This window comes from Mesorhizobium silamurunense, assembly GCF_014843825.1.
In the GTDB taxonomy this organism is placed as follows: domain Bacteria; phylum Pseudomonadota; class Alphaproteobacteria; order Rhizobiales; family Rhizobiaceae; genus Mesorhizobium; species Mesorhizobium silamurunense.
Genome location: NZ_JHQR01000248.1, coordinates 1 through 50735, shown reverse-complemented (window position 1 = coordinate 50735; position 50735 = coordinate 1). Strand labels below are relative to the sequence as shown.

Genomic DNA, 50735 nt, shown 5'->3' with positions numbered 1-50735 from the left:
TACCGATCTCGGCCGCGCTGTCGCCGGCGGCCGTGCGCGAGCGGATCGACAGCCGCGCCACCGAGCCGATCGACGGCAGCGCCTCGCCGCGGAACCCCAGCGAGCGGATGTCGTGTATGTCGTCGGAGAGCTTCGAGGTGCAGTGGCGGGCAACCGCCAGCGCCAGTTCCCGCTCGGGAATGCCGGAACCGTCGTCGGTGACGCGAATAAGCGAAAGCCCGCCGCCGGCGGTGACGATCTCGACTCTGCTTGCGCCGGCATCCAGCGCGTTCTCCACCAGCTCCTTCACCACGCTCGCCGGACGCTCGATCACCTCGCCGGCGGCGATCTGGTTGATCATTGTTTCGGAAAGCTGGCGGATGGGCATTGGGCGATTATAGGCGGATTCGAGTGCAGCGGGGGAGGGGCTACTTCACGCCTGCGCCACCAGCCAGTCCCTGACCTTGCGCGCGTTGTCGCTGAGCTCGCGGTTCTTCGGCCAAATCACATAGAACACGATGCCGGTCCTCAGCACATGGTCGGTCACCGGCACCAGCAGGCCGGAGGCCACGAGGCGCTCGACGAGATGGCGCCAGCCGAGCGCGATGCCTTGTCCCTCCATGACCGCCTGGATCACCAGGGCGTAATCGTTGATGCGCAGCCCGCGCTCGGCGTTGCGAAGATTGGTTCCGGCGGACGCGAACCACTCGTCCCAGTTCGCGGCCTCGCGATAAGGCTCCTCGAGGTGGATGAGCCGGTGCGTGGCCAGTTCCGCGACGGTCCTCGGCATGCCGAACTTGGCCAGATAGCTGGGGCCGGCGACCGGGAAGATCTCCTCGTCGGCCAAGGGCAGCGAGTGATAGTCCATCCACCCCCGCGGCTCGCCGCCCCGCACGCCGAGCGGGATGCCTTCGGCGATGATGTCGAGGTCGCGGTCGGCGGTCTGGATGCGCAGATCGATGCCAGGCAGCTCGTCGCGGAACTGCTGCAGGCGCGGCATCATCCAGAACGAGCCGAAGGCGGTCGAGGCGGCAAGCGTCACATGGCCGCCGGTTGCCTGCAGGCGAAGGTCTTCGGCCGACTTGCGGATATGCGACAGGCCCAGCGAGACATCGGCATGGAAGCGCTCGCCTGCCTCCGTCAGGATCACCTGGCGGTGGCGGCGCTGGAAGAGTTTGGCGCCGAGCTGTTCCTCCAGCCCGCGCACCGCGTAGGAGACGGCCGCCTGCGTCATGCCGAGCTCTCGCCCGGCGGCGGTGAAGCTCGACAGTCGGCCCGCCGCCTCGAAGACGATCAGGCTGCCGGCCGAGGGCAGGAGGTGGCGTAGGCTTCGCATAAGGAGAGCTTATACAAGAGATCAGGATTTTCCAGCGTCACAGCCATATTTTGTCTCGCTAACTTGCCATAGCGGGAAGAAGGAGGCTCCATGAACGCACCGGCCGCTGAATTGACTGAACCGACCCACCGTCGCGGCGGCGGCCGCCTTGGGCGCAAGGCGCTGAGAAGCGCGCCGGTCGCATCGTTTCCGACCCTTGTCCGGCAGATTCCCGCCTACGAGATCGTCCCCGACGAAGCAGTGGAACTGATCCATCAGGAATCGCTCAAGATCCTCGAGGAGGTGGGTTGCGAATTCCGTGACGACGAGGCGATCACGCTCTGGAAGGCGGCGGGCGCCGATGTCAAGGAAACGCGTGTCCGTATCGACCGCGCGCTCCTGATGGAGCTCGTCTCGAAGGTCCCGCCGGAGTTCACGCTCAACGCGCGCAACCCCGAGCGCACAGTTCGCGTCGGCGGCAAGAACTCGATCTTCGTGCCGATGTATGGCGCGCCCTATGTGCGCGACCTCGACAACAAGCGGCGCTACGGCACGCTTGCCGACCTCAACAATTTCCATAAGCTCGCCTACATGGCGCCGGCGCTGCATTCCTCGAGCTCGATCATCTGCGAGCCGATGGAGATCCCGGTGCCGAAGCGGCACCTCCACATCATCCATTCGGCGCTCAGGCACTCCGACAAGCCGTTCATGGGCATCGTGACGTCGAAGGAGCGGGCCGAGGATACGATGGCGATGGCGGGCATCGTCTTCGGTGAGGACTTCGTCCGCGACAATCCGGTGCTGGTGGCGATCACCAACTGCAATTCGCCGCTGGTGTGGGACGCCACTATGCTCGACGCCATGCGGGTCTATGCGCGTCACAACCAGCCGCTCATCCTGGCGCCCTTCGCGCTGTGCGGCGCCTCGACCTCGGCTTCCGCCGTCGGCGCGGTCGCGCAGGTCAACGCCGAGGCGCTTGCGGGCGTCGCCTTCACCCAGCTCATCCGTCCCGGTTCGCCGCAGATCTACGGCCAGTTCATGGTGACGGTCGACATGAAGACCGGCGCCCCGATGGGCGGCACGCCGGAAGCCGCCCAGATGATGTATCTGATGGGCGCGCTGGCGAGAAAATACAAACTGCCGTGGCGCACCTCCGGCTTCCATGTCGGCTCCAAGCTCAACGACGCCCAGGCCGGATACGAGGCGAACATGCTGATGCATGCTGCGATCCTCGCCGGCGCCAATTACATCTGGCACTCCGCCGGCTGGCTCGAGGCCGGCCTTACCTGCGGCTACTCGAAATTCGCCACCGACTGCGAGCAGCTCATCGGCTGGTACAAATATGCCGGCGGCGTCTCGTTCGACGATTTCAAGGACGCTCTTGCCGCGATCCGCGAGGTCGGTCCGCAAGGGCATTTCCTCGGCACGCAGCACACGCTCGAGCATTTCGAGCGCGCTTTCTTCATGCCGAGTATAATGGACTTCAACTCCTTCGAGCAGTGGAGCGCCGAAGGGGCGAAGGACCACGACACGCGGGGTCGGGAGAAGGCGCGCAACATGCTTGCGGACTATCAGGAGCCGAAGCTCGACGAGGGCGTCGCCGAAGGTCTCAAGGATTTGATCGCGCGGCGCGAGGAAAAGCTGCCTGACAGCGTTAGTTAACAGAGAGCGGGCGAAGAACCCGCCGAACCAATGGGAGAAAGAAAATGACACTTTTCAGAAGCAACGGTGATCGAGTCCCCGCCACCATCGAGGCGATGGCGCAAGAGACGCGCGCGGGCCGCATGGACCGGCGTGAATTCCTGGCGTTGGCGAGCACCTTCGGCGCATCGACGGCTTTCGCCTATGGCATGATCGGCCTTGCCGCGCCGACAAAAGCCCTGGCCGAGGAGCCGAAAAAGGGTGGAACGCTGCATGTCTCCATGTCGGTCAAGGCGCAGAAGGATCCGCGCACCTATGACTGGACAGAGATGGCAAACGTCACCCGCAGTTGGCTGGAGCCGCTCGTGCGTTACACCCACCAGTTCACTTTCGAACCGGTGCTGCTCGAGAGCTGGGACGTCAATGACGACGCCACCGAATACACGCTGCATCTGCGCAAGGGCGTCACCTGGAACAATGGCGATGCCTTCAACGCCGACGACGTGGTCGCCAATCTGAACCGCTGGTGCGAGAAGGGGGCTTCCGGCAATTCCATGGCGGCACGCGTCGGCGCGCTGGTCGACCCAAAGACCGGTAAGGCGAAGGACGGCGCTATCACCAAGGTCGACGACCACACGGTCAAACTGAAGCTGTCCGAACCCGATATCGCGATCATACCGGGCTTCACCGACTATCCGGCGCTGGTCGTGCATCGCGACTTCGACAAGGATGGCGCCGACCCGATCAAGAAGCCGATCGGGACCGGAGCGTTCGAACTGGTCTCCTACGATGTCGGCCAGAAAGCGGTCGTCAAGCGCCGCGAGAACGGCAAGTGGTGGGGTGGCGAAGCGCCGCTCGACGGCGTCGAGTTCATCGACTACGGCACCGACTTCAACGCCACGCTGAATGCCTTCGATTCCGGCGAAATCGACCTCGATTTCGAAACGCCGGCCGACTTTATCGACGCCCTCGACAAGATGGATCTGGTGAAATCGGAGGTCGCGACGGCGACCACGCTGGTTGCCCGCACCAACATCACGCACAAGCCCTATGACGACCAACGGGTCCGCAACGCGCTGCAGATGGCCGTCGACAACAACGCCGTCATGCAACTCGGCTACGCCGGCCGCGGCACGGTCGGCGAAAACCACCACGTCAGCCCGATCCATCCCGAATACTATCCGCTGCCCAAAAAGACCCGGGATGCCGCCGGCGCCAAGAAGCTGATGGCGGACGCGGGACAGGCCGACTTCGAGCACGAGCTGATCACGGTCGAGGACGAGTGGCAGAAGAACACCGGCGACGCGATCGCCGGCCAGTTGCGCGATGCCGGCATCAAAGTGAAGCGCACGGTGCTGCCCGGCTCGACCTTCTGGAACGATTGGACGAAATATCCCTATTCCTTGACCATCTGGTACATGCGCCCGCTCGGCGTCCAGGTGCTGGCGTTGGGCTACCGCAGCGGCGAGGCCTGGAATGAAACGGCCTTTTCCAACCCGGATTTCGACGCCAAGCTCAAGCAGGCGCTGTCGCTGGCCGATCCCGCCAAGCGCAAGGAGGTGATGAAGGACGTCGAGCAGATCCTGCAGGATTCCGGCGTCATCATCCAGCCGTTCTGGCAGAAGCTCTACTGCCACATGAACAAGAAGGTGAAGAACTACGCAATGCACCAGACCTACAAGATGGACTTCCAGAACGTCTGGCTGGAGAGCTGAGGCAGGCAGCGCAAGGACTTCATGCGCCGCGAAAAAGCCGATATGCAGGATGCGTGGTGGTGATCTTGCCACCACGCCGCCGAACATCCGGAGATCCTGCATGAGACCGATAGTGCTGGCCGCTGCCATGTCGATTGCCTTGCCCGCCGCGGCGCTCGCCGGGCCGGCTTCCAAGGCCGTGAAGTTCTTCTACGTGCCGTCAGTGAAGTTCGAGGCGGACGCGAATTACCGCGACCGCTTCACCGAGCCGGTCACCAAGCTCTTCGCGGCCAACGACAAGGCGCAGAAGGAGAAGCCCGACGAGGTATCCTGCATCGATTTCGACCCGGGCCTCGACGCCCAGGATTTCGATCAGAAGACCGTGTCGAAGACGTTAAAGCTCACCGAGGCCGTCAATGGCGACACCGCCGAGGTGACGGCAAACTTCAATCTTTTCCCGGAAGGCGATGACTCCAAACGTGAAATGGTGTGGTCGCTGAAGAAAGTGGACGGCAAGTGGAAGATCGCCGACATCGCCTCCAAGACCAGCGACTGGACGCTCAGCGCGCTGGGATGCGGCTCCTCGACGGAGTGATCCCGTGCTTCGTCGTCTCGTCCTGGCGCTGTCGATACCATCGATGCTGGTCGCGGGGCTGAACGGCGCCTCGGCGCAGGGGCTGTTCGGTTCGCCGCCGCCGAACGCTTCCTCAGGCGACAACGCGCCGGCTGACGACAAGTCGCCGCCTGCGGTCGACAAGTCGCCGCCAGCCACAACGCCGCCGGAAACCAAGCCAGCCGCGCCCGTCTTGCCTGGCTCGCCGACAGCGGTGGTGAAGCCCTTCTACGAGCATCTCGGGCTGGAATTGGACCCGGCCCAGCGCAAGAATTTCATCGATCCGGCGAAGAGCGTGCTCGACAAGAGCGATGCACTCAGAGCTTCGGGGCAGGGCGAATGCCTCGATCCGAACATGGCGCTCGACAACGCCGACTACGACAAGCTCGCCATCGACGGGAGCCTGAGGACCATCGAGGCCGTCAATGGCGACGAGGCCAAGGTGGTGGTGGCCTTCGTCGTCGAAGGCCATCAGCATCGCCTCGAATGGAAGCTGAAGAAGATCGGCGGCGCCTGGAAGATCTCCGACCTTCTGTCGGTGACGGGGGAATGGGCGCTCAGTCAATACCAGTGCGAATGACGGTGACCAGCTCAGCCCCTTCCACGGTATGGCGCGACGCCGGTGTCGGGCAGCCAGGCGTCCTTCGGCGGCGCGCCGGTCTGCCAGAAGACGTCGATCGGGATGCCGCCGCGCGGGAACCAGTAGCCGCCGACGCGCAGCCAGAGCGGCTTGGTAGCCTCTACGATGCGGCGGCCGATCATGACGGTGCATTCCTCATGGAAGGCGCCATGGTTGCGGAACGAGGTCATGAACAGCTTCAGCGACTTCGATTCCACCAGCGTCGTGTCCGGCGCGTAGTCGATGACGATGTGGGCGAAATCGGGCTGGCCTGTGACCGGGCAGAGCGAGGTGAATTCCGGGCAGGTGAAGCGCACGATCGCCGGCGGTCCGTCGCCGCGAGTGAACGGTACGGTCTCCAGGACCGCCTGTTCGGGGCTTTGCGGCGTCTCGACGTGCTTGCCGAGCTGGGTGAGGTTCTTTGAATCAGTCATGGGCGGCTCCTTGCTCCCAGCCGCTGGAAGCGCAATTCAACGGCGGCGGGCGCGAAACGAAGGTTGAAAGAAGCGTTGCAGTCCTCTCGGGCGCAGCGCGTTTGACCGCTCATTAGCACAATTTGAAACGGCAGGAAGACGATGACCAGCAACGACCCGCTTCTCCAACCTTACCAGCTCAAGCACCTGATGCTGAAGAACCGGGTGATGTCGACCAGCCATGAGCCGGCCTATTCCGAGGATGGCATGCCGAAGGAGCGCTACCGGCTCTATCATGCCGAGAAGGCCAAGGGCGGCATGGCGCTGACCATGACGGCGGGCTCGGCGATCGTGTCGCGCGACAGCCCGGCCGCCTTCGGCAACCTGCATGTCTATGACGACCACATCGTTCCCTGGCTCGCCGAGCTTGCCGACGCCTGCCACGAGCATGACTGCAAGGTGATGATCCAGATCACCCATCTCGGCCGCCGCACCGGCTGGAACAAGGCCGACTGGCTGCCCGTGCTTTCGGCCTCACCGGTGCGCGAGCCGGCGCATCGCGCCTTCCCGAAGACCATCGAGGACTGGGATATCGAGCGCATCGTCGCCGACTATGCTGCCGCCGCCCAGCGCTGCCAGGCGGCCGGCCTCGACGGCATCGAGTTCGAGGCCTATGGGCACCTGATGGACAGCTTCTGGTCGCCGGCCACCAACCAGCGCGACGATGATTTCGGCGGCTCGCTCGACAACCGGCTGCGCTTCACCAACATGGTGCTGGATGCGGTTCGCGCGACGGTCGGGGAAAAATTCGTCGTCGGCATCCGCATGGTCGCCGACGAGGATTTCGAAAAAGGTCTCCCGAAGGAGGAAGGCGTCGAGATCGCTCGGCGGCTGGCCTCATCCGGTAAGGTCGATTTCCTCAACATCATCCGCGGCTCGATCGAGACCGACGCGGCGCTGACCAAGGTCATCCCGGTGACCGGCATGCGCTCGTCGCCGCATCTCGACTTCGCCGGCGAGATTAGGGCCGCGACGAAGTTCCCGACCTTCCATGCGGCGCGCATTTCCGATGTCGCTACCGCACGCCATGCGATTGCCACCGGCAAGCTCGACATGGTCGGCATGACGCGCGCCCACATTGCCGATCCCTATATCGTGAAGAAGGTGATGGAGGGCCGCGAGCACGAGATCAGGCCGTGCGTTGGCGCCACCTACTGCCTCGACCGCATCTATGAGGGCGGCGAGGCGCTCTGCGTCCACAATGCCGCGACCGGCCGCGAAGCGACGATCCCACATGTCATCGCCAAAAGCGAAGGGCCGAAGAAGCGGGTGGTCGTCGTCGGGGCCGGGGTCGGCGGGCTCGAAGCGGCTCGGGTCGCCGCCGAACGCGGCCATCAGGTGACGGTGCTCGAAGCGTCGAGCCAGGCTGGCGGCCAGGTGCGGCTCGCGACGCAGAACCCGCGCCGCAAGGAACTGATCGGCATCATCGACTGGCGGCTCGCCGAGCTTGATCGCCTCGGCGTCGAGGTGCGCTACGACACATGGGCCGAGAAGGACGACGTTTTGGCGCTCTCGCCGGACGTGGTGATCGTTGCCACCGGTGGCTTGCCGCAGAACCCGCCGTTGACGGCGGGCGACAATCTCGTCACCTCGAGCTGGGACATCATGGCCGGCAGCGTCAAGCCGGCCGAGAATGTGCTGCTCTATGACGACAATGGCGGCCATCAGGGCATGGGCGCGGCGGAATTGATCGCCAACAGCGGCGCGAAGCTGGAGCTGGTTTCGCCCGAACGCTTCTTCGCGCCGGAAATGGGCGGCCTGAACCACGTGCCCTATATGCGCGCCTTCCACGAGAAAGGCGTCATCGTCACCATCAACACCCGCCTGCGCTCGGTGCGGCGCGAGGGCAACCAGCTCATCGCCGAGCTTGCCTCCGACTTCGCCGACGACTGGCGCGGCGAGCGGCGTGTCGACCAGGTGGTGGTCGAGCACGGCACGGCACCCCTCGACGACCTCTACCTTGCGCTGAAGCCGCTGTCGAAGAATGGCGGCGCGGTCGACTATGAGCGGCTGGTGAGCGGCGGTGACATCTTCCCGGCGCGCAATCCCGAAGGCGGCTTCGTCGTGTTCCGCATCGGCGACGCGGTCGCCTCGCGTAACATCCACGCCGCCATCTATGACGGCATCAGGTTCGGGATCAGGATCTGACCACTGCTTGTCGGGTGGCGCGCAGCCGGCCTCCGCAAGGAGAGCCACCTGCTGCTTCGGTCGGTTGCGCGCCGCGCATGGCGCCGGACTGGTGCCGGCGACGTGCGATATCTCAAAACATCCTGGCGGTTGCCATGCAGAGCACGGTGATGACCAGCAGCCCGCCGGCGATCCGTTCGCCCCTGGTCATTTTTGCGCGCAGCTGGGTTTGCATCGCCGCATCGGCGCCGGCCAATTGCCTGCTGGCGGAGCCCACAAGCGCGCCCTGCACGCCGGCGGCGATCAGCGCCGTCAGGATGCCCAGAGCCAGCACCTTTTCCATCGAGCCAAAAACACCCTCATGGAAGAAATACCAGAGCAATATGCCGGTCAGAAACACCACACCGGAGGCGCCGAGTTGCGGCCGGATGAAGCGCTCCGCCTTGATCTCCGGATCGCGGGCAACCGCGACGGTCGTGCCGGCCCAGAACACGCCGGCCATGACGTGAAGGCCGATGACGACGATGTAGACATATTGCATGACCGAATTCCTCTCTACCGCCCGCCGCCGCGCGTCGCAGCATGACGCGACGCCATCAATAAGACAAAGTTAGATATCTAATGATTAGATGTCAATGCATGGCATATGGTTTCGTCCATCAACTGCTTGCTCTACTGTCCGGCCATGACGCCATTTGATCGCCCGCCAGTCGGCATGAATCTCGCCCGTACCTCCAAGATCGTGGCGCAGGCCTTCGACGCCGCGCTGGTTGAGGCCGGCGGAACGCTACCAGTCTGGGTGACTTTGCTCTCCGTCAAGTCGAAGGAGTTGGCCAACCAGCGCGAGCTTGCCGGCATGATCGGAATCCAGGGCGCCACGCTGACCCATCATCTCAACACCATGGAGGCGCAAGGGTTGCTGACGCGCCGCCGCGATCCGCAAAATCGTCGCGTGCATCAGGTCGAACTGACGGAGGCCGGCGAGACGATGTTCGAGAAGCTGCGGCTGGCCGCGATCGCCTTCGACAGGCGGCTGCGGGCCGGAATTCCCGACGAGAAGCTGGCCGAGTTCGCGGAAGTGCTTGCAGCACTTCGCGGGAATGTCGGGGGTTAAACAGCCTTAGTCATGGGTCGCGATGGCGCCGAAGGCGTGGTGACGCAGCTTGAGCGCGGCGATCAGCGCCGTGAACTTGGCCTTGCCATCGAAGGCATCCTGGAACATCTCGTCATGCATCAACAGGATCAGCCTGCCCGGCTTGGCGAAATGGCCGTAGCCGAATAGGTGGTCGATCTCGCTCACCAGATGATCGACGCTCTGCACCGGCTTGCCGCTGTCTTCATGCACCCATTCATGGTCCCAGCCGTAGAGCCAGAACCCGGACGCGGCGACGAACTCGTAGTCGGGATCCTCGCGGCCGGCCTGCGCCAGCCCGAGCGAGTTGTCGTCCTTCGACATCGACGGCAGCCGGAACACGTCGCGCCCCGGCAGCCGCGCATGCACGGCGGGCTTCAGGCCAAGCACTGCGTTGGCCTTCAGCATGTCCGCGACCACGCCCTCGGTGTCGCCGTAGAAATGCCGGTAGTGGTTGTAGGCATGGCTGTAGCTGTGGTTGCCGATCGTCACCAGCGGCACCCGCTGCACCAGCGCCCGATTGGTCGCATTGGCCTCGGCATGCATGCCGACCATGAACAATGTTGCCGGCACCTGCTCGGCCTGCAGCACGTCGAGGATGTTGGCGGTGCCGTTCAGCGGACCGTCGTCGAAAGTGAGATAGATCGTCCGGTCGGCGGCGAGCGCCGGAGACGCAAAAAGAAGCAACACCAAATGGGCAAGGCGAAGCGGCATCCGAAATCCCGATTGCGATCGCACAAGGCCGCCATGGCTATCAGAAGTTGTCAAGTTGGGCGTTATCTACCCAAAGATATGCTGGGGTCCTGGTCAGGCCGAGTCGAGAATTCCGAGAACCGGAGCGAAACGTACTTAACGTAGGTGAGACCGGAAGCGCAGGAAGCCGCCGTTTGCAAGGCCGGCCTCACCTGAATATCTGCGCATCTCAGGCGAGGCTGCCCTGCAGCACTTTGAGCTTCGCCTTCTTCGGGCTGCGCGCCTGCAGCCATTCGCGCGCCTTGTCCTGCGGCATCGGGAAGGCGATCGAATAGCCCTGCACCTGGTCGCAGCCGATCGCCATCAGTGAATCGAGTTCGGCCTCGGTTTCGGCGCCCTCTGCGACGATCGAAATGCCGAGCCCGCGGGCAAGCTCGGTGATGGCGCGCACGATCTTGGTGTTGTCGCCGTTCTCGTTGATGTTCTGGACGAAGCGGCGGTCGATCTTCAGCCGGTCGATCTCGTTGGGGTTGACGTGGCTGAGCGAAGCATAGCCGGTGCCGAAATCGTCGAGCTCGAGATGGACGCCGGCGGAGCGGATGTGCCTGAGCTTGGCGGCGATGCCGGTCTTCTCGTCGTCGAGGATGACGGATTCGACGATTTCCAGCGACAGCTTTTGCGGCGCGAGCCCGGCCCGCTCCAGCGTTCCGAACAGGAACTTGTCGAAATCCGACTCGCGAAGCTCGGTGCCCGAGACATTGACGGCGATGCGCCCGAAATCGATGCCGGCGCGGTCCCATTCGGCGGCTTCATTGATCGCCTTGGTGATGACGATGCGGCCGATGTCCGGCATGAAGCCGCACTTTTCCGCCACCGGGATGAACTCGCCGGGCGAGATCATGCCGCGCACGGCATGCTTCCAGCGCACCAGCGCTTCGATGCCGCTGATCTTGCCGCTGGTGAGCGACACCTGCGGCTGGAAATAGACCTCGAAGGTCTCTTCCGCGATCGCGGTGCGGATGTCCTGTTCGAGCTGCTTGCGATAGTCGAGCTCGCGCCGAAGCTCCTCGGAGAAGAAGGAGAAGCTGCCGCCGCCCAGCTTCTTGGCCGAATAGAGCGCGAGGTCGGCATGAACGAGCAGATCCTGCGCATTGTCGGCATCGACCGGGTAGACGGCGATGCCGGCGCTGGCGCCAGGCATGATGGTCGCGCCCTGGAAGGTGATCGGCTCGTTGATCTCGCCCAGGATGCGCTTGGCCAGCGCATGGATGTCCTCGGTGGTCCCGGCGCCGTTGAGGATCATCACGAATTCGTCGCCGCCGAGACGGGCGCAAAGATCCGAAGCGCGGCAGGAATCGCGCATGCGCTGGGCGGTGACGACGAGCACATAGTCGCCGGCGGGGTGGCCGAGCGTGTCGTTGATCTGCTTGAAACGGTCGAGGTCGAGCTGGATCACCGCCAGCCGCTCGCGGCGGCGATGCGCGCCCTTGATCAGCGTGTCGAAATGATCGGTGAGGAAGGTGCGGTTGTGCAGGCCGGTCAAGCCGTCATGCACCGCGATGAAGGCCATCGAATTGCGGGCGTCGACTAGCTCATGTGTCTTGCGCAGGATGGCCTTGGACATCGGCCGGAAGATGAACAGCGCCACCAGCACGATGACGCCGATGGTGGCGAAGAACAGCGTGCGGTGCAGGTCGAGCATTTCATCCGACCGCTCGGTGGCAAAGGCGCTGATGCGCTGGCCGAGCGCGGCATAGCCGGACAAGGTCGCATTGGCGACGGAGGCGTCGAGGCCGACACGCTCGCCGCCGCCCTTGTAGCCGTCGCTTTGCATGCCGAGCTGGGATGCGAATGACGAAACCAGTCGGTCGCCGTTGGCGATAAGGCCGACCGAGAAATAGTCGAGATGGAACGGCTTGCTGAACAGCACATATTCGATCGATTTCGGATCGTTGCGGGCAGGCGATAGCGGATCGGCGCCGGTCTCCTTGAGCAGCCGGTCGTAATTGGTCTCGAACTCGCCCGTTGCCTGCTTGAGCGCGGTGACGAGCGCCGGCTGCTTGTCGCGCGAGGCAGCACCGGTGGCGCTGGCCAGGAAGACGATGCGCTGCGACAGTGCCTTCTGCGTGGAAACGATATCGAGAAGCGCATCATTGTGCTGCTGCTGCGCCATCAGCTGCTGCAGCAGAATGAAGGAGGCCATCACCATGGCGGCAATGATCGTGAGCGCCAGCCAGTAGCCGGTTTTGATGAGCAGAATCAGCTTGCGCGAAACGTTCTGCACTGGCTGCTGCGACATAATTCGGTGACCCCTCCGGTCGACGGATTCCTGCCCTGGATTTCGTGGCGGGAAGACCCTTGACGTGAAAGGGTTAACAGGGCGGCAAGCCGGTGCGGCGCTCACCCCGACGGCGTGACAAAGCTGACAAGATGGTTATCGCGTCCTTTCAGGCGTTGTCGGCATTTGAGCGCATCGTTCTCCCACGGTGAGCAGGAAGCTTTCGCTACGCCACCGAAGCGGTCGTTTTTGCGATGGATTTTTCTTGCCCGCGGCGCGACAGTCCGCGTCAAACGAACAGGACCGGACCATGAGCGCAGCGTTTCTCTCTCACATCGACAACGAGCTTCAGGGCCTGAAATCGGCCGGACTCTACAAGTCCGAGCGGGTCATCTCCTCGATGCAGTCGGCCGAGATCGAGGTTGCCGGCCAGAAGGTGCTGAATTTCTGCGCCAACAACTATCTGGGCCTCGCCGACAGCCCCGAATTGCGCGAGGCGGCGAAGCAGGCGCTCGACCGCTACGGCTACGGCATGGCCTCGGTTCGCTTCATCTGCGGCACCCAAGAGGAGCACAAGGCGCTGGAAGCCACAATCTCCTCTTTCCTCGGCATGGACGACACCATCCTCTACGGCTCCTGCTTCGACGCCAATGGCGGCCTATTCGAGACGCTGCTCGGCGAGGAGGACGCCGTCATCTCGGACGCGCTGAACCACGCCTCGATCATCGATGGCGTCAGGCTCTCCAAGGCCAAGCGCTTCCGCTATGCCAACAACGACATGGCCGATCTCGAAGCGCGGCTGAAGGAGGCGAAGGACTGCCGTTTCCGGCTGATCGCCACCGACGGAGTCTTCTCGATGGACGGCATCATCGCCAACCTGCAAGGGGTGTGCGATCTCGCCGAGAAATACGATGCGATGGTGATGGTCGACGACAGCCATGCGGTCGGCTTCGTCGGCAAGAACGGCCGTGGCTCGGCGGAGCATTGCGGCGTCGAGGGCAGGGTGGATGTCATCACCGGCACGCTCGGCAAGGCACTGGGCGGCGCTTCCGGTGGCTATACGTCGGGGAAGAAACAGGTGGTCGACTGGCTGCGCCAGCGCTCGCGACCCTATCTCTTCTCCAACACGCTGATGCCGGCGATCGCCGGTGCCTCGCTGAAAGTGTTCGAGCTGATCCGCAATGGCGGCGCGCTGCGCGAGCGCCTATATGCCAATGCGGAGCGTTTCCGCTCTCAAATGGGTAAGCTGGGCTTTACGCTTGCCGGTGCAGATCATCCGATCATCCCGGTGATGCTGGGCGACGCGGCGCTGGCGCAGGAGATGGCGCAGCGCATGCTGAAGCGCGGCATCTATGTCATCGGCTTTTCCTTCCCGGTGGTGCCGAAGGGCCAGGCGCGCATCCGCACGCAGATGTCGGCGGCCCATTCCAGCGCCGATATCGATCGCGCGGTCGAGGCATTCGGCGCGATCGGCAAGGAACTGGGCGTGATTTCCTGAACGGCCGACATCGAAAAGCTGCTCCGGATCAAGAGATTCGAGGAACAAAAGAATGTCCAACATGATGAAGGCGCTGGTGAAGGCCAAGGCCGAGCCGGGCATCTGGATGGAAGAGGTGCCGGTGCCGGAGATCGGCCCCAACGATGTGCTGATCAAGGTCAAGAAGACCGCGATCTGCGGCACCGACGTCCACATCTACAACTGGGACCAGTGGGCGCAGAAGACCGTGCCCGTGCCGATGGTGACGGGGCATGAATTCGTCGGCACGGTCGCGGATTTCGGCGCCGCGGTCACCGAATACAAGGTCGGCCAGCGCGTCTCGGGCGAGGGCCATATCGTCTGCGGCCACTGCCGCAACTGCCGCGCTGGGCGAGGGCATCTCTGTCGCAACACGCTCGGCGTCGGCGTCAACCGTCCGGGCGCCTTCGGCGAATACATGGCGATCCCGCAGCACAATGTCGTGCCGATCCCCGACGACGTGCCGGACGAGATCGCCGCCATCTTCGATCCATTAGGCAACGCCGTCCACACGGCATTGTCCTTCGATCTGGTCGGCGAGGACGTGCTGGTCACCGGCGCGGGGCCGATCGGCATCATGGGCGCGCTGGTGGCGCAATGCGTCGGCGCGCGAAAGGTGGTGATCACCGACATCAACCCGGTCCGCCTGGACCTGGCGCGCAAGCTCGGCGTCCAGCATGTCGTCGACGCCTCGAAGGAGAAGCTGCGCGACGTGATGCCTTCGATCGGCATGACAGAGGGCTTCGACGTCGGGCTGGAGATGTCGGGCGCAGCACCCGCCTTCCGCGACATGATCGACACCATGAACAATGGCGGCAAGATCGCCATCCTCGGCATCGCGCCGACCGGCTTCGAGATCGACTGGAACAAGGTGATCTTCAAGATGCTGCATCTGAAGGGCATTTACGGCCGCGAGATGTTCGAGACCTGGTACAAGATGATCGCCCTGGTGCAGGGCCCGCTCGATGTTTCGGGGCTGATCACCCATCGCATCGGCATCGACGATTTCCAGATTGGATTCGATGCGATGCGGAGCGGCAGTTCGGGTAAGGTGGTGATGGATTGGTAGGCCGGTTATCCTTCCGTCACCTGAATCCGGACTGGAACGCAGAACCCAACGCTCCCGATGTAAAGCTGACTGTCGAGGGCAATACGGTTCAGCTTACCTTTCTGTTGAACTCGTGGGCCTACGACGCCCGCAAAGCAGAGACGGGGACGCTTCGTTTCATCGGTTGCAGTCGTTGGCGATGGGACTCCACGAACGATCACGCCTGGTTCGCAGGCAGGGGCCTTTACAGCAAGCAGGCTCCCAAATGGGGTGAGTTCTACGAGGTGATCGGCGATAGTCGGCCAATCGGTGAGGACGACTGGGAAGTTCTGTCGCCCGATGGACCTAAGTCGCTGCAGTTCTTGTTTTATTTTCGAGATGACACGATTGAAGTTGTAGCCGAAGACTGGTCGCTTGCTCGACAAATGCCAGGCGCTGGCTAGACTTCTTGTTCAGTACTTGGCCCAGGCTCCACCCAATCGACCCTCCAACGCAGCAACGCCCTTGACGATTGCAGCGCGCTCCTCCGCGCTAAGCCTCGCCAGCAACTCCCGTTCAAACGCGTTGGCCAGTGACACCATCTCCCGATAGGCCGCGAGCCCAGCCCTGGTCAGCGCAAGATGCTCTATACGGCGGTCGTTCCTGTCCGGATTGCGCGTCAGCCAGCGCCGTCGCTCGAGCTCGGCCACCGCCCGCGACACCTTGGTCTTGTGCATCGCCGACTGCTCGCCGAGCTCCGTCGCCGTCATCGTGCCGCGCTGGCCGAGGCCCGACAGCGTGCGCCATTCCGGCCGCGTCAGGCCGTGGCGCTCCTTGTAGATCTTCGAAAATTCGCGGCTCACCGTGTCGGCCAGCCGGTAGAGGCGGTACGGCAGGAATCTTTCGAGTTCTAGGATTTCCGGTTCCATCAGGACCACCATCGGGGCAGCGTTCGCCGTTGATAGTTACATTTTCAATGGTTACAAATGAAACAAATTTGGTCAACATTGCCGGCAAGCCAAGCTTCGTGAGGCCTGGATACCGGGATCATGGAGGATCGGATGGCCTTTTCCTACATGCCGGGTTTCGGCAACGATTTCGAGACCGAGACGCTGCCCGGCTCGCTGCCACAGGGACGCAACTCGCCGCAGCGACCGGCCTATGGCCTCTATGCCGAGCAACTGTCGGGCTCGCCCTTCACCGCGCCGCGCGGCACCAATGAGCGCTCCTGGCTCTACCGCATCCGCCCGAGCGTAAAACACACTGGCCGCTTCAAGGGGGCCAACTATCCCTTGTGGAAGACTGGACCAAACATCGGCGACCATGAACTCGCGCTCGGCCAATACCGCTGGAACCCGATGCCGATGCCCAGCGAGCCGACCGACTTCATTTCCGGCATGCGTACCATGACCACGGCCGGCGACGCGGTCGGCCAGTCCGGCATGGCGGCGCATGTCTATATCGCCAACCGCTCGATGGTCGACGACCATTTCTTCAACGCAGATGGCGAATTGTTGATCGTGCCCCAGGTCGGCGCGCTGCGCTTCGTCACCGAGATGGGCGTCATCGAACTCCGGCCCGGCGAGATCGCGGTGCTGCCGCGCGGCCTGGTCTTCAAGGTCGAGTTGGCCGACAAGGAGGCGCGCGGCTATGTCTGCGAGAACTACGGCGCCAAGTTCACCATGCCAGACCGCGGCCCGATCGGCGCCAACTGCCTGGCCAACCCGCGCGATTTCAAGACGCCCTGCGCCTGGTTCGAGGAGAAGGAGACGCCCTGCCGGCTGATCGTCAAATGGTGCGGCACTTTCCACGTCACCGAGCTCGGCCATTCGCCGCTCGATGTCGTCGCGTGGCACGGGAACTACGCGCCCTATAAATATGATCTGGCGACGTTTTCGCCGGTCGGCGCCATTCTGTTCGATCATCCGGATCCGTCGATCTTCACGGTGCTGACGGCGCCGAGCGGCGAGGAAGGCACGGCCAATGTCGACTTCGTCATCTTCCCGCCGCGCTGGCTGGTGGCGGAAAACACCTTCCGTCCGCCATGGTACCACCGCAACATCATGAGCGAGTTCATGGGCCTGATCCACGGCCAGTACGACGCCAAGGAGGAAGGTTTTGTTCCCGGCGGCATCAGCTTGCACAACCAGATGCTGGCCCACGGACCCGACGCGTCCGGTTTCGAGAAGGCGACGAATGCCGACCTGAAGCCGGTCAAGCTCGACAACACCATGACCTTCATGTTCGAGACCCGCTTTCCGCAGATGCTGACGCGCTACGCCGCCGAGCTCGACACACTGCAGGAGAACTACATCGACTGCTGGGCCGACCTGAAGAAGCGTTTCAACGGCACGCCCGAGGGCGACTGGTCCTGATCGGGCTGCCATTAGCGGGAAAACTCGAGCAGGTGGCTTGACGATCGCTCGCAACGGCCTTGTTGTGGATCAGCGGCACAAGACCGCGCGAGGAGAGGAAACCGCATGAAGCTTGCCACATTGAAGAACGGGACGCGCGACGGAAAGCTGGTCGTGGTCTCGCGCGATCTGACGCGGTTCACCGATGCCTCCTTCCTGGTGCCGACGCTGCAGGCGGCGCTTGACGACTGGCGGCGGATTTCGCCGCATCTGGCGGCCATGGCGGAATCGCTTGAGACCAATGCCGTTCCCTCGGCGCGCTTCCACGAGCATGACGCCCATTCGCCTTTGCCGCGCGCCTATCAATGGGCGGACGGCTCGGCCTATGTGAACCATGTCGAGCTGGTGCGGAAGGCGCGGGGCGCCGAGATGCCGGCGAGTTTCTGGACCGATCCACTGATCTACCAGGGCGGCTCGGACTCCTTCATCGCGCCGCGCGATCCGATCAGGATGGCGGACGAAACCTTCGGCATCGACATGGAGGCGGAAGTCGCCGTCATCGTCGACGACGTGCCGATGGGCGCCGGTCTGGACGAGGCGAGGGGAGCGATCCGCCTCGTCATGCTGGTCAACGACGTGACGCTGCGCGCCGTCACCGGACCGGAACTCGCAAAAGGGTTCGGCTTCTTCCAGTCGAAACCGTCTTCCGCCTTCTCGCCTGTCGCGGTGACGCCGGACGAGCTGGGCGACGCCTGGGACGGCGGCAAGGTCAACCTCGCGCTGCTCGTCGACCTCAACGGCAAGCCGTTCGGACGGGCAAATGCCGGCGTCGACATGACCTTCGATTTTCCGGCGCTGATCGTGCACGCCGCGAAGACACGGCCGCTCGCCGCCGGCACCATCATCGGCTCCGGCACCGTCTCCAACAAGCTCGACGGCGGCCCGGGCAAGCCGGTGGCGGCAGGCGGCGCCGGCTATTCCTGCATAGCCGAGCTGCGTATGATCGAAACCATCGAAAGCGGCGAGCCGAAGACGCCTTTCCTGCGTTTCGGCGACACGGTGCGCATCGAGATGAAGGACAAGGCCGGCCACTCGATCTTCGGCGCGATCGAGCAGAAGGTCGAGAAATACGCCAAATAAGCGCGGGCTGGGGGAGGAGGCCGAAACGGTGACGCTGCTCGAGCACCTGCGTCGCATGGCGCGCAACAATCTATGGTCGAACGACCCATCTACCGTGCCGTGCTGGCGCTTCAGCCCGGCGAGCTCGAGGCCGGGCGCACCAGCTTCTTTCCCTCGATCAGGGAAACGCTCAACCACATTCTCGCGGTCGACCATCTCTATCTCGATTTCCTGACGGACGGCGGCCGGGGCGCCGTGGCCTACGACGACTTCGTGCCCTTCGACGATGCGGCAAGCCTGGCGGCGGCGCAGGCCGATTTCGACCGCAGGCTCATCGCCTTCTGCGATGGCCTGACGGACGCCGATCTCGACCGTCGTGTCATCACCGATAGGCGCGAGGACGGCATGATGCCCGAGCGGATCGGCGACATTCTCGCCCATGTCTTCCTGCATGACATCCATCACCGCGGCCAGGTGCATGCCATGCTCTCCGGCACCTCGGTTAAGCCACCGCAGCTGGATGAATTCCTGCTCGACTACGACATCAAGCTCAGGAAGGCGGAGGTTGAGAGGCTGAACCTGGGAAGCTAGGCAAGCGTTACATCGTAGCGCGCAAAATGCGGGTCCGATGTCAGGATGGTCAGGTTTTCCATCTGCGCTTGTGCAATCAGCAACCGGTCGAACGGATCGCCATGGTGATGCGGCAGGTCGCCGACCGCATGCGCGTGCTGGAAGGTGACGGTGAGCGGTTGAAATCGCATTCTTGGAAGTAGCGCCGGTAGGTCGTCGGGAGCTTCAAGCTTTCCAATCGAACGCTTGATGGCAATTTCCCAAACACTTGCTGCGCTCGCGAACACCACTGCGTCCGATGCTAGGATGGCGCGGTGATGCTCGCTGAGATGTCGATCGTCCGAAATAGACCAAAGGATCATATGAGTGTCGGCGAGAAACGGGCCGACCGTCATTTCACGTACTCGTCCCATTCGGGGCCGAGTTCGTCAAAGTCGTCCGCAATCCAGATCTTACCCTTCAAGGCGCCGATACGCGGTAGGGGTTCCGCCGCCGCAGGCGGTACGATTCGCGCGGCCACCTTGCCGTGGCGCGTGAGCACAATCTCCTCACCGGCTTCCGCACGGCTTACAAGTTCCGACAATTTGGCCTTGGCCTCGGCGATGGAAACATTCATGGGCTCGATCCTTTATGACCATAATTTAGGTCATAATTGGTCGCGCCGCAAGATATCCGTATCAGGTCGGCTACGCCGCCTTGCCGCCTAGCTTGATCACGCCGCGCTTGATCTGGTCCTGCTCGATCGACTCGAACAGGGCGCGGAAGTTGCCCTCGCCAAAGCCTTCGTCGCCTTTCCTCTGGATGAACTCGAAGAAGATCGGGCCGATGACCGTCTTGGAGAATATCTGCAGCAGGATCTTGGTCGTGCCGCCGTCGACGACGCCTTCGCCGTCGATGAGGATGCCGTGCTTCTTCATCCGCTCGATCGGCTCGTCATGGCCGTTTACCCGGTCGTGCGACATCTCGTAATAGGTGTCGGGCGGGCCGGGCATGAATTTCAGCCCGTTGGCGGCAAGCTTGTCGGTGGCATCGTAGATCGCGTCGGTGCCGACGGCGATGTGCTGGATGCCCTCGCCATTGTACTTCTTCAGGTATTCGGCGATCTGGCTGGTCTCGTCCTTGGACTCGTTCAGCGGAATGCGGATCTTCCCGCAGGGCGAGGTGATGGCGCGGCTGACCAGTCCGGTGATCTTGCCGTCGATGTCGAAGAAATGGATCTGCTTGAAGCCGAACAGGTCGCGATAGAAATCCCACCACTTGTCCATGTTGCCGCGATAGACGTTGTGGGTGAGGTGGTCGAGATAATAGAAGCCGACGCCTTCGGGCTTCGGATTGCGTTCGCCCAGCCATTCGAACTCGGCGTCATAGGCCGAGCCCTTCTCGCCATAGGCCTCGATGAAATAGAGGAGCGAGCCGCCGATGCCGACGATGGCCGGCACGTCGAGCGCCTTGTCGGTGCCCTCATAGGGCGTCGCGCCCTTCGATACCGCATGGTCGAAAGCGTGCTTTGCGTCGACCACCCGCCACGCCATCGAGGCGGCGCAGGGGCCGTGCTTGTCGACGAACTTCATCGCATGCGAGCCGGGCTCGGCATTGACGACATAGTTGATGTCGCCCTGCCGCCAGACTGTGATGTCCTTGCTGCGGTGCTTCGCCACCGCGACATAACCCATGCGGGTGAAAAGCTCGGCGAGCTTCGCCGGCTCAGAATGCGCGAACTCGACGAATTCGAAACCGTCGGTGCCGGCGGGGTTTGCCTTTCTGATTTTTGCAGGTGGGGCGTCGTGCGGGAAGGGGCCCATGGCAATCCTCCGAAAGCTGTTCTGGCCGTACTTGACCATGTTTATCCCATCATAGTCCCAGCCGGCCGCACGGTGCTTGCATTCAAACGCTTGAAATGATCAATTTATGCGCAGAACGTGCGCATTTGGAGGAAAATCCGTGGACGATGAGCGCATCGATCAATTCGACCGCAAGATACTGGCGCTCCTGCAGGGCGACGGGCGGCTCACCAACAACGATCTGTCGGAGCGGGTGAATCTCTCTGCCTCGCAGTGCTCGCGCCGCCGCCAGCGGCTGGAGGAGGACGGCTATATCCGAGGCTACCGCGCCGTGCTCGACCGCGACCGTCTGGGCTTTTCGCTGGTCAACGTCATCTCGGTGACCTTGGCCACCCACAACCGCGACAATGCCCGCCGCTTCGGCGAACTGGTGGCGCGCCTGCCCGAGGTGCAGGAGGCGCACGCGCTGACCGGCGAGATGGATTATATCCTGAAGGTGGTGACGCCCGATCTCAAATCCCTGTCGGAATTCGTCAACGGCGTGCTCCTGCCGCATGAATCGGTACAGCATGTGAAGACCGCGATCGTGCTGGAAACGCTGAAGGAGACGGGTGCGCTGCCGATCTAGTAGCGTCAGGTTTTCTTTCATACGCTGGCGGGACAGCGCCCCCCTCTGTCCTGCCGGACATCTCCCCCACGAGGGGGGAGATCGGACGTCACGCCGGCTTTCGCCAACCTCAGGCGTTGCAAGATCGAGCGAGGCGCGGAAACTGCCAATCTCCCCACCTGTGGGGGAGATGTCCGGCAGGACAGAGGGGGGCGCGAAGGATCACGGCGGGCGTATTTTGGCTCCGTCACAGCTCAAAGAACAATTCAGCCCTTCTGCTGTTGGATCAGCCCGTAAAGATTGGTGCAGCGCGCGCCGGAGCGGCAATAGGCGAAGACCGGGCCTTCTAGTTCGTCCAGCGCCACGGCCTGGTCCTCGACATTGTCCATGGTGATCTGACCGCTGATGACGGGAATGTAGCGGAAGGCAAGGCCGGCGGCTTCCACCGCCGCCTTGATGCTGTCGGCCGAGGGCTGGCCCGGCTGCTCGTTATCCGGCCGGTTGCAGATCACGCTTCTGAAGCCGGCTTCCTTGATGGCGGCGATGTCCTCGGGTTGGATCTGGCCGGAGACCGAATAGTCGTCGCTGATCTGGCGATATTCCATCGTCTTGTCCTCGCAATCTTCTTTGCCGCAGTCATGCCACTCCGGGGCAAGGGCGGCAATCCGTGGCGGCGGATTTTCTCCGCCAAATAGAGAGTGCGGGCCGGAAAATCCAACCGGGCCGCTTGCGGCCCGGTTGGGCCATGTCAGCTCAACTGCCGAGGATGGCGCCTTTGATCTGCGTGATGTTGTTGTGCATCATGTCGATATAGGTCGAGGCCGGGCCGTCCGGCTGTGACAGCGCGTCCGAATAAAGCGTGCCGCCGACCTTGATGCCGGTCTCGCCGGCGATCTGCTCGATCAGCCGCGGATTGGTGATGTTCTCGATGAAGATCGCCGCCGCCTTGTCCTGCTTCACCTGCTCGACCAACTTGGCGACGTCTGCGGCCGAAGGCTCGGAATCGGTCGAAATGCCTTGCGGCGCCAGGAACGTCAGCCCGTATTCGTGCTCAAAATAGCCGAAGGCGTCGTGCGATGTGATGACCACGCGCTTCGCCGCGGGAATAGACTGGATCGCCGCCTTCACTTCGCCTTCCAGCGCATCGAGCTTCGTGGTGTAGGCGGCGGCATTGGCCTTGTAGCTGTCGCAACCTGCGGTGTCCGCCGTGCAAAAAGCATCGGCGATGTTCTTCACATAGATCCTGGCATTGGCGATCGACTGGAAGGCATGCGGGTCGGTGACGGTCTTGCCGGCGCCTTCGGTTGCGTCCGCATCGGCGAATTCCGGCTTGAAATCGATCGGCGTTACCCCCTTGGTCAGCGTCACGATCTCGGCCTTAGTGGCGCTGGCATCGACCAGGCGCTGCAGGAAACCCTCGAAATGCAGGCCGTTGACCAGAACCACATCGGCCTTCGCCATCGACACCGCGTCGGCCGGGCTCGGCTCATAGACATGCGCGTCGCCGTCCGGCCCGACGATGGTGGTGATGTCCACGCGATCGCCGCCGACATTTTTGGCGAAGTCGGCAATGACCGTGAAGCTCGCCACCACCTTGAGCGGCGCCGCGAAGGCCGATGAGGTTGCGAAGGCGCTTAATGCTATAACACTCATCGCCAGGGCGGCACGAAAAGATTTCAGCATTGGGAAGGTCTCCTTGGTTGGGGTCAGGCGGTCCGGTGGCGGTGATGCACGATGCGGGCGCGCAATGCGCCGCGCGAGCCGAACACGATCGAAAAGAAATAGACGACGCCGGCCGAAAGGATGATCGCCGGGCCGGATGGCAGCGACGCATGATAGGACAGAAGCAGTCCGGCGATGCAGGAGGCGAAGCCGATCAGCACCGCCAGCACGCACATGGGTTCCACGCGCACCGTCCAGAAGCGGGCAGCGGCCGCCGGCAGCATCATCAATCCGACCGAGAGCAGAGTGCCTAGCGCCTGGAAGCCGCCGACGAGATTGAGCACGACGAGGCCGAGAAAGATGAAGTGCACCGGGCTGCCCATGCGGCTCACCGAGCGCAGGAACAGCGGGTCGAGGCATTCGGCGACCAGCGCGCGCCAGAAGATCGCAAGGCTGGCGAGCGTCACCACCACGATGCCGCCGATCAGCGTCAGCGCCTCGTTGTTGAGCGCCAGCACGGTGCCGAAGAGTACATGCATCAGATCGACGCTGGAGCCGCGGATCGACACCATCAGCACGCCTACCGCAAGCGAGATGAGATAGAAGGCCGCCATCGAAGCGTCCTCGCGCTGGATGGTGAAGCGCGAGACCGCGCCCGCGCCGAGCGCCACGATGATGCCGGCGATCAGTCCGCCGATAGTCATCGGCAGGATTTCGAGCCCATAGAGCAGGAAGCCGGCGGCAGCGCCGGGCAGAATCGCATGCGCCATCGCGTCGCCCGACAGGCTCATGCGCCGCAGCATCAGGAAGACGCCGACAGGGCAGGCGCCGAGCGACAGCATCAGCGAGCCGAACAGCGCCCGCTGCATGAAGGCGAAATCGGCGAAGGGCGCGATGAACAGGCCGTAGAGGAAGTCCATCACGCAGCCCTCGGTCCGGAGCCATGATCATGCGTGCGCGCGTGATCATGATGGTCGTGATCATGCCCATGGTCATGGCCGTGATCGTGCTCGCTCGGCTCGCACCAAGGCGCATTCTCTTCCCAAGCCTCGTGGAAGCGCCGCGCCTTGAGCAGGTTTTCCGGCCGCAGCGTCTCTTTTGTGTCGCCCCAGGCAACGGGCTGGCGGGCGAGCAACAGCGTTTCCGGGAAATTCTGCCGGACGAGATCGAGGTCGTGGACGACGACCATGATCGTGCGCTCCTCGCCATGCCAGCGTTTTATCAACTGGATGAGGTCGCCGACGGTCTTGGCGTCGACCGCATTGAACGGCTCGTCGAGCAGGATCAGGTCGGCGTCTTGCAGGAGCACGCGGGCAAACAGCGTGCGCTGCAGCTGGCCGCCGGAGAGCGTGTCGATCGGGCGCGTCTCGAAACCGCCGAGGCCGACCGCCATCAGCGCCTTGCCGACCGACTCGCGATCCTCCCTGGTGTAGCGGCCGAGCATGCCGCGCTTCGGCCAGAGACCCAGCGAGACAAGGTCGACGACGCGCGCCGGAAAACTGCGGTCGAGCTCCGACTGCTGCGGCAGATAGGCGGTGCGCACGCCGGGCGCGCGGACAACCGCGCCCTCCATCGGCTTCAGCACGCCGACGATGCCCTTCATCAGCGTCGACTTGCCCGAGCCGTTGGCGCCGACCACGGCGGTCAGCGAGCCCTTTTCGACGATGCCATCGAGGTGATGAATGGCAGGGTGGCTGCCATAGCCGAGCGTCAGGTCGCGGAAGGTCAGGCAGGCATTTGTCATCAGACGTTCCGGGCGGTCCCCTAAATCGAGTGCACCGTCGATATGTGATGTTATTACATTAGTCAACACGGCAGACCGGCGGAATTGTGTCTCGGCCGGTCAACTCGGCGTGTCCGTGACGAGGCCCGGGTCGGAAATTGGCTCAATTGGTTTCGCGTCCGGTGGCCTTGCCCGGAGCCGGCACGGACTCTAAAGAAGCACGACTCCCATAATGAAGGAACCTCCCATGAGCATTCGTCGCATCGATGTCGGCCCGCGCATGAGCCAGATCGTCATCCATGGCAACACCGTCTATCTGGCCGGCCAGGTTGGCGAACCCGGCGGCAACGTCGCCTCGCAGACTCGCGACATCCTGAACACGATCGACGAATTGCTGGCCAAGGCCGGCACCGACAAGACCAAGATCGTCCAGGCGATCATCTGGCTGGCCGACATGGGCACCTTCGCCGAGATGAATTCCGAGTGGGACAAGTGGGTGCCGAAGGGCCACACGCCGGCCCGCGCCACCGGCGAAGCCAAGCTCGCCGGCCCGGAGTATCTGGTCGAGATTATCGTTACGGCTGCGCTGTAAGGGCGCGGCGCCGGAACTGCCAATCTCCCCCCAAGGGGGGAGATCACTCATCCCTGCGACGGGGTGAACCTCGCCACCAGCGTGTGGCTTTCCGCCGGATAGATGAAGCGCACATGGGTGACCGGGTGCTCGGCGCTCCAGGTACGGCGCTCGACCAACAGGCAGGGCGCGCCGGGGTCGATGTCGAGCGCGTCGGCGATAGTGTCATCAGCCGCCATGGCGCGGATGCGGTGCTCGGCCTCGCTCCACGGCACGCGGCCGATCAGCCAGGGGCCTGGCGCGATTTCAAGAAACGCTTCCTCGCTGGCCCCGGCCACGGCTGAAAGATTGATCAGGCGCTGCTCGAGCGCGAACGGCCGCTCGCCGGCGAAATGCAGGCCTTCCAGCGCAAGCACCGGACCCGGGGCGGAAAGCCCGAGCAGCGACCGGTCCTCGGCGCTGCTGCGCCGCTTCAGGCGTTCCAGCCGCTCATAGCGATAGGGCAGGCCGAGCGCCTCGACCTCGATCCTGATGTCGTGCAGTTCCAGCACCGCCGCCTGCGACTGCGGCTGGCGCACGAAACTGCCTGACCGGCGGCGGCGCTCGATCAGTCCGGCTTTGGCGAGCTGCGACAGTGCCTTGTTCACCGTCATGCGCGAACAATTATATTGCGCCGTCAGTTCGTGCTCGAAGGGGATGCGATGACCGGGCGCCCAGGCACCTGAGAGGATCTTCTCCCGAATGTCCGACAGGATGCGTTGATGCAGCGAGATGCTCTCGCCACCTTCCACGTCATCTGTTTCAACCAGGCTCATCGGGCTTTTCCTGCTCAGCCTTGCGAAAGCGCGGTCATCACGTCGCGGAACCGCTTGGCAACCGCCTCGCGCTTCGCATGCCTGCCGCCACTGACATGCTTTTTGCCATGCACCCAGACGCAATCGACCTTGCTGCCATTGGCGAAGATCCAGGCGTCGAGGATCGCATCGCCGGACTTGCCGGCAAGCGAAGGATGATTGCCGTCGAGCGAGACGAGGTCGGCGGGACAGCCGGCGGCAATCCGCAACGGACCGGCGCCGAGCGCGACGCCGCCGCCATCAAGCGCGGCGTCGAAAAGCGCGCGCCCCGTGGAGCCGCCGGCGCGCGCCAGCACGTTGCGGGCACGGTGGGTAATGCGCTGAGAGTATTCGAGCTGCCTGAGCTCATCCGGCAGGCCAATCAGCACGTTGGAATCGGAGCCGACGCCGAAGCGGCCGCCATGCTCGATGAACAGCGGCGCGGCAAAGGTGCCGTCGCCAAGATTGGCTTCGCAGAGGCCGGCGATCGCGCCGCTATTGGCCATGGCGATCGTCTCGGGCTCGGTCATGTGCGTGGCGTGGATCAGGCACCAGCGCTCATCCACATGGGCATGGCCGAGCAGGAACTCGACCGGCCGCGCGCCCGACCAGGCGACGCAATCCTCGACCTCCTTCACCTGCTCGGCGACATGGATGTGGATCGGGCCGTCCGGCGCCATCGCCGCGACCGCGTTGAGCTCGTCCGGCGTCGCCGCGCGCAGGCTGTGCGGCGCGACGCCGACGACAGGCTGTTCCAGCTTCGATACGCTCTCGCGGCTTTTCTCAAGCAAACGCCCGAACCGCTCGACATCATTGATGAATCGCCGCTGGCCTTCGTCCGGCGCCGCGCCGCCGAAGGCGGAGTGTGCGTAAAAGACCGGCAGCAGCGTCAGCCCGATGCCGGTCTCGGCAGCCGCCGCCGCGATGCGCTCCGCCATCTCGGCGATGTTGGCGTAAGGCTTCCCGTCGCGGTCGTGATGCAGATAGTGGAACTCGCCGACGCGCGAGAAGCCGGCCTCCAGCATCTCGACATAGAGCTGTGCGGCGACCGCCTCGACCTGGTCCGGCGTCATCGACAGCGCGAAACGGTACATCACCTCGCGCCAGCTCCAGAAACTGTCGGCCGAAGGACCGCGCAACTCGGCCAGCCCCGCCATGCCGCGCTGGAAGGCGTGGCTGTGGAGGTTGGGCATGCCCGACAGGAGAATGGCATGGCGCTCGTCTCCGGTCTGCGCGGAGGCGCCGGTCTCGACCGTTGCGATGCGGCCGCCGTCCACAGCGATCCTCACATTGCCTCGCCAGCCCTCGGGCAGCAGCGCCTGTACCGCAAAGATCGCCGTCACGTCCAAACTCCCGAATCTGAATGCCCGAGCGACATTACCACTTGCGTCGCGCTCCAATATGTATATACATAATCGCCATCCTTTCAAATGGAAAAGATGATGGGTGGAGAGAATAGACAGGGCGGCCTTCGTCTCTGGCGCAACGCGCGCCTGGCGACCATGGCCGAAGGCTTGGCGGGCCTCGGTATCGTCGAAAAGGGCGCGGTCGCCGCGCGCGACGGGCTCATTGTCTATGCCGGAGCGGAAGCGGATATGCCGGCCTCATTCGGGCAAGGCGCCGAGACGGTCGATTGCGAGGGCCGCTGGATCACGCCCGGCCTGATCGACTGCCACACGCATCTTGTGTACGCCGGCAACCGCGCCAATGAATTCGAGATGCGGCTGGCGGGCGCGACGTATGAAGAAGTGGCGCGGGCAGGGGGCGGCATCGTCTCCTCCGTGAAGTCGCTGCGCGACGCGAGCGAAGATGAGCTCGTTGCCCAGACACTGCCGCGCCTCGACGCGCTGATGGCCGAAGGTGTCACCACCGTCGAGATCAAGTCAGGCTACGGCCTCGACCTCGACAACGAGAAGAAGTCGCTGCGCGCCGCGCGCCGCCTCGATGGCGAACGCAAGGTGACGATCCGCACGAGCTGTCTCGCCGCCCACGCGTTGCCGCCGGAAGCCAAGGGCGACAAGGACGCTTTCATCGATCTCGTCTCCGGCACCATCCTGCCGGCGGTTGCCGCCGAAGGCCTCGCCGATGCAGTCGACGGTTTTTGCGAGGGCATCGCCTTCTCACCGGAACAGATCGCGCGCGTCTTCGACAAGGCGAAAGCGCTCGGCCTGCCTGTAAAACTCCACGCCGACCAGCTGTCGAACCTGCATGGCGCCGCGCTTGCAGCCCGCTATGATGCGCTTTCCGCCGACCATCTCGAATACACCGACGAAGCAGGTGCGGCCGCCATGGCCAAGGCCGGCACGGTCGCGACGATCCTGCCCGGCGCCTACTATTTCATCCGCGAGACCAAGAAGCCGCCGGTCGACTTGTTCCGCCGGCATGGCGTGAAGATGGCGGTCGCCACCGACAGCAACCCCGGCACCTCGCCGCTCACCTCGCTGCTGCTCACCATGAACATGGCCGCGACGCTCTTCGGCCTGACTGTCGACGAGTGCCTCGCCGGCGTCACCCGTGAGGCGGCGCGTGCGCTGGGGCTTCTCGACAAGACCGGCACGCTCGAAGCCGGCAAATCGGCCGACCTCGCCATCTGGGACATCGAGCGCCCAGCCGAACTCGTCTACCGCATGGGCTTCAACCCGCTCCATGCCCGTATCTGGAGAGGACAATGACCGAACTGACCTTGAAGCCCGGCAGCGCGTCGCTTGCCGATTGGCGCGCCATCTACCGCGGCGCCGTGCCGAAGCTCGACGATGCCTGCCGGCCGAAGATCAAGGCCAGCGCCGAAGCGGTCGCCCGCATCCTCGCAAAGGGCGAGCCGGTCTATGGCATCAACACCGGCTTCGGGAAGCTCGCCAGCGTCCGCATTCCCGGAGCCGACCTCGAAACGCTCCAGCGCAACATCGTGCTTTCGCATGCCGCCGGTGTCGGCGATCCGATGCCCGTCGCGGTGGTGCGCCTGATGATGGCGCTGAAGCTGGCGAGCCTCGCCCAGGGCGCTTCCGGCGTGCGCGCCGAGACCATCGACTTGCTTCAGGGGATGCTCGCCAATGACGTCATCCCGGTGGTGCCGACCCAAGGCTCTGTCGGCGCCTCCGGCGACCTCGCGCCGCTCGCGCATATGACGGCCGTCATGATTGGCGTCGGCGAATGCTTTACCCCGCATGGCCGCTTCCCGGCCAAGGTCGCTTTCGTCTCGCACGGGCTGGAGCCGGTGACGCTCGGCGCCAAGGAGGGGCTGGCGCTGCTCAACGGCACGCAGTTCTCGACGGCTTTCGCGCTCGCCGGCCTGTTCGAGGCCGAAACGCTCTATCAGTCGGCACTGGTTGCCGGCGCGCTGTCGACCGATGCCGCCCGTGGCTCCGACGCGCCCTTCGACCCGCGCATCCACCTGTTGAGGAAACATCGCGGCCAGATCGAGACGGCGGATGCGCTGCGCAATCTGATGGCCGGCAGCGTCATCCGGGAGTCGCACCGCGTCGGCGACGAGCGCGTCCAGGACCCGTATTGCCTGCGCTGCCAGCCGCAGGTGATGGGCGCCGCGCTCGACGTGTTGCGCAAGGCTGCCGATACGCTTCAGACCGAGGCCAACGGCGTCACCGACAATCCGCTGATCTTCGCCGAGGACGATACCGCGCTTTCGGGCGGCAATTTCCACGCCGAGCCAGTGGCCTTCGCCGCCGACATGATCGCGCTTGCCGTCTGCGAGATCGGCTCGCTGTCGGAGCGTCGCATCGCCATGCTGGTCGATCCGGCGCTCTCCGGAATGCCGGCCTTTTTGACGCCGAAGCCGGGCCTGAATTCCGGCTTCATGATCCCGCAGGTGACGGCGGCCGCGCTCGTTTCGGAAAACAAGCAGAAGGCCTATCCGGCGAGCGTCGATTCCATCCCGACCTCGGCCAACCAGGAAGACCATGTCTCGATGGCCGCGCACGGTGCGCGCCGGCTGCTCGGGATGATCGAAAATGCCACGGCCGTCATCGGCATCGAGTTGTTGGCGGCCGCGCAGGGCTGCGATTTCCACGCGCCGCTCGCTTCGAGCGATGCTCTGGAAGCCGTGCGCAAGCTGGTCCGGGCAGAGGTGCCGCATCTCGACAACGACCGGCATTTCCATCCCGACATGGAAAAGGCGATCGCCATGGTGCGCAGTGGCGCCGCGGTGAACGCGGCGAGTGCCGTGGCGCTCCCTTCGATTGCAGGGGCAGTTTGATGGCCACGCCTTCCTGGCTCACCATCATACGCGGTAGGGCGCCTCTGCTGGTCTCGATCCCGCACACCGGCATCGATCTCGCCGGCCTCGACGGCCGGTTGGTCTCGACCTGGCTTGGCCGCCGCGACTGCGACTGGTGGATCGACAAGCTCTACGACTTCGCCGCTGACCTTGGCGCCACGGTCGTCCATACCGCCATCTCGCGCACCGTCGTTGACGTCAACCGCGATCCGTGCGGCGTCTCGCTCTATCCCGGACAGGCGACGACCAGCCTGTGTCCCACGGATACGTTCGACGGCGACCCGCTCTACCGGATGGGCGAGGAGCCGACGCCGTCCGAGATCGACCAGCGCCGCGAGGCTTATTTCGTACCGTATCATGCCGCCTTGCGGGCCGAGATCGACCGGCTGCGCAGCATGCACGAAAAGATCGTGCTCTACGACTGCCATTCGATCCGCTCGGTATTGCCGCGCCTGTTCGAAGGCACGCTGCCAGTGTTCAATCTCGGCACCAATGATGGCAAAAGCACCGACCCGTCGTTGCAGGAAAAGGTGACCGCGATCCTCGCCGCAACCGGCGAAAGCTGGGTGGCCAACGGCCGCTTCAAGGGCGGCTGGATCACCAGAAGCTTCGGCCAGCCGCAGAACGGCGTCCATGCGTTGCAGATGGAGCTCTCCAACCGAGGCTACATGCGTGAGCCCGATGAAAAGGGCGCGCCGGACAACTGGCCGGTTCCCTACGACGCGACCTATGCGGCGCCGATCCGTGCCACGCTGAAAACCATTCTCGAAACCGCGATCGCCTGGGCCGCGCGCTGACGCGCCCGCCGCACCTCATCGAAAGGGAAGTGACGACATGACCGATCCCCGCCACAACATCCGCGAAGTGCGCAGCCCCCGCGGCGACAAGCTGAACGCCCGCTATTGGACGACCGAAGCGCCGCTGCGCATGCTGATGAACAACCTCGACCCGGAGGTCGCCGAGAACCCGAACGAGCTCGTCGTCTATGGCGGCATCGGCCGTGCGGCGCGCACCTGGAACGACTTCGACCGGATCGCAGCTTCGCTGAAGACGCTCGGCGAGGACGAGACGTTGCTGGTGCAGTCCGGCAAGCCGGTCGGCGTGTTCCGCACGCACAAGGACGCGCCGCGTGTCTTGATCGCCAACTCCAACATCGTGCCGCACTGGGCAAATTGGGAGAAGTTCAACGAGCTCGATAAGAAGGGCCTGATGATGTACGGCCAGATGACGGCCGGCTCCTGGATCTATATCGGCACGCAAGGCATCGTGCAGGGCACCTACGAGACCTTCGTCGAGGCCGGCCGCCAGCATTATGGCGGCAATCTCAAGGGCAAGTGGATCCTGACCGGCGGTCTCGGCGGCATGGGCGGCGCCCAGCCTCTCGCCGCAGTCATGGCCGGCGCCTCTTGCCTCGCCATCGAATGCAACCCGGATTCGATCGATTTCCGCTTGCGCACCCGCTACCTCGACGAGAAGGCCGAGACGCTGGGCGAAGCCATGGAAATGATCGAGCGCTGGACCAAGGCCGGCGAGGCGAAGTCGGTTGGCCTGCTCGGCAACGCCGCCGAGATCGTGCCGGAGATGTTCAAGCGCGGCATCCGCCCCGACATCCTCACTGACCAGACCTCGGCGCACGATCCGATCAACGGCTACCTGCCGAAAGGATGGACCATGGCCGAGTGGCGCGAGAAGCGTGTCTCGGACCCTAAGGCAGTCGAGAAGGCCGCCCGCGCGTCGATGCGTGAGCATGTCGAGGCGATGGTGGCGTTCTGGAATGCCGGCGTGCCGACGCTCGACTACGGCAACAACATCCGCCAGGTCGCCAAGGACGAAGGCTTCGAGAACGCCTTCGCCTTCCCGGGCTTCGTGCCGGCCTATATCCGCCCGCTGTTCTGCCGCGGCATCGGCCCGTTCCGCTGGGCCGCGCTCTCAGGCGATCCGGAGGATATCTACAAGACCGACGCCAAGGTGCGCGAGCTCACCCCCGGCAACAGGCATCTGCACAACTGGCTCGACATGGCGCGCGAGCGCATCTCCTTCCAAGGGTTGCCGGCGCGTATCTGCTGGGTCGGCCTCGGCGACCGCCATCGCCTCGGCCTTGCCTTCAACGAAATGGTGGCCAAGGGCGAGCTCAAGGCTCCGGTCGTCATCGGCCGCGACCATCTCGATTCCGGTTCGGTCGCTTCGCCCAACCGCGAGACCGAAGCGATGAAGGACGGCTCCGACGCCGTTTCCGACTGGCCGCTGCTCAACGCGTTGCTCAACACCGCCTCCGGTGCCACTTGGGTGTCGCTGCATCACGGCGGCGGCGTCGGCATGGGCTTCTCACAGCATGCCGGCATGGTGATCGTCGCCGACGGCACGCCGGACGCGGCCAAGCGTCTGGAGCGCGTGCTGTGGAACGACCCGGCGACAGGCGTCATGCGCCACGCCGATGCCGGCTACGAGATCGCCGTGCAGTGCGCCAGGGAGCACCAGCTCAACCTGCCGGGCATATTGGGCTGAAGCAATGCGCATCCTTCGCGCCGCCGGCTACCGCGTCATGCCGTGGAAGAATGGCGGCGGCACGACCACCGAGATCGCCGTCTCGCCTGACGGCGCAGGCCTCGACGATTTCGACTGGCGTATCTCGATGGCCCGCGTCGAGACGAGCGGGCCTTTTTCGAGCTTTGCCGGCATAGACCGCACGCTGTCTGTGCTGGAAGGCGACGGCATCGTGCTCGACATTGACGGCAAGCCGCCGGCGCGGCTCACGACATCGTCGGAGCCGCTATCTTTTGCCGGCGACGTGCCGACCAGTGCCGCCCTAGTCGGCGGCCCGATCACCGATCTCAACGTCATGACCCGCCGGAGCCGCATGACCCACACGGTCGAGCGTCTGTCGCCCTCGGGCGAAACGAGGATTGAGCAGAGTGCCGGCACAACTCTCATTCTCCCGGCCGTTGGCGGCGTGAAAGTCTTTGCCGACAGTGTCTTGAGCCTCGGTCCGCTCGATACGCTTCTGTGCGACCGAAGCGGCCCGAAATTGCGGCTGCAGCCTGAAGGGCAAGGGCTGCTTTTTGTGATCCGTCTGCACGCCACCGCCGCCAACGATTAACGGCTGTTGCCAAACATGATCGCGACGCGGGCGAAATATCGCCCGACCACTTGCATGCACCACGAAAAAGCCTGAATCCTTTCCCTGATCGAAACCGGGGCGGGAAGCGAGGGGCGTTCGCCCTTGAGTTGTCGAAAGGGGACGCCCCTGTCATGGAGCGCGAAAAAACTTTCGACCGGACCTGACATGCAACCAATTGCATTTGAACCGGTTTTAGGGCCATTGCCGTGGCGGTGACGCCGCATCGCGCCCCGCCTTACGGAATATTCAATGAACATTCAGACGAACCCCGCCAAGATCGAATTCACGAGCGCCGGCTTCCCGAGCGTGACGGAAGCGCCGATACGCTCCAACTTCTTGCCTGAGGACCGGCTGCGGGCGCTGGGCGTCGCGCTTGCCAAAGGAGAAGTCAGGGACCTGTTCGGGTTCGCGCCGTTCGAATTCCAGGCCCGCATCCGCGACAGCGCCAAGAAGATTCTCGAAGTCTACCGTTCGACCAATGCCGCCCAGGCCAAGGGCGAGACGATCACGCCGGCGGCGCAGTGGCTGCTCGACAACAATTATCTGGTCGAGGAGACCATCTTCCAGGTCAAGCGCGACCTGCCGCGCCGTTTCTACCGCCAGTTGCCCACGCTCAAGCTTGCCGACGGGACCGTGTTGCCGCGCGCCTTCGTCGTCGCCTGGAGCTATGTCGAGCACTCCGACAGCGCGGTCTCGGCGACGATGTTCAAGGCGATCGTCGAGGGCTTTCAATCGGTCGAGCCGCTGAAGATCGGCGAGCTCTGGGCGCTGCCGTCGCTGCTGCGTTTTGTGCTGATCGAAAACCTTCGCCGCATCGCCGTGCGGGTCGAGCGCACGCGTCAGATGCGCCACATCGCCAACGAGGTCGCCGACCGCGTTCTGGCGACCGACGACAACGCCGACCGAACCAGGATCCTGTCGACGTACGCCGCGCATGCGCAGGACACGACTTTCGCCACCCAGCTCCTCTATCGCTTGCGCGACGGCTCGCAGAATGCCGGCCGGGCCCTGGAATGGCTGGAGGGCGAGCTCGAGAAGACCGGCTCCGATGCCGAGGAGATCATCATCTCCGAGCATCAGACGCTCTCCAGCGGCAATGTCACCACCGGCAACATCATCCGCGGCCTGCGCCTCATCAACGACGTCGACTGGACGGTTTGGTTCGAGGGCGTCAGCCGCATCGACACGCTGCTGCGCGAGAAGACCGATTTCGCCGCGCTCGATTTCTTCTCGCGCGACCAGTATCGCACCGCGATCGAGCAGCTCGCGCGCCGCTCCGACCTGTCCGAATTCCGCGTCGCCGAAAAGGCGATCGAGCTCGCCGGCCATGTTCCGGGCGTCACCGACGCGTCCGGCGTGCCGGAAACCGCCGACCCCACGGTGCATACCGATGTCGGCTTCTTCCTGGTCGGACCGCGCCGGCCTGAGCTGGAACAGGCGATCGGCTATCGGCCGCCGATCAATGTGACATTCAAGCGCGCCTTCGCCGCTGCGGGCTGGCTGGGAATCGTCGTGCCCGTCTTCCTGCTGACGGTGCTCCTGCTTGTGCTGTCCGGCAAGGCGCTTGCCAATCTCGGTCTCTCGGCGGAGTCCATCACGCTGATGCTGGCGCTGTTCGCGGTGCCGGCGAGCGAGGGCGCATTGGCCTTCTTCAACACCGTCGTGGCTCTCTTCCTCAAGCCGACGCGGCTCGTCGGCTATGACTACAAGCACGGTATTCCCGCCGAAGCGCGCACGCTGGTCGTGGTGCCTTCGCTGATCGGCTCGCGCGACGACGTCGAGGAAAACATCCGCAACATCGAGGTGCATCATCTCGCCAACACCGCGGAAGAGATCCATTTCGCGCTGTTGTCCGACTGGCCGGATTCCAAGACCGAGATCGACGCAGCCGACATCGAGATCCTGCAATATGCCCGCGACGAGATCGCCAGGCTGAACGCCCGCTACCCGTCCGAAGGCGCCCCGCGCTTCTACCTTCTGCATCGCCGCCGCCTCTACAATCAGGCGCAGGGCTGCTGGATGGGCTGGGAACGCAAGCGCGGCAAGCTGCACGAGCTCAATCTCCTGCTGCGCGGCGACAGCGACACCACCTTCCTACCGCTCGACATGCCGCTGCCGGAAAAAACCACTTATGTGATGACGCTCGACGCCGACACGCGCACCACGCGCGACGCTGTCTCGAGCCTTGTCGGCAAGCTCGCGCATCCGCTGAACCGTCCGCATTTCGATCCCGCGAAGCGCGTCGTCACCGCGGGCTACACCATCCTGCAGCCGCGCATCACCGCCTCGCTCACCAGCGGCGACGATGCCTCTTTCTTCCAGCGCGTCTTCTCGGCCAATCGTGGCCTCGACCCATACGTTTTCGCCGTTTCCGACGTCTATCAGGACGTCTTCGGCGACGGCTCCTTCACCGGCAAGGGTCTCTATCATGTCGATGCCTTCGAGGCGGCGCTGAAGAACCGCATCGAGGAAAACACCATTCTCAGCCACGATCTGCTCGAAGGCGCCCTCGCGCGCGCGGCATTGGTCACCGACGTCGAGCTGGTCGAGGACTATCCGACCCGCTACTCGGTCGACGCCTCGCGCCACCACCGCTGGGCGCGCGGCGACTGGCAATTGCTCGGCTTCATGTTCGACCCGCGCTCGGGCGTTCCGGCGCTGTCGCGCTGGAAGATGGTCGATAACCTCCGCCGCTCGCTGACCCCGATCTTCTGGGTGATGGCCTGTATCGCCGGCTGGACGTTGCTGCCCTTCACGCAGGCTGCGCAGTGGCAGGCGCTGATGATCCTCAGCTTGTTCATGGCGCCCACTTTCGACATCGTCAACGGCATCCTGCCGAAGAGCGGCGACCAGACGCCGCGCGGCCATTTCTCGGCGCTTGCCCGCGACACGGTGTTCGGCACCGCGCTGGTGGCACTGAAGGTGCTGCTGATGGCGCATCTCGCCTGGATGATGGGCGACGCCATCATCCGCACGCTTTACCGGCTCTTCGTCAGCCGCCAGAACCTTCTGGAGTGGCGCACCGCCTCGCAGGCGCACAAGAGCGGCGGCAGCGATCTCGGCGCCTATTACAGCATGATGTATGGCGCCGTGATCATCGGCGCCGTCGGCCTCGCCATTCCGGTGCTCGCCGATTCCACCGGCGCGTTTGTCGCCTTCTTCTTCGCGATTTTCTGGATCGGCTCGCCCGCGGTCGCCTGCTGGATCAGCCGCTCGGCCGAAACCGAGGACAGGCTGCGCATTTCGGCGTCCGACATCCATGCGCTGCGCACCGTGGCGCGGCGCACCTGGCATTATTTCGAGACCTTCGTGACGGCCGAGCATCACCATCTGCCGCCCGACAATTTCCAGGAAAGCCCGGCGCCGGTGGTGGCACCGCGCACCTCGCCGACCAATATTGGCGTCTACCTGCTCTCGGTGGTGTCGGCGCGCGATTTCGGCTGGATCAGCCTGTCGGATGCCATTACCCGCATCGACGCCACGATGACGACCATCGAGAACATGCCGCGCGATCGCGGGCACCTTTTCAACTGGTACGACACCACGACGCTGAAGCCGCTCTATCCGCTCTATATCTCGGCGGTCGACAGCGGCAACCTTGCCGGCCATCTGGTCGCGGTGGCCGCGGCCTGCGCCGAATGGGCCGAAGCGCCTTCCGTCCACCTGCAGGGCGATTTCGAGGGCATCCTCGACACCGTCACCATCCTCGACGAGAGCCTGGAGGAACTGCCCGACGACCGCCGGCAGTTGAGGCCGCTGCGCCAGCGGCTCGCCGACCGCCTCGACGGCATGCGCCGGGCGGTGATGACCATCAAGGCGCAGCCCGAGATGGCCTCGATCCGCACCATCAACCTCGCGGTGCTGGCCGGCGAGATACGCAAGCTCGCCACCGCCATTCACGTCGAGGCGGCATCGCCGAAGAGCGACGTCATCGCCGACTGGGCCGCAAGGCTGGAGGCGACCTGCGAGGCGCATGTGCATGATTCGCACAATGACGAAAGCGCAGTCACGGCGCTCCGCACCAAGCTGCTCGCGCTGCGCGGGCGCTGCCGCCGCTATGCCTTCGAGATGGATTTCTCGTTCCTGATGCGGCAGGAGCGCAAGCTCCTGTCGATCGGCTACCGCGTCGAGGAGCACCAGCTCGACGAGAGCTGCTACGACCTGCTCGCTTCCGAAGCGCGGCTGACCAGCCTGTTCGCCATCGCCAAGGGCGACCTGCCGACGGAGCACTGGTTCCGGCTCGGCCGGCCGATCGTCGAGATCGGCTTCAAGGGCTCGTTGATGTCCTGGTCGGGCTCGATGTTCGAGTATCTGATGCCGCCGCTGGTGATGAAGGAGCCGCAGGGCTCGATCCTCAACCAGACCAGCAAGCTCATCATCAAGCGCCAGATCCAGTATGCGCGCTCGAAGAACGTGCCCTGGGGCATTTCGGAAGCGGCCTACAATGCCCGCGACCGCGAGCTCACCTACCAGTACACCAATTTCGGCGTGCCCGGCCTCGGCCTGAAACGCGGCCTCGGCCAGAACACGGTGATCGCGCCTTACGCCACCATCCTGGCGGCGCAGTTCAATCCGCGCGAGGCGGTGCAGAATCTGTTGCGGCTGCGCTCGATCGGCGCGCTCGGCCGCCACGGCTATTACGACGCGGTCGATTTCACGCCGCAGCGCGTGCCGGATGGCACCGACCATGCCGTCGTCCAGAACTACATGGCGCACCATTCCGGCATGTCGATCGCCGCCGTGGCGGACGCCATCTTCGAGGGCCGGCTGCGCGAGCGTTTCCACAGCGATCCGGTGATCGAGTCGGCGGAACTCTTGCTGCAAGAGAAGGCGCCGCGCGACATTCCGGCCGCTACCGTCAGGACCGAGGCCGACGAGCGCTCCAAGGACGAGACCGAGACCGAGAGCCCGGACAGCCGCATCATCCTCGACCCGATCAAGGCGCTGCGCGCGACCAATGTCATGTCGAACGGCCGTTACTCGGTCATGGTCACCGCCACCGGCTCCGGCTACAGCCGCTTCGGCGAGCTTGCCGTCACCCGCTGGCAGCCGGACCCGAGCGAAGATCGCCTGGGCTCCTACATCTTCCTGCGCGACACCGCGACTGGCGACTGGTGGTCGGCGACCGCCGAGCCGAAGCGCGCCGAGAACGAGCGCGTGCAGACGCTGTTTGCCGACGACAAGGCGAGCTTCACCAAGTCGGTCGGCTCGCTGCGTTCAGAGGTCGAATGCATCGTCATTTCCGAAGGCAATGGCGAGGGCCGTCGCATCACGCTCTACAATGACGGGGCCACAGACCGGCATATCGAGGTGACCTCCTTCGCCGAGCTGGTGCTGGGCAACGAGGCATCGGACAACGCCCATCCGGCGTTCTCGAAGATGTTTGTCGAGACCGAGATCGCGGCGAACAACGGCGCCATCTTCGCCACAAGGCGCAAGCGTGACAAGAACGAGCCCGACCTCACCATGGTGCACTTCGTCACCGATCCGTCGGGGCCCTCGCGTGATGCGGAGGCCGAGACCGACCGGCGTGCCTTCATCGGCCGTGGCCGCACCATCGCCGACGCTGCCGCCTTCGATCCCGGCGCCCGGCTCTCCGGCAACCAGGGCTTCACGCTCGACCCGGTGGCGGCGCTCCGCCGCCAGGTGCGCGTGCCGGCCAACAAGAAGATCTCGCTCACCTTCTGGACCGTCGTCGGCGCCAACCGCGGCGAGCTCGACGAGGCGATCGGCCGCCTCGACCACCAGGAAAGCTTCGCACGCCAGGCGATGCTCGCCTGGACGCGCAGCCAGGTGCAGACGCGCCATCTCGGCCTCAGCCTGACCGATGCCGCCAATGTGCAGAAGCTGGCGCGCTATCTGATCTACCCCGATCCGTTCCTGCGCCTGCCGGCCGAATCCATCGCCTCGGGCCTCGGCCGCCAGTCGAGCCTCTGGCCGACCAGCATCTCCGGCGATTTCCCGATCTTCCTCGTGCGCATCGGCGATGTCGCCGATCTCGAGATCGTCGCCCAGGCGCTGCGCTTCCAGGAATATATGCGTGCCCGCGGCATGATGATCGACTTCGTCGTCGTCAACGAGCAGGCATCCTCCTACGTGCAGGACCTGCAGCGCGCGGTGGAAACGCTGTGCGAGAACAGCCGCCTGCGTGGCCGCGAGCTTGGGCCTCGCCAGCACATCTTCGCCGTGCGCCGCGACCTCATGGACGAGCCCACCTACAAGACCTTGCTGTCGGTCGCGCGCGTCGCGCTCCATACCCGCAACGGCACCATATTCGACCAGCTCGAGCGGGCCGAGACGGCGGCATTGCAGGCCCGTGACGTCTTGCTGCAGGCGGAAGGCATTCCGACCCGCCAGCCGTCGTCGGCATTGCCTGAGCCGACGCCGGCAAGCCGGGGAGGGGCCGATATCGCCGCCGACGGCACCGGCCTCGGCCTTTGGAATGGCTTCGGCGGCTTCGACGGCGACGGCCGCCATTACGTGACGCGGCTGACCGGGCGCCGCACGACACCTCAGCCTTGGATCAACGTCATCTCCAACGCGTCCTTCGGCTTCCACATCTCGGCCGAAGGCGCCGGCTTCACCTGGAGCCGCAACAGCCGCGACTACCAGCTGACGCCGTGGTCGAACGATCCGGTGTCAAACCGGCCGGGCGAGGGCTTCTATATCTACGACCATCTGAGCGGCAAGGCGTTCTCGCCGATGGCCGCGGTGGTGCGCGATCCCTCGATGACCTACGAGACCTGGCATGGGCAGGGGTTCTCGACCTTCCGCTCGAAGCGCGGGGCGCTGTCCATGGACCTGACGCAGGTGGTGGACCCGGTGGATCCGGTCAAGATCACCCGGCTTCGCATCCAGAACACCGGCTCGGCGCCGGCAAGGCTGCGCGTCTATGCCTATGCCGAGTGGGTGCTCGGCGGCCATCGCTCGCGCACGGCGGCGACCATCGTGCCGACTTGGGACGCCGCGACCGGCGCCATGCTGGCGCAGAACCCCTATGGTCTCGACTTCGGCGAACGGGTGGCTTTCCTCGCCGCGGCGGCGCCCGTCCATTCGGTGACCGCCGACCGCACAGAGTTCATCGGCAGGCACGGCACGACCGAATATCCGCAGGCCGTGCTTGGCGGGGCTGCCTTGTCCGGCCGCGTCGAGGCTGGCGACGATCCCTGCGCGGTGATCGCCAGCGACATCGACATCCCAGCCGGCGGCGACGTGACGCTGATATGGCTGCTCGGCGACGCCGCCACGGTCGCCGAGGCGAGCGCCCTGGTGCAGACCCACAGGGATAAGGATTTCGACCAGCGTCTGGCCGATAACGAGCACGTCTGGCGCGGCTTCCTCGACACCATCCAGGTCGAGACGCCGGACACGGCCCTCAACGCCATGGTCAACCACTGGCTGCCCTACCAGAGCCTGGCCTGCCGCATCCGCGCGCGCTCGGCCTTCTACCAGGCGAGCGGTGCTTTCGGCTTCCGCGACCAGCTGCAGGACACGCTGGCCTTGCTGGCGCACGATCCGAAGCTTGCGCGCGACCAGATCCTCAACGCCGCTCGCCGGCAGTTCCCGGAAGGCGACGTGCAGCACTGGTGGCTGCCGCGCACCGATGCCGGCGTGCGCACCATGATCTCGGACGACGTGGTTTGGCTGGCGCACGCCACCGCCCGCTACATCGAGGTGACGGGCGATGCCGCGATCCTCAAGGAGCAGATACCCTTCATCGACGGGCAGGAGCTCGGTGAGGGCGAGCACGACGCCTTCTTCACGCCCGAGATCACCAAGACCACCGCCTCGCTTTACGACCACTGCGCGCGGGCGCTCGATCTCGCCATCAAGCGCAGCAGCCCGGCCGGCCTGCCGCTGATCCTGGGCGGCGACTGGAACGACGGCATGAACCGTGTCGGCGAGGGCGGCAAGGGCGAGAGCGTCTGGCTGGGCTGGTTCCTTCTGAAGACGCTGGGCGACTTCGCTCCCGTCGCCAAGGGACAGGGCGACAACAAGCGGGCGCAGGCCTGGACCAAGCACGCGGACCTGCTGAAGCGGGCGCTGGAGAGCACGGCCTGGGACGGCCAGTGGTACCGGCGCGGCAGCTTCGACGACGGCACACCGCTCGGCTCGAAGAGTTCGGATGAGTGCAAGATCGACTCCATCGCCCAATCGTGGAGCGTGCTGTCGGGCGAGGGTGATCCGGCCCGCTCGACCACGGCGATGGAACAGGCGACCAGGATGCTGGTCGACGACGAGCTCAAGATCGTCAAGCTGTTCACGCCGCCCTTCTCGAACAGCCAGAAAGATCCCGGCTACATCAAGAGCTACCCACCGGGCGTGCGCGAGAATGGCGGCCAGTATACGCATGCCGCCACATGGTTCGTCATCGCGCTGGCAGAGATGGGACGCGTCGACGAGGCCTATCGCTGCTTGTCGATGCTGAACCCGGTCAACCACGCCTCGGACGAGGCGTCTGCCGAGCACTACCGCGTCGAGCCTTACGTGGTGGCGGCCGACATCTACGCCGGCGAAGGAAAGGGTGGCCGCGGCGGCTGGACCTGGTACACCGGTTCCGCCGGGTGGCTATATCGAGCGGCGGTCGAGGGAATTCTGGGCATCGAGCGGCGCGGCAAGCAGATCACGTTTAGACCGAAGCTGCCCGGTCACTGGGACGGCTACGCCGCCACGCTCAAAATGTTCGACGGCGAGATCAAGGTTCGCGTAATCCGCGACAAAAAGACCAAGTCGATCGCGCTCGAAGTCAATGGCTCGAAGACAAAATCGGGGTCTTTCGAGCCGAAGGCCGGTGAGAAAACCGAGGTCGTCGTCAAGATACCTGCGTAAAATCAAAGGTTTGTCTTATAGGCCGCGCGTCCTCCGGGATGCGCGGCCAGGCTTGGCGTTTTACTTGGCAATGATGCCGGGCAACGTCTCCACGCTCTTTAGCTTCGGCTAAGCGAGCGCCTTGTGATTAAAAATGTGGCAGCGCGAAGCAGCTGCCATTATTTTGCCGCAAGGCTGACATTTCACCTTTTATCTCAAACCGTTAGGTGATCACGTCAGATTTCGCACCGTCGTCATCTTTTGTTCGCTAAGTGGGAACGGAAGCGATAGACGGGCATTGTTTTGCGACGCGTTAACCGGTACGTGTCAAAAATGCTGCGGTGCACAATTCCGGAATTGAACACAAACAAGAGTTTGGCGGAGTAGCTGAAGTGTCACTTCTGCAAATCTACTGGCGAGCACTGGGTTATCTGGCGGCTGACAAGAAGCGCGTTGCGCTGATCTGCGGCGCCAACGTGGCGCTCGCCATGGTCGCAATCGTCGAGCCGATCCTGTTCGGCCGGGTGATCGATGCCATCTCGAACCACGGTTCGGTTTTCGGCACGCTCGCTATCTGGGCCGCGCTTGGCGTCTTCAACATTACCGCCTTTGTGCTGGTGGCGCGCGGCGCCGACCGCTTCGCCCATGCCCGCCGCTCGGAAGTGCTCTGCGAATCCTTCGAGCGCGTCATCACCATGCCGCTTGCCTGGCATCACCAGCGCGGCACCTCCAATTCGCTGCACACGCTGCTGCGCGCCGTCGAGACGCTGTTCAGCCTCTGGCTCGAATTCATGCGCCAGCACCTGTCGACAGCCGTCGCACTGGCGCTGCTGATCCCGACCGCGCTCTCCATGGACGTCCGCATGTCGATGGTGCTGATCGGGCTCGGCGCGCTCTATCTCGGCATCGGCCGGCTCGTCATGCGCCGCACCAAGGCGGGGCAGGCGGCTGTCGAGCGCCACTACCACACCGTGTTTGCCCATGTGACCGACTCCGTCAGCAACGTCGCCGTGCTGCAGAGCTACAACCGCATCGGCCATGAGACCGCGACGCTGAGGCGCTACGTCAAGAACCTGCTCGACGCGCAGAACCCTGTGCTAGACTGGTGGGCGATCGCCAATGCGCTGCACCGGCTGTCCTCGACCATCTCGATGATGATCGTTCTGTTGATCGGCGCCTATCTCGTCACCAACGGCCAGCTGCGCGTCGGCGACGTGATCGCCTTCACCGGCTTCGCCACGCTGCTGATCGCCCGCCTCGACCAGATGTCGGCCTTCGCCAACCAGATCTCCGAGGCACGCGCCAAGCTCGAGGACTTCTACCGTCTCGAGGACTCGGCCGCCGACGCTGCCGAGCCCGATGGCCTGCGCGAGCTCACCAACGTCACCGGCCATGTCCGGTTCGAGAATGTCAGCTTCGAGTTCGCCAACTCCGGCCACGGCATCGACGACGTGTCGTTCGAAGTGCCGGCCGGCAAGACGGTCGCCATCGTCGGCCCGACCGGCGCCGGCAAGACGACGCTCATCAACCTCTTGCAGCGCGTCTTCACGCCGGCCAGTGGCCGCATCCTGATCGACGGTATCGACACCCGCACGGTGACCCGCAAGTCCCTGCGCCATTCGATCGCCACCGTCTTCCAGGACGCCGGCCTGCTCAATCGCTCGATCGAGGACAACATCCGTGTCGGACGCGCCGACGCGAGCAATGACGAGATCCACGCCGCCGCGGACGCTGCCGCAGCGCAGGACTTCATCCTGTCGAAGAGCGGCGGCTACGACACCGTCGTCGGCGAGCGCGGCGGCCAGCTGTCGGGCGGCGAGCGCCAGCGCATCGCCATCGCCCGCGCCGTGCTGAAGGATGCACCGATCCTGGTGCTCGACGAGGCGACCAGCGCGCTCGACGTCGAGACCGAGGACCGGGTCAAGGAAGCGATCGACGAGCTGCGCCGCGACCGCACCACCTTCATCATCGCCCACCGCCTGACCACCGTGCGCGACGCCGATCTGGTGGTCTTCATGGACAAGGGCCAGGTGGTCGAATTCGGCGGCTTCACCGATCTGTCGCTGCGCAACGGCCGCTTCGCCAGCCTGCTGCGCGCCGGCGGCCTGCTCAACGACGAGGAAGTCCGCCGCCTCAGCCGCCCGGTGAACGAAGCGGCGTAAGGCGCCTGCGACACACCACTCGATTGCCGCAAATGCACAGCCGGTTTATGTAAGGCAGCATGAGCGACACCACCTCACGTCTCGCCGGCTGGACCGATCTCGCCAATCCGACACGCTTCGTCGGATTGGCCGACAGGGTCGTTCCATGGCTGGCGGCGATTGCCGCGGTCCTGCTCGCCGTCGGCCTCTACATGAGCTTCACCGCGCCGGAGGATTTCCAGCAGGGCATCACGGTGCGCATCATGTATATCCACGTGCCTTTCGCCTGGCTCGCCATGATGTGCTACACGATCATGGCGATCTCGGCGCTCGGCACGCTGGTGTGGCGCCATCCGCTGGCCGATGTGGCGCTGAAATCGGCCGCCCCGATCGGCGCCACCTTTACAGCACTTGCGCTGATCACGGGCTCCATTTGGGGCAAGCCGATGTGGGGCACCTGGTGGGTGTGGGACGCGCGGCTGACCTCGGTCTTCGTGCTCTTCCTGATGTATCTCGGCATCATCGCGCTGACGCGCGCGCTGGATGATGCCGGCCGCGCCGCCTGGGCCGCCGCCATCATCACCCTGGTCGGCTTCATCAACATTCCAATCATCAAATTCTCGGTCGACTGGTGGAACACGCTGCACCAGCCGGCCTCCGTCTTCCGGCTCGGCGGCCCGACGATCGATCCCTCGATGCTGTGGCCGCTCGCCGTCATGGCGCTCGGCTTCACCGTGCTGTTCTTCGCGCTGCACTTGATGGCGATACGCACGGAAATCTTCCGCCGCCGGGTGATTGCCATGCGTAGGGTGGCGGCAAGGCAGGCGGAGCGGCAGTAGCCGTCACCCCATCCGTCCGCGCGCCGCGACCGGCAGCGTTTCCAGCACCTTGTCGCCATCGATCAGATGCACCTGATCGAACAAGTTCGTCACCACGCAGCAATGGTCGGGCACGACGCGCACGCGCTCGCCGATGCGCAAGCCGGCGCCATCGGAAAGCGTGACGTTGCCGTGTTCTTCGCTCAAGTCGGTGACGCGGGCGCCGGGCATGCCGAGCAACTCGCCGAAATCGGGCAGCCCCAGCGTATCGGACGAAAGCGCCTTGCTGCCGCTGTCGAGAATGGCGCGGGTCGGCGTCGGATGGCTGACCACGGTGGCGAGCACCGTCAGCGCGCAATCGTCGAGTGTGCCGACGCCTTTGGCGACCTGGTAGCGGTCGAGATAGATGTAGGTGCCAGGCCGGTATTCGGTGACGACGCTGTCCTCGCCCGAACGCCACATGTCCGGCGTGCCGCCGCTGGAGATGCGTGCGCATTCAAGCCCGTCCGCGGCGAGCGTCTCGCGCGCGCTTCTGAGCCAAGCCTCGGCCTCAGCGGCGCGACCCGCGGCTGGATAGGTCATCAGCCCGCCGAAGGTGAGGCCCTTGGCCTGGTCGATCACTTTCGCCAGCGCAACCGCCTCGGCCGGACTCTGCACGCCGCAACGGCCCATGCCGGTGTCGCACTCGACCAATACGGACAGCGGGTGGCCGGTATCGGTGAAGGTCGCGGCAAGTCCTTCCAGCGTTTCATGGCTGTCCGCCGTCACCGAGAGCGTGACGCGGCCGTGCAGCGCCTTCAGCCGTTCTAGCTTGGCGCGGCCAAGGATGTTGTAAGGCAGAAAAATGTCGGTCAGCCCGGCATCGGCCATCACCTCGGCCTCGCCGATCTTCTGGCAGGTGATGCCGACGGCGCCGGCCGCGACCTGCTTCTTTGCCCAGTAAGGCAGCTTGTGCGTCTTGATGTGCGGCCTGAGCTTCAGCCCATGCGCGTCGGCATGCGCCTGCGCTTTTTCGATATTGGCTTCCGCGCGGGCGGCATCAATAAGGATCGCGGGCGTATCGAGGTCGTCTATGCTTGGCATGAAAATCACCGTTCAAAAGCATGTCTCCCGAAAGTGGGAACCGGTTTCGGGACAAAGACATGCGTAATCAAAAGATCGGTTGGGTTTATGGGCTCGATCCGGCCGGATGTCACGAGGCCAGAACCGCCAGTTTGCGTCGACAGCGGACCTGCATTGGGCTATGCGGAAGGGCAGATTTCAGCAGGCAGCGCCGGGAGGAACAGGATCATGAAACGCTCGACCATCAACGACATCATCCGCGACGCCGACGCCTTCATCCGCTCGTTCGGCTACATCATGCCGCCCTTCGCCTATTGGAGCCCGGAAGAGATGAAGGCGCACAAGGCGGACTCCTCGGCCATTTTCAGCTCGCGTCTCGGCTGGGATATCACCGATTACGGCCAGGAGAAGTTCGATGAGCTTGGCCTGTTCCTATTCACCGTCCGCAACGGCCGCTACGAGGACATGAAGCTCGGCATGGGCATGCTCTATGCCGAAAAAATCATGATCTCGCGCAAGGACCAGCTGTCGCCGATGCACCGACACAACATCAAGGCCGAGGACATCATCAACCGCGGCGGCGGCAAACTGGTGCTGGAACTGTTCATGCACGACCGCGATGGCGGCATCGATCCGAAGGCCGAAGTCTCGGTGCCGGTCGACGGCACCATCCACAGATTGCCAGCCGGCGGGCTGTTGAAGCTCGATCCAGGCCAGAGCGTCACGCTGCTGCCCGGCGTCTGGCACGCGTTCTGGGCCGAGGGCAAGGACGTGCTCATCGGCGAGGTCTCGACCGTCAATGACGACCTCACCGACAACGTCTTCCGCGAGCCGATCGGCCGCTTCTCCAATATCGAGGAGGATGTGGCGCCGGTGCACCTCTTGGTGTCGGATTACGAGAAGTGGGTGGGATAGGCGAGGGCCCCTGCGCTAGCTGGAAACGGGCCTGTGGCATCAGCGGGAGGTTGGGCTGCCGAGAGTCAGCCGGCGGACAATTGGCGTTCAATGATGAATAAACAAAGCGCCATCCAAAAGACGTTAAAGATGGCATATATCCTTTCGATGCTATCTGTATTTTTGGTTTCAACATTGGTTATTAACGGAATTGGCGGATGGATAGTTATATACGGAAAAAATAACTTTACAAATGATCATGTGATTAGAGGAATTTTTCTTTCCATAATGTCATTCGCCATGTTCTATGGATATAGAAGATACAACGAACATGAAAAAGGATTAAGAGAAAAATTTAATGAAAGCAAGGCATTGATAGTACGATTTATGCAAATAATGGGCATTAGCTTAATATGCCTGTTTTTATTTCTGGTGTCGTAGTTTGTAGCAAGAAATGTGCGCCTATCGCGCGTACTTATCCGCCTTCCGGTTCCCGAGCAGCAGCTTGCGTTCCAGATGCGCGCGTAGCTCGCCGTAGTAGGCGGTGAGGAAGGCTTTTGAATCGACCGGGTCGATCTTGGCGCCGATCTTGCGGCCGATCGTTTCCGCCACCGCCTTCATCGCGAAATAGTCGTCACGGCGCAGCACCTCTTCCAGCTTGTGCAGTTCGGCGATCCCGTAGGCGTCGAGCTGCGCGGCGCTGAACTGGAAGCGGGCCGCGACCGGATCCTTGCGCAGCGACAGATCCTCGAGCAGCGCCACTTTCGGCGCCTCGACCACCCAGGTGCCGGCGAGCAGGTCGCCGATCCGCAACCGGTCGCGGTTGAAGAGCGGAAACAGCGAGAAGAGCAGCGCCCAAACCAGGCCGAAGATCGTCGACAGCGTGTCGGCGACGCCGGCGCCGCCGCGCGCGGCGAGGATCGACAGCGGCAGGAAAACCTCGATCTCGCGCATCAGGTTGCGCGCGATCACCTGGTCCAGAGTGAGACCGGCGCCGCTGCGCGAGGCGACCCGGACGCCAACCATGCGCTTGCCGGGCGTCGCCGCCCGCCGGCCTGCCTCGAAGGCGATGAAATAGACGTTGCGCAGCAGGAAGATGAAGATGATCCAGACGATGAAGAGCGGTTCCGCTTCCTGCACGCCGAGCCCGCCCAGCCCGAAGATCGCGACAAGGCTGACCACGACCGCGGCGACGACGATGATCACCACGTCGAGCAGGAATCCGGAAGCCCGCGTGCCGGCATCCGCCAGCTTCACGCGCAGATCCACGCCCTCCGGCGTGATCAGTGGACGCACGAGCGCGGCCGGGTTCCTAGCCGTTGCCATGTCGCGTTACCCTGAACAGGTAGAAATAGCAGATCCACAGCGTCAGCATGCCGCCGCCGATGGAGTAGCGGGCGACGTCGCTGGTGATCGTCTGCCGGCCGATGCCTTCGAGCAGGCCGGCAAACAGCAGCATCACCAGCACGCCGACCATGGCGGTCGCCGCCACGCGTCCGGCTTGGGCTGCCGCGGCCATGCGGGTCAGCTCGCCCGGAAAGGCGATGCTGGTGCCGATGCGCATGCCGGCCGCACCCGCAATCGCGATCGCGAAGAGCTCCGTCGTGCCGTGGATCGACAGCCACCCGCCGAGTGCGAAGCCGAGCCCCTTGGCGGCATAGACCTGGAACAGCGCGCCCAGCATGCAGCCATTCATCAGGATGATCAGCACGCTCGGCACCGCGAAGGCGAAGCCGAGTGCGAAGGCCAGGATCGACACCTGTGTGTTGTGCGTGAAGAGATAGGCGGCGAACCCGGAGAGGAAATGGCCGCCGCCATCGCCGTAAAGCACGCTGCGCAACATCTCGGCCGAGGAATCGGGATTGCGCCCGCCGGCCAGGCTCGGCGCGATGATGGCGTCGTACCAGCGCTTGTCTGACGCGACCAGCCAGTAGCCAGCAATGGCGCCGATCACCGTGAGGGCGACCGACGTCCAGACTTCGCGCCAGAGGTCGCGGATCGCTGCCGGCCAATCGCGCAGGAAGAAGTCGCCGACGCGCGTTCTCAAGGAGCGCCGCGCGCCGTAGAGATAGAAATAGCCGCGCAGGCAGAGCGCTTCGAGATAGGCGATCAGCGCGCTGTCGAGCGAGGTCGCGCGCGCCACCGAGAGCGAGGACAGCGCCGAGCGATAGAGGAGGGGCAGCGACAGCAACTCGTCCTCCGACAGCGCGCGCGGCGCCCGCTTCTCGACGCGGCCAAGCAGCGCCTCGAACGCTCTCCAGTCGGCCTCTCGCTCCTGGCGGAAGCTTGCCAGCGACTGGCGGACCGCATCGGTGCCGGCGGGCAGCGTCATAAGAGGTTTTCCTCCTTGATCTGGATATAGCGCTCGACCAGCGCCGGGCCGAGCCGCTGGTGGTCGGCCTCGATGACATGTGCGCCGAGCAGCCTCAGCCTGCCGATCACCACTTGCCGCTGTTTCAGCAGGTCGCCGGCGGTCACCGCGCGGGCCACATCCTCCGGCGTCGCCGGCGCCATGTCGGCCAGCGTCTCCAGTTCGACGTCCTTCATCAGCATGAACAGCACCAGATGCCGCTCGGTCAGCCGGCCGACGGTGCGCAGCATCAGTGCGGCACTGATCGGGTCGACGAAATCGGTGAAGATGATGACCAGCGAGCGCCGATCGAGCTTCGCGGCAAGCGTCGTCAGCGCGAGCGTGAAATTGGTCTCCTCGGTCGAGTAATCGATCTCGGCCGCCCGCTTCTGGATCATGGTGAAGCTCGGCGAGCCGCGCACGGCGCCGCTGGAGACGCGCGGTCGGGCGTCGAAGGAGAACAGGCTGACGAGGTCGCCGCCCTTCAGCGCGATGAAGGCGGACAGAAGTGCCGCCGTCACCGCGCGGTCCACCTTCGGCACGCCGTCGACCGGCTCGCACATCAGGCGGCCGCTGTCGATGGCTAAAACGATGTTGTTGTTCTCTTCGATCCGGAACTCGCGCGCCAAAAGTTTCCCGTGGCGGGCGCTGCGCTTCCAGTCGATCATGCGCCGGCCCATGCCTGGCTGATAGTCCTTCAGCGCCTCGAACTCGCGTCCCTGGCCGGCCCGCTTCTGCGCATGGCCGTCGGCAAGTGCGGAGCGCTGCAGCAGCGTGATCGCCTCGTCGCGCGCACGGCTGACATCGGGCAGCACCGCTACCTTGCGGTCCACCGGCAGCACGACCTGGTTCCAGATCAGACCGAACGGCCCTTGCCAGCGCAGCCACAGCCGATCGAAGCTGGCGATGCCGCGCCGGACGGCGTCGAACTCGATGTCGAGCGTGCCGCCATTCGCGGGCAGCGCGCCGCCCGTGCCGTTGACCGG

The 50735-nt window shown here is 64.2% G+C and carries 43 protein-coding genes and 1 pseudogene; 24 read left to right on the top strand and 20 right to left on the bottom strand.

Going from position 1 to position 50735, the window contains the following annotated elements; all coding sequences use genetic code 11:
* Together mutL and DH10_RS26385 are read right to left on the bottom strand one after the other, a co-directional pair.
* The coding region (mutL, locus tag DH10_RS26390) for a DNA mismatch repair endonuclease MutL (protein WP_192385534.1) at window positions 1-367 on the bottom strand (367 nt) is incomplete at its 3' end.
* A gap of 45 nt (window positions 368-412) precedes the next feature.
* Entirely contained in the window at window positions 413-1315 is a 903-nt protein-coding gene (locus DH10_RS26385) for a LysR substrate-binding domain-containing protein (RefSeq protein ID WP_192247768.1), read from the bottom strand.
* Between the two features lie 90 nt (window positions 1316-1405).
* Between DH10_RS26385 and DH10_RS26380 the strand changes: the two genes are divergently transcribed.
* The 4 genes from DH10_RS26380 (at window position 1406) to DH10_RS26365 (ending at window position 5822) form a co-directional block, all read left to right on the top strand.
* The gene (locus DH10_RS26380) at window positions 1406-2956 is read left to right on the top strand and encodes a trimethylamine methyltransferase family protein (RefSeq protein WP_192247765.1); all 1551 of its coding nucleotides are present in this window, start codon (window positions 1406-1408) and stop codon (window positions 2954-2956) included.
* Between the two features lie 44 nt (window positions 2957-3000).
* Entirely contained in the window at window positions 3001-4650 is a 1650-nt protein-coding gene (locus tag DH10_RS26375; RefSeq protein WP_192247762.1) for an ABC transporter substrate-binding protein, read from the top strand.
* 100 nt (window positions 4651-4750) lie between these two features.
* Window positions 4751-5224 (top strand): DUF3828 domain-containing protein, encoded by a 474-nt coding sequence (locus DH10_RS26370; RefSeq protein WP_192247759.1) that lies wholly within the window; start codon window positions 4751-4753, stop codon window positions 5222-5224.
* 4 nt (window positions 5225-5228) lie between these two features.
* Entirely contained in the window at window positions 5229-5822 is a 594-nt protein-coding gene (locus DH10_RS26365) for a YqhG/Tai3 family protein (protein ID WP_192247756.1), read from the top strand.
* 11 nt (window positions 5823-5833) lie between these two features.
* On the opposite strand, the gene queF is transcribed toward DH10_RS26365, so the two are convergent.
* Window positions 5834-6295 (bottom strand): preQ(1) synthase, encoded by a 462-nt coding sequence (gene queF, locus DH10_RS26360; RefSeq protein WP_192247753.1) that lies wholly within the window; start codon window positions 6293-6295, stop codon window positions 5834-5836.
* Between the two features lie 141 nt (window positions 6296-6436).
* Between queF and DH10_RS26355 the strand changes: the two genes are divergently transcribed.
* Window positions 6437-8482 (top strand): FAD-dependent oxidoreductase, encoded by a 2046-nt coding sequence (locus tag DH10_RS26355; protein WP_192247749.1) that lies wholly within the window; start codon window positions 6437-6439, stop codon window positions 8480-8482.
* Between the two features lie 112 nt (window positions 8483-8594).
* Here DH10_RS26355 and DH10_RS26350 read toward each other — a convergent pair whose 3' ends face one another.
* Window positions 8595-9002, bottom strand: a complete 408-nt coding sequence (locus DH10_RS26350) for a hypothetical protein (RefSeq protein ID WP_192247746.1) — start codon at window positions 9000-9002, stop codon at window positions 8595-8597.
* Window positions 9003-9176: 174 nt separating this feature from the next.
* Here DH10_RS26350 and DH10_RS26345 point away from each other — a divergent pair, with 174 nt between their 5' ends.
* Window positions 9177-9575, top strand: coding sequence for a MarR family winged helix-turn-helix transcriptional regulator (locus DH10_RS26345; protein ID WP_246506064.1), 399 nt, complete (start codon window positions 9177-9179; stop codon window positions 9573-9575).
* A 6-nt stretch (window positions 9576-9581) separates the two neighbouring features.
* Here DH10_RS26345 and DH10_RS26340 read toward each other — a convergent pair whose 3' ends face one another.
* The gene (locus DH10_RS26340) at window positions 9582-10307 is read right to left on the bottom strand and encodes a polysaccharide deacetylase family protein (RefSeq protein WP_192247743.1); all 726 of its coding nucleotides are present in this window, start codon (window positions 10305-10307) and stop codon (window positions 9582-9584) included.
* Between the two features lie 208 nt (window positions 10308-10515).
* Complete coding sequence (locus DH10_RS26335; protein WP_192247739.1) at window positions 10516-12585, bottom strand: putative bifunctional diguanylate cyclase/phosphodiesterase; 2070 nt, start codon at window positions 12583-12585, stop codon at window positions 10516-10518.
* Between the two features lie 289 nt (window positions 12586-12874).
* Between DH10_RS26335 and DH10_RS26330 the strand changes: the two genes are divergently transcribed.
* The 3 genes from DH10_RS26330 to DH10_RS26320 are packed head-to-tail and all read left to right on the top strand — an operon-like array spanning window position 12875 to window position 15571.
* Window positions 12875-14062, top strand: coding sequence for a glycine C-acetyltransferase (locus DH10_RS26330; RefSeq protein WP_192247736.1), 1188 nt, complete (start codon window positions 12875-12877; stop codon window positions 14060-14062).
* A gap of 52 nt (window positions 14063-14114) precedes the next feature.
* Window positions 14115-15149 carry an L-threonine 3-dehydrogenase gene (tdh, locus tag DH10_RS26325; RefSeq protein ID WP_192247733.1) on the top strand — a complete coding sequence of 345 codons (1035 nt, stop codon included), beginning with the start codon at window positions 14115-14117 and terminating at the stop codon, window positions 15147-15149.
* Window positions 15143-15571 carry a hypothetical protein gene (locus tag DH10_RS26320; protein ID WP_246506062.1) on the top strand — a complete coding sequence of 143 codons (429 nt, stop codon included), beginning with the start codon at window positions 15143-15145 and terminating at the stop codon, window positions 15569-15571. Before tdh ends, DH10_RS26320 begins: the two co-directional genes overlap by 7 nt.
* Before the next feature lie 9 nt (window positions 15572-15580).
* On the opposite strand, the gene DH10_RS26315 is transcribed toward DH10_RS26320, so the two are convergent.
* Entirely contained in the window at window positions 15581-16036 is a 456-nt protein-coding gene (locus DH10_RS26315; RefSeq protein ID WP_192247729.1) for a MarR family winged helix-turn-helix transcriptional regulator, read from the bottom strand.
* 132 nt (window positions 16037-16168) lie between these two features.
* On the opposite strand from DH10_RS26315, the gene hmgA reads away from it, so the two are divergent.
* From hmgA to DH10_RS26300, 3 genes and pseudogenes are all read left to right on the top strand, one after another.
* The gene (hmgA, locus tag DH10_RS26310) at window positions 16169-17482 is read left to right on the top strand and encodes a homogentisate 1,2-dioxygenase (RefSeq protein ID WP_192247726.1); all 1314 of its coding nucleotides are present in this window, start codon (window positions 16169-16171) and stop codon (window positions 17480-17482) included.
* Between the two features lie 105 nt (window positions 17483-17587).
* On the top strand, window positions 17588-18601 hold the full coding sequence (locus DH10_RS26305; protein WP_192247723.1) for a fumarylacetoacetate hydrolase family protein: 1014 nt from the start codon (window positions 17588-17590) through the stop codon (window positions 18599-18601).
* 28 nt (window positions 18602-18629) lie between these two features.
* A pseudogene (locus tag DH10_RS26300) lies at window positions 18630-19171 on the top strand (DinB family protein).
* On the opposite strand, the gene DH10_RS26295 reads toward DH10_RS26300, so the two are convergent.
* The 3 genes from DH10_RS26295 to hppD all read right to left on the bottom strand — a co-directional run bounded on the left by DH10_RS26295 (window position 19168) and on the right by hppD (window position 20952).
* Window positions 19168-19545 carry a type II toxin-antitoxin system VapC family toxin gene (locus tag DH10_RS26295; protein ID WP_192385533.1) on the bottom strand — a complete coding sequence of 126 codons (378 nt, stop codon included), beginning with the start codon at window positions 19543-19545 and terminating at the stop codon, window positions 19168-19170. The pseudogene DH10_RS26300 and the gene DH10_RS26295 overlap by 4 nt on opposite strands.
* Complete coding sequence (locus DH10_RS26290; RefSeq protein WP_023813589.1) at window positions 19542-19766, bottom strand: type II toxin-antitoxin system Phd/YefM family antitoxin; 225 nt, start codon at window positions 19764-19766, stop codon at window positions 19542-19544. Before DH10_RS26290 ends, DH10_RS26295 begins: the two co-directional genes overlap by 4 nt.
* Window positions 19767-19836: 70 nt before the next feature.
* A complete protein-coding gene (gene hppD / locus DH10_RS26285; protein ID WP_192385532.1) occupies window positions 19837-20952 on the bottom strand; it encodes a 4-hydroxyphenylpyruvate dioxygenase in 1116 nt (371 codons plus the stop codon).
* A gap of 139 nt (window positions 20953-21091) precedes the next feature.
* Between hppD and DH10_RS26280 the strand changes: the two genes are divergently transcribed.
* A complete protein-coding gene (locus tag DH10_RS26280) occupies window positions 21092-21559 on the top strand; it encodes an Lrp/AsnC family transcriptional regulator (RefSeq protein ID WP_192247714.1) in 468 nt (155 codons plus the stop codon).
* A gap of 245 nt (window positions 21560-21804) precedes the next feature.
* On the opposite strand, the gene DH10_RS26275 is transcribed toward DH10_RS26280, so the two are convergent.
* The 4 genes from DH10_RS26275 to aztA all read right to left on the bottom strand — a co-directional run bounded on the left by DH10_RS26275 (window position 21805) and on the right by aztA (window position 24944).
* The gene (locus DH10_RS26275) at window positions 21805-22143 is read right to left on the bottom strand and encodes a protein tyrosine phosphatase family protein (protein ID WP_192247711.1); all 339 of its coding nucleotides are present in this window, start codon (window positions 22141-22143) and stop codon (window positions 21805-21807) included.
* Window positions 22144-22291: 148 nt separating this feature from the next.
* Window positions 22292-23221, bottom strand: coding sequence for a zinc ABC transporter substrate-binding protein AztC (gene aztC, locus DH10_RS26270; RefSeq protein ID WP_192385531.1), 930 nt, complete (start codon window positions 23219-23221; stop codon window positions 22292-22294).
* A gap of 23 nt (window positions 23222-23244) precedes the next feature.
* Entirely contained in the window at window positions 23245-24120 is an 876-nt protein-coding gene (gene aztB, locus DH10_RS26265) for a zinc ABC transporter permease AztB (protein ID WP_192247705.1), read from the bottom strand.
* Window positions 24120-24944, bottom strand: a complete 825-nt coding sequence (gene aztA, locus DH10_RS26260; RefSeq protein WP_192247702.1) for a zinc ABC transporter ATP-binding protein AztA — start codon at window positions 24942-24944, stop codon at window positions 24120-24122. The genes aztB and aztA overlap by 1 nt, the downstream gene beginning before the upstream one ends.
* A 226-nt stretch (window positions 24945-25170) precedes the next feature.
* Here aztA and DH10_RS26255 point away from each other — a divergent pair, with 226 nt between their 5' ends.
* Window positions 25171-25515 (top strand): RidA family protein, encoded by a 345-nt coding sequence (locus DH10_RS26255; protein ID WP_192247699.1) that lies wholly within the window; start codon window positions 25171-25173, stop codon window positions 25513-25515.
* Window positions 25516-25562: 47 nt separating this feature from the next.
* Here DH10_RS26255 and hutC read toward each other — a convergent pair whose 3' ends face one another.
* Together hutC and DH10_RS26245 are read right to left on the bottom strand one after the other, a co-directional pair.
* Window positions 25563-26309 (bottom strand): histidine utilization transcriptional repressor HutC, encoded by a 747-nt coding sequence (gene hutC, locus DH10_RS26250; protein ID WP_192247696.1) that lies wholly within the window; start codon window positions 26307-26309, stop codon window positions 25563-25565.
* Window positions 26310-26323: 14 nt separating this feature from the next.
* Entirely contained in the window at window positions 26324-27670 is a 1347-nt protein-coding gene (locus DH10_RS26245; protein WP_192385530.1) for a formimidoylglutamate deiminase, read from the bottom strand.
* A gap of 99 nt (window positions 27671-27769) precedes the next feature.
* Here DH10_RS26245 and hutI point away from each other — a divergent pair, with 99 nt between their 5' ends.
* The 8 genes from hutI to DH10_RS26205 all read left to right on the top strand — a co-directional run bounded on the left by hutI (window position 27770) and on the right by DH10_RS26205 (window position 45464).
* The gene (hutI, locus tag DH10_RS26240) at window positions 27770-28999 is read left to right on the top strand and encodes an imidazolonepropionase (protein ID WP_192385529.1); all 1230 of its coding nucleotides are present in this window, start codon (window positions 27770-27772) and stop codon (window positions 28997-28999) included.
* Window positions 28996-30537 (top strand): histidine ammonia-lyase, encoded by a 1542-nt coding sequence (gene hutH, locus DH10_RS26235; RefSeq protein WP_192247689.1) that lies wholly within the window; start codon window positions 28996-28998, stop codon window positions 30535-30537. Before hutI ends, hutH begins: the two co-directional genes overlap by 4 nt.
* Window positions 30537-31355, top strand: coding sequence for an N-formylglutamate deformylase (hutG, locus tag DH10_RS26230; RefSeq protein ID WP_192385528.1), 819 nt, complete (start codon window positions 30537-30539; stop codon window positions 31353-31355). The genes hutH and hutG overlap by 1 nt, the downstream gene beginning before the upstream one ends.
* Window positions 31356-31392: 37 nt before the next feature.
* Window positions 31393-33063: a urocanate hydratase gene (hutU, locus tag DH10_RS26225; RefSeq protein ID WP_192247684.1), complete on the top strand. Its 1671-nt coding sequence runs from the start codon at window positions 31393-31395 to the stop codon at window positions 33061-33063.
* Window positions 33064-33067: 4 nt separating this feature from the next.
* Window positions 33068-33655, top strand: a complete 588-nt coding sequence (locus DH10_RS26220; RefSeq protein WP_192247683.1) for a HutD/Ves family protein — start codon at window positions 33068-33070, stop codon at window positions 33653-33655.
* A gap of 270 nt (window positions 33656-33925) precedes the next feature.
* Window positions 33926-42505 carry a glycoside hydrolase family 94 protein gene (locus DH10_RS26215; protein ID WP_192247681.1) on the top strand — a complete coding sequence of 2860 codons (8580 nt, stop codon included), beginning with the start codon at window positions 33926-33928 and terminating at the stop codon, window positions 42503-42505.
* A 371-nt stretch (window positions 42506-42876) separates the two neighbouring features.
* Window positions 42877-44646 (top strand): glucan ABC transporter ATP-binding protein/ permease, encoded by a 1770-nt coding sequence (locus tag DH10_RS26210; RefSeq protein WP_192247679.1) that lies wholly within the window; start codon window positions 42877-42879, stop codon window positions 44644-44646.
* 59 nt (window positions 44647-44705) lie between these two features.
* A complete protein-coding gene (locus tag DH10_RS26205) occupies window positions 44706-45464 on the top strand; it encodes a heme ABC transporter permease (protein WP_192247676.1) in 759 nt (252 codons plus the stop codon).
* 3 nt (window positions 45465-45467) lie between these two features.
* On the opposite strand, the gene DH10_RS26200 is transcribed toward DH10_RS26205, so the two are convergent.
* Window positions 45468-46526: a D-TA family PLP-dependent enzyme gene (locus DH10_RS26200; RefSeq protein WP_192247673.1), complete on the bottom strand. Its 1059-nt coding sequence runs from the start codon at window positions 46524-46526 to the stop codon at window positions 45468-45470.
* A 207-nt stretch (window positions 46527-46733) separates the two neighbouring features.
* Here DH10_RS26200 and DH10_RS26195 point away from each other — a divergent pair, with 207 nt between their 5' ends.
* On the top strand, window positions 46734-47420 hold the full coding sequence (locus DH10_RS26195) for a D-lyxose/D-mannose family sugar isomerase (protein ID WP_192247670.1): 687 nt from the start codon (window positions 46734-46736) through the stop codon (window positions 47418-47420).
* Window positions 47421-47453: 33 nt separating this feature from the next.
* Complete coding sequence (locus DH10_RS26190) at window positions 47454-47840, top strand: hypothetical protein (RefSeq protein WP_192247667.1); 387 nt, start codon at window positions 47454-47456, stop codon at window positions 47838-47840.
* 21 nt (window positions 47841-47861) lie between these two features.
* Here the strand turns inward: DH10_RS26190 and DH10_RS26185 are convergent, their stop codons facing one another.
* The 3 genes from DH10_RS26185 to DH10_RS26175 all read right to left on the bottom strand — a co-directional run.
* Entirely contained in the window at window positions 47862-48725 is an 864-nt protein-coding gene (locus DH10_RS26185) for an RDD family protein (RefSeq protein ID WP_192385527.1), read from the bottom strand.
* Window positions 48712-49731: a stage II sporulation protein M gene (locus tag DH10_RS26180; RefSeq protein ID WP_192247661.1), complete on the bottom strand. Its 1020-nt coding sequence runs from the start codon at window positions 49729-49731 to the stop codon at window positions 48712-48714. Before DH10_RS26180 ends, DH10_RS26185 begins: the two co-directional genes overlap by 14 nt.
* A partial coding sequence (locus DH10_RS26175; RefSeq protein WP_192385526.1) for a DUF58 domain-containing protein occupies window positions 49728-50735 on the bottom strand: 1008 nt, incomplete at its 5' end. The genes DH10_RS26175 and DH10_RS26180, both read right to left, overlap by 4 nt.

What these genes read in the sequence shown, in the direction of transcription:
- aztB (WP_192247705.1), bottom strand. Translation starts at nt 24,120, where the DNA reads ATGGACTTCCTCTACGGCCTGTTCATCGCGCCCTTCGCCGATTTCGCC.
- DH10_RS26355 (WP_192247749.1), top strand. Translation starts at nt 6,437, where the DNA reads ATGACCAGCAACGACCCGCTTCTCCAACCTTACCAGCTCAAGCACCTG.
- queF (WP_192247753.1), bottom strand. Translation starts at nt 6,295, where the DNA reads ATGACTGATTCAAAGAACCTCACCCAGCTCGGCAAGCACGTCGAGACG.
- DH10_RS26385 (WP_192247768.1), bottom strand. Translation starts at nt 1,315, where the DNA reads ATGCGAAGCCTACGCCACCTCCTGCCCTCGGCCGGCAGCCTGATCGTC.
- aztC (WP_192385531.1), bottom strand. Translation starts at nt 23,221, where the DNA reads ATGCTGAAATCTTTTCGTGCCGCCCTGGCGATGAGTGTTATAGCATTA.
- hutG (WP_192385528.1), top strand. Translation starts at nt 30,537, where the DNA reads ATGGCCACGCCTTCCTGGCTCACCATCATACGCGGTAGGGCGCCTCTG.
- aztA (WP_192247702.1), bottom strand. Translation starts at nt 24,944, where the DNA reads ATGACAAATGCCTGCCTGACCTTCCGCGACCTGACGCTCGGCTATGGC.
- DH10_RS26185 (WP_192385527.1), bottom strand. Translation starts at nt 48,725, where the DNA reads ATGGCAACGGCTAGGAACCCGGCCGCGCTCGTGCGTCCACTGATCACG.
- hutI (WP_192385529.1), top strand. Translation starts at nt 27,770, where the DNA reads ATGGGTGGAGAGAATAGACAGGGCGGCCTTCGTCTCTGGCGCAACGCG.
- DH10_RS26215 (WP_192247681.1), top strand. Translation starts at nt 33,926, where the DNA reads ATGAACATTCAGACGAACCCCGCCAAGATCGAATTCACGAGCGCCGGC.
- tdh (WP_192247733.1), top strand. Translation starts at nt 14,115, where the DNA reads ATGTCCAACATGATGAAGGCGCTGGTGAAGGCCAAGGCCGAGCCGGGC.
- DH10_RS26380 (WP_192247765.1), top strand. Translation starts at nt 1,406, where the DNA reads ATGAACGCACCGGCCGCTGAATTGACTGAACCGACCCACCGTCGCGGC.
- hutC (WP_192247696.1), bottom strand. Translation starts at nt 26,309, where the DNA reads ATGAGCCTGGTTGAAACAGATGACGTGGAAGGTGGCGAGAGCATCTCG.
- hppD (WP_192385532.1), bottom strand. Translation starts at nt 20,952, where the DNA reads ATGGGCCCCTTCCCGCACGACGCCCCACCTGCAAAAATCAGAAAGGCA.
- DH10_RS26255 (WP_192247699.1), top strand. Translation starts at nt 25,171, where the DNA reads ATGAGCATTCGTCGCATCGATGTCGGCCCGCGCATGAGCCAGATCGTC.
- DH10_RS26315 (WP_192247729.1), bottom strand. Translation starts at nt 16,036, where the DNA reads ATGGAACCGGAAATCCTAGAACTCGAAAGATTCCTGCCGTACCGCCTC.
- DH10_RS26335 (WP_192247739.1), bottom strand. Translation starts at nt 12,585, where the DNA reads ATGTCGCAGCAGCCAGTGCAGAACGTTTCGCGCAAGCTGATTCTGCTC.
- DH10_RS26195 (WP_192247670.1), top strand. Translation starts at nt 46,734, where the DNA reads ATGAAACGCTCGACCATCAACGACATCATCCGCGACGCCGACGCCTTC.
- DH10_RS26200 (WP_192247673.1), bottom strand. Translation starts at nt 46,526, where the DNA reads ATGCCAAGCATAGACGACCTCGATACGCCCGCGATCCTTATTGATGCC.
- DH10_RS26295 (WP_192385533.1), bottom strand. Translation starts at nt 19,545, where the DNA reads ATGACGGTCGGCCCGTTTCTCGCCGACACTCATATGATCCTTTGGTCT.
- hmgA (WP_192247726.1), top strand. Translation starts at nt 16,169, where the DNA reads ATGGCCTTTTCCTACATGCCGGGTTTCGGCAACGATTTCGAGACCGAG.
- DH10_RS26180 (WP_192247661.1), bottom strand. Translation starts at nt 49,731, where the DNA reads ATGACGCTGCCCGCCGGCACCGATGCGGTCCGCCAGTCGCTGGCAAGC.
- hutH (WP_192247689.1), top strand. Translation starts at nt 28,996, where the DNA reads ATGACCGAACTGACCTTGAAGCCCGGCAGCGCGTCGCTTGCCGATTGG.
- DH10_RS26290 (WP_023813589.1), bottom strand. Translation starts at nt 19,766, where the DNA reads ATGAATGTTTCCATCGCCGAGGCCAAGGCCAAATTGTCGGAACTTGTA.
- DH10_RS26370 (WP_192247759.1), top strand. Translation starts at nt 4,751, where the DNA reads ATGAGACCGATAGTGCTGGCCGCTGCCATGTCGATTGCCTTGCCCGCC.
- DH10_RS26340 (WP_192247743.1), bottom strand. Translation starts at nt 10,307, where the DNA reads ATGCCGCTTCGCCTTGCCCATTTGGTGTTGCTTCTTTTTGCGTCTCCG.
- DH10_RS26330 (WP_192247736.1), top strand. Translation starts at nt 12,875, where the DNA reads ATGAGCGCAGCGTTTCTCTCTCACATCGACAACGAGCTTCAGGGCCTG.
- DH10_RS26345 (WP_246506064.1), top strand. Translation starts at nt 9,177, where the DNA reads ATGAATCTCGCCCGTACCTCCAAGATCGTGGCGCAGGCCTTCGACGCC.
- DH10_RS26275 (WP_192247711.1), bottom strand. Translation starts at nt 22,143, where the DNA reads ATGGAATATCGCCAGATCAGCGACGACTATTCGGTCTCCGGCCAGATC.
- DH10_RS26220 (WP_192247683.1), top strand. Translation starts at nt 33,068, where the DNA reads ATGCGCATCCTTCGCGCCGCCGGCTACCGCGTCATGCCGTGGAAGAAT.
- DH10_RS26350 (WP_192247746.1), bottom strand. Translation starts at nt 9,002, where the DNA reads ATGCAATATGTCTACATCGTCGTCATCGGCCTTCACGTCATGGCCGGC.
- DH10_RS26375 (WP_192247762.1), top strand. Translation starts at nt 3,001, where the DNA reads ATGACACTTTTCAGAAGCAACGGTGATCGAGTCCCCGCCACCATCGAG.
- DH10_RS26305 (WP_192247723.1), top strand. Translation starts at nt 17,588, where the DNA reads ATGAAGCTTGCCACATTGAAGAACGGGACGCGCGACGGAAAGCTGGTC.
- DH10_RS26205 (WP_192247676.1), top strand. Translation starts at nt 44,706, where the DNA reads ATGAGCGACACCACCTCACGTCTCGCCGGCTGGACCGATCTCGCCAAT.
- hutU (WP_192247684.1), top strand. Translation starts at nt 31,393, where the DNA reads ATGACCGATCCCCGCCACAACATCCGCGAAGTGCGCAGCCCCCGCGGC.